This window comes from Chryseobacterium sp. CS2K3 (assembly GCF_059515185.1).
Genome location: NZ_JCAKRW010000004.1, coordinates 57,672 through 115,342 on the forward strand (window position 1 = coordinate 57,672; position 57,671 = coordinate 115,342).

General features: G+C 33.7%; 55 protein-coding genes, 6 tRNA genes and 1 CRISPR repeat array (1 of these 62 only partly in view). Of the genes, 39 read left to right on the forward strand and 22 right to left on the reverse strand.

From position 1 onward, the window contains the following. On the reverse strand, positions 1 to 791 hold the 5' portion of the coding sequence (locus AC5YGG_RS07620; protein WP_496143937.1) for a Tex family protein. It extends 1,333 nt beyond the left edge of the window; 791 of the gene's 2,124 nt are visible here — the first part of the coding sequence; the start codon lies at positions 789 to 791; the stop codon falls past the left edge of the window. A 215-nt stretch (positions 792 to 1,006) separates the two neighbouring features. Here AC5YGG_RS07620 and cas9 point away from each other — a divergent pair, with 215 nt between their 5' ends. The 5 genes from cas9 (at position 1,007) to AC5YGG_RS07645 (ending at position 10,800) form a co-directional block, all read left to right on the forward strand. Continuing rightward, positions 1,007 to 5,377 (forward strand): type II CRISPR RNA-guided endonuclease Cas9, encoded by a 4,371-nt coding sequence (gene cas9, locus AC5YGG_RS07625; RefSeq protein WP_496144268.1) that lies wholly within the window; start codon positions 1,007 to 1,009, stop codon positions 5,375 to 5,377. After that, the gene (locus AC5YGG_RS07630; protein ID WP_496143938.1) at positions 5,364 to 5,774 is read left to right on the forward strand and encodes a PIN domain-containing protein; all 411 of its coding nucleotides are present in this window, start codon (positions 5,364 to 5,366) and stop codon (positions 5,772 to 5,774) included. The genes cas9 and AC5YGG_RS07630 overlap by 14 nt, the downstream gene beginning before the upstream one ends. After that, a complete protein-coding gene (cas1, locus tag AC5YGG_RS07635; RefSeq protein WP_496143939.1) occupies positions 5,771 to 6,664 on the forward strand; it encodes a type II CRISPR-associated endonuclease Cas1 in 894 nt (297 codons plus the stop codon). The genes AC5YGG_RS07630 and cas1 overlap by 4 nt, the downstream gene beginning before the upstream one ends. After that, complete coding sequence (gene cas2, locus AC5YGG_RS07640; protein ID WP_065393206.1) at positions 6,661 to 6,999, forward strand: CRISPR-associated endonuclease Cas2; 339 nt, start codon at positions 6,661 to 6,663, stop codon at positions 6,997 to 6,999. The genes cas1 and cas2 overlap by 4 nt, the downstream gene beginning before the upstream one ends. A gap of 57 nt (positions 7,000 to 7,056) precedes the next feature. Then, positions 7,057 to 9,488: direct repeats of the CRISPR family, unit length 47 nt; unit sequence GCTGTGACTAATCACGAAGATAATAATTTTTGAAAGCAATTCACAAC. A gap of 280 nt (positions 9,489 to 9,768) precedes the next feature. Further along, complete coding sequence (locus AC5YGG_RS07645; RefSeq protein ID WP_496143940.1) at positions 9,769 to 10,800, forward strand: alpha/beta fold hydrolase; 1,032 nt, start codon at positions 9,769 to 9,771, stop codon at positions 10,798 to 10,800. A 274-nt stretch (positions 10,801 to 11,074) separates the two neighbouring features. On the opposite strand, the gene AC5YGG_RS07650 is transcribed toward AC5YGG_RS07645, so the two are convergent. Beyond that, positions 11,075 to 11,212, reverse strand: a complete 138-nt coding sequence (locus AC5YGG_RS07650) for a hypothetical protein (RefSeq protein ID WP_496143941.1) — start codon at positions 11,210 to 11,212, stop codon at positions 11,075 to 11,077. 253 nt (positions 11,213 to 11,465) lie between these two features. On the opposite strand from AC5YGG_RS07650, the gene AC5YGG_RS07655 reads away from it, so the two are divergent. The 12 genes from AC5YGG_RS07655 to AC5YGG_RS07710 all read left to right on the forward strand — a co-directional run bounded on the left by AC5YGG_RS07655 (position 11,466) and on the right by AC5YGG_RS07710 (position 24,881). After that, positions 11,466 to 12,140, forward strand: coding sequence for a YceI family protein (locus AC5YGG_RS07655; protein ID WP_496143942.1), 675 nt, complete (start codon positions 11,466 to 11,468; stop codon positions 12,138 to 12,140). Positions 12,141 to 12,835: 695 nt separating this feature from the next. After that, positions 12,836 to 13,102: a helix-turn-helix domain-containing protein gene (locus tag AC5YGG_RS07660; RefSeq protein ID WP_496143943.1), complete on the forward strand. Its 267-nt coding sequence runs from the start codon at positions 12,836 to 12,838 to the stop codon at positions 13,100 to 13,102. A 258-nt stretch (positions 13,103 to 13,360) separates the two neighbouring features. Then, positions 13,361 to 14,002, forward strand: a complete 642-nt coding sequence (locus AC5YGG_RS07665; protein ID WP_496143944.1) for a DUF6266 family protein — start codon at positions 13,361 to 13,363, stop codon at positions 14,000 to 14,002. A gap of 294 nt (positions 14,003 to 14,296) precedes the next feature. Continuing rightward, positions 14,297 to 15,427 (forward strand): hypothetical protein, encoded by a 1,131-nt coding sequence (locus AC5YGG_RS07670; protein WP_496143945.1) that lies wholly within the window; start codon positions 14,297 to 14,299, stop codon positions 15,425 to 15,427. A 32-nt stretch (positions 15,428 to 15,459) separates the two neighbouring features. After that, positions 15,460 to 15,963 carry a DUF4280 domain-containing protein gene (locus tag AC5YGG_RS07675; RefSeq protein WP_065393211.1) on the forward strand — a complete coding sequence of 168 codons (504 nt, stop codon included), beginning with the start codon at positions 15,460 to 15,462 and terminating at the stop codon, positions 15,961 to 15,963. Positions 15,964 to 16,124: 161 nt separating this feature from the next. Next, complete coding sequence (locus AC5YGG_RS07680; protein ID WP_496143946.1) at positions 16,125 to 18,779, forward strand: peptidoglycan-binding domain-containing protein; 2,655 nt, start codon at positions 16,125 to 16,127, stop codon at positions 18,777 to 18,779. Then, the gene (locus AC5YGG_RS07685; RefSeq protein WP_496143947.1) at positions 18,766 to 19,689 is read left to right on the forward strand and encodes a hypothetical protein; all 924 of its coding nucleotides are present in this window, start codon (positions 18,766 to 18,768) and stop codon (positions 19,687 to 19,689) included. Before AC5YGG_RS07680 ends, AC5YGG_RS07685 begins: the two co-directional genes overlap by 14 nt. 191 nt (positions 19,690 to 19,880) lie before the next feature. After that, positions 19,881 to 21,509 (forward strand): peptidoglycan-binding domain-containing protein, encoded by a 1,629-nt coding sequence (locus AC5YGG_RS07690; RefSeq protein WP_496143948.1) that lies wholly within the window; start codon positions 19,881 to 19,883, stop codon positions 21,507 to 21,509. Further along, on the forward strand, positions 21,496 to 22,398 hold the full coding sequence (locus tag AC5YGG_RS07695) for a hypothetical protein (RefSeq protein WP_496143949.1): 903 nt from the start codon (positions 21,496 to 21,498) through the stop codon (positions 22,396 to 22,398). The genes AC5YGG_RS07690 and AC5YGG_RS07695 overlap by 14 nt, the downstream gene beginning before the upstream one ends. A 45-nt stretch (positions 22,399 to 22,443) precedes the next feature. Next, entirely contained in the window at positions 22,444 to 22,941 is a 498-nt protein-coding gene (locus tag AC5YGG_RS07700; RefSeq protein ID WP_496143950.1) for a hypothetical protein, read from the forward strand. A 553-nt stretch (positions 22,942 to 23,494) separates the two neighbouring features. Continuing rightward, on the forward strand, positions 23,495 to 24,532 hold the full coding sequence (locus AC5YGG_RS07705; protein ID WP_496143951.1) for a hypothetical protein: 1,038 nt from the start codon (positions 23,495 to 23,497) through the stop codon (positions 24,530 to 24,532). 55 nt (positions 24,533 to 24,587) lie between these two features. Beyond that, a complete protein-coding gene (locus AC5YGG_RS07710) occupies positions 24,588 to 24,881 on the forward strand; it encodes a hypothetical protein (protein ID WP_496143952.1) in 294 nt (97 codons plus the stop codon). Positions 24,882 to 25,099: 218 nt separating this feature from the next. Here AC5YGG_RS07710 and AC5YGG_RS07715 read toward each other — a convergent pair whose 3' ends face one another. Then, the gene (locus AC5YGG_RS07715; RefSeq protein ID WP_496143953.1) at positions 25,100 to 25,456 is read right to left on the reverse strand and encodes a hypothetical protein; all 357 of its coding nucleotides are present in this window, start codon (positions 25,454 to 25,456) and stop codon (positions 25,100 to 25,102) included. A 114-nt stretch (positions 25,457 to 25,570) separates the two neighbouring features. Here AC5YGG_RS07715 and AC5YGG_RS07720 point away from each other — a divergent pair, with 114 nt between their 5' ends. The 5 genes from AC5YGG_RS07720 to ychF all read left to right on the forward strand — a co-directional run bounded on the left by AC5YGG_RS07720 (position 25,571) and on the right by ychF (position 32,040). Then, positions 25,571 to 25,843 carry a DUF1294 domain-containing protein gene (locus tag AC5YGG_RS07720; protein ID WP_228408949.1) on the forward strand — a complete coding sequence of 91 codons (273 nt, stop codon included), beginning with the start codon at positions 25,571 to 25,573 and terminating at the stop codon, positions 25,841 to 25,843. Positions 25,844 to 25,985: 142 nt separating this feature from the next. Then, positions 25,986 to 27,791, forward strand: coding sequence for a translational GTPase TypA (typA, locus tag AC5YGG_RS07725; RefSeq protein WP_496143954.1), 1,806 nt, complete (start codon positions 25,986 to 25,988; stop codon positions 27,789 to 27,791). Between the two features lie 140 nt (positions 27,792 to 27,931). After that, positions 27,932 to 29,542 carry a glycoside hydrolase family 10-like protein gene (locus AC5YGG_RS07730; RefSeq protein WP_496143955.1) on the forward strand — a complete coding sequence of 537 codons (1,611 nt, stop codon included), beginning with the start codon at positions 27,932 to 27,934 and terminating at the stop codon, positions 29,540 to 29,542. A gap of 672 nt (positions 29,543 to 30,214) precedes the next feature. Continuing rightward, positions 30,215 to 30,766, forward strand: a complete 552-nt coding sequence (locus AC5YGG_RS07735) for a ferritin (protein ID WP_496143956.1) — start codon at positions 30,215 to 30,217, stop codon at positions 30,764 to 30,766. 182 nt (positions 30,767 to 30,948) lie between these two features. Further along, positions 30,949 to 32,040 carry a redox-regulated ATPase YchF gene (gene ychF, locus AC5YGG_RS07740; RefSeq protein WP_496143957.1) on the forward strand — a complete coding sequence of 364 codons (1,092 nt, stop codon included), beginning with the start codon at positions 30,949 to 30,951 and terminating at the stop codon, positions 32,038 to 32,040. A 136-nt stretch (positions 32,041 to 32,176) separates the two neighbouring features. On the opposite strand, the gene AC5YGG_RS07745 is transcribed toward ychF, so the two are convergent. The 5 genes from AC5YGG_RS07745 to AC5YGG_RS07765 are packed head-to-tail and all read right to left on the reverse strand — an operon-like array spanning position 32,177 to position 33,231. Further along, complete coding sequence (locus AC5YGG_RS07745) at positions 32,177 to 32,353, reverse strand: ComC/BlpC family leader-containing pheromone/bacteriocin (RefSeq protein WP_496143958.1); 177 nt, start codon at positions 32,351 to 32,353, stop codon at positions 32,177 to 32,179. Between the two features lie 49 nt (positions 32,354 to 32,402). Next, positions 32,403 to 32,576, reverse strand: a complete 174-nt coding sequence (locus tag AC5YGG_RS07750; RefSeq protein WP_496143959.1) for a bacteriocin — start codon at positions 32,574 to 32,576, stop codon at positions 32,403 to 32,405. Between the two features lie 34 nt (positions 32,577 to 32,610). Then, positions 32,611 to 32,802, reverse strand: coding sequence for a hypothetical protein (locus AC5YGG_RS07755; protein WP_065393224.1), 192 nt, complete (start codon positions 32,800 to 32,802; stop codon positions 32,611 to 32,613). A gap of 18 nt (positions 32,803 to 32,820) precedes the next feature. Continuing rightward, complete coding sequence (locus tag AC5YGG_RS07760; RefSeq protein ID WP_496143960.1) at positions 32,821 to 32,997, reverse strand: bacteriocin; 177 nt, start codon at positions 32,995 to 32,997, stop codon at positions 32,821 to 32,823. 21 nt (positions 32,998 to 33,018) lie between these two features. Beyond that, positions 33,019 to 33,231: a bacteriocin gene (locus AC5YGG_RS07765; RefSeq protein ID WP_496143961.1), complete on the reverse strand. Its 213-nt coding sequence runs from the start codon at positions 33,229 to 33,231 to the stop codon at positions 33,019 to 33,021. A gap of 145 nt (positions 33,232 to 33,376) precedes the next feature. Between AC5YGG_RS07765 and AC5YGG_RS07770 the strand changes: the two genes are divergently transcribed. Together AC5YGG_RS07770 and AC5YGG_RS07775 are read left to right on the forward strand one after the other, a co-directional pair. Next, on the forward strand, positions 33,377 to 34,315 hold the full coding sequence (locus AC5YGG_RS07770) for a helix-turn-helix domain-containing protein (RefSeq protein ID WP_496143962.1): 939 nt from the start codon (positions 33,377 to 33,379) through the stop codon (positions 34,313 to 34,315). 86 nt (positions 34,316 to 34,401) lie between these two features. Then, the gene (locus AC5YGG_RS07775) at positions 34,402 to 35,166 is read left to right on the forward strand and encodes an SDR family NAD(P)-dependent oxidoreductase (RefSeq protein WP_496143963.1); all 765 of its coding nucleotides are present in this window, start codon (positions 34,402 to 34,404) and stop codon (positions 35,164 to 35,166) included. 70 nt (positions 35,167 to 35,236) lie between these two features. Here AC5YGG_RS07775 and AC5YGG_RS07780 read toward each other — a convergent pair whose 3' ends face one another. The 4 genes from AC5YGG_RS07780 to AC5YGG_RS07795 form a co-directional block, all read right to left on the reverse strand. Beyond that, positions 35,237 to 35,449: a hypothetical protein gene (locus AC5YGG_RS07780; RefSeq protein WP_496143964.1), complete on the reverse strand. Its 213-nt coding sequence runs from the start codon at positions 35,447 to 35,449 to the stop codon at positions 35,237 to 35,239. 23 nt (positions 35,450 to 35,472) lie between these two features. Then, positions 35,473 to 35,667, reverse strand: coding sequence for a hypothetical protein (locus AC5YGG_RS07785; protein ID WP_496143965.1), 195 nt, complete (start codon positions 35,665 to 35,667; stop codon positions 35,473 to 35,475). 37 nt (positions 35,668 to 35,704) lie between these two features. Next, complete coding sequence (locus AC5YGG_RS07790) at positions 35,705 to 35,875, reverse strand: bacteriocin (RefSeq protein WP_496143966.1); 171 nt, start codon at positions 35,873 to 35,875, stop codon at positions 35,705 to 35,707. A gap of 164 nt (positions 35,876 to 36,039) precedes the next feature. Next, on the reverse strand, positions 36,040 to 37,191 hold the full coding sequence (locus tag AC5YGG_RS07795; protein WP_496143967.1) for a methionine aminotransferase: 1,152 nt from the start codon (positions 37,189 to 37,191) through the stop codon (positions 36,040 to 36,042). A gap of 383 nt (positions 37,192 to 37,574) precedes the next feature. Between AC5YGG_RS07795 and AC5YGG_RS07800 the strand changes: the two genes are divergently transcribed. The 9 genes from AC5YGG_RS07800 to AC5YGG_RS07840 all read left to right on the forward strand — a co-directional run bounded on the left by AC5YGG_RS07800 (position 37,575) and on the right by AC5YGG_RS07840 (position 47,659). Then, on the forward strand, positions 37,575 to 38,114 hold the full coding sequence (locus AC5YGG_RS07800; RefSeq protein WP_496143968.1) for a DUF2867 domain-containing protein: 540 nt from the start codon (positions 37,575 to 37,577) through the stop codon (positions 38,112 to 38,114). 231 nt (positions 38,115 to 38,345) lie between these two features. Next, a complete protein-coding gene (locus AC5YGG_RS07805) occupies positions 38,346 to 40,232 on the forward strand; it encodes a DNA topoisomerase IV subunit B (protein ID WP_496143969.1) in 1,887 nt (628 codons plus the stop codon). Positions 40,233 to 40,343: 111 nt separating this feature from the next. Further along, positions 40,344 to 40,853: a hypothetical protein gene (locus AC5YGG_RS07810; RefSeq protein WP_496143970.1), complete on the forward strand. Its 510-nt coding sequence runs from the start codon at positions 40,344 to 40,346 to the stop codon at positions 40,851 to 40,853. Then, positions 40,828 to 43,419 carry a DNA gyrase/topoisomerase IV subunit A gene (locus AC5YGG_RS07815; protein ID WP_496143971.1) on the forward strand — a complete coding sequence of 864 codons (2,592 nt, stop codon included), beginning with the start codon at positions 40,828 to 40,830 and terminating at the stop codon, positions 43,417 to 43,419. Before AC5YGG_RS07810 ends, AC5YGG_RS07815 begins: the two co-directional genes overlap by 26 nt. A gap of 10 nt (positions 43,420 to 43,429) precedes the next feature. Continuing rightward, entirely contained in the window at positions 43,430 to 43,987 is a 558-nt protein-coding gene (locus AC5YGG_RS07820) for a hypothetical protein (RefSeq protein ID WP_496143972.1), read from the forward strand. A 10-nt stretch (positions 43,988 to 43,997) separates the two neighbouring features. Next, on the forward strand, positions 43,998 to 44,639 hold the full coding sequence (locus tag AC5YGG_RS07825) for a rhomboid family intramembrane serine protease (RefSeq protein WP_496143973.1): 642 nt from the start codon (positions 43,998 to 44,000) through the stop codon (positions 44,637 to 44,639). A gap of 32 nt (positions 44,640 to 44,671) precedes the next feature. Continuing rightward, positions 44,672 to 45,757: an AraC family transcriptional regulator gene (locus AC5YGG_RS07830; protein ID WP_496143974.1), complete on the forward strand. Its 1,086-nt coding sequence runs from the start codon at positions 44,672 to 44,674 to the stop codon at positions 45,755 to 45,757. A 148-nt stretch (positions 45,758 to 45,905) separates the two neighbouring features. Beyond that, entirely contained in the window at positions 45,906 to 46,691 is a 786-nt protein-coding gene (locus AC5YGG_RS07835; RefSeq protein WP_496143975.1) for an SDR family NAD(P)-dependent oxidoreductase, read from the forward strand. After that, entirely contained in the window at positions 46,688 to 47,659 is a 972-nt protein-coding gene (locus AC5YGG_RS07840) for an NAD-dependent epimerase/dehydratase family protein (protein ID WP_496143976.1), read from the forward strand. The genes AC5YGG_RS07835 and AC5YGG_RS07840 overlap by 4 nt, the downstream gene beginning before the upstream one ends. A 187-nt stretch (positions 47,660 to 47,846) precedes the next feature. Here the strand turns inward: AC5YGG_RS07840 and AC5YGG_RS07845 are convergent, their stop codons facing one another. The 6 genes from AC5YGG_RS07845 to AC5YGG_RS07870 are packed head-to-tail and all read right to left on the reverse strand — an operon-like array spanning position 47,847 to position 53,046. Then, positions 47,847 to 48,203 (reverse strand): DUF4180 domain-containing protein, encoded by a 357-nt coding sequence (locus AC5YGG_RS07845; protein WP_496143977.1) that lies wholly within the window; start codon positions 48,201 to 48,203, stop codon positions 47,847 to 47,849. Between the two features lie 33 nt (positions 48,204 to 48,236). Beyond that, positions 48,237 to 49,094, reverse strand: coding sequence for a peptide chain release factor N(5)-glutamine methyltransferase (gene prmC / locus AC5YGG_RS07850; protein ID WP_496143978.1), 858 nt, complete (start codon positions 49,092 to 49,094; stop codon positions 48,237 to 48,239). Between the two features lie 5 nt (positions 49,095 to 49,099). Next, the gene (locus tag AC5YGG_RS07855; protein WP_496143979.1) at positions 49,100 to 50,944 is read right to left on the reverse strand and encodes a hypothetical protein; all 1,845 of its coding nucleotides are present in this window, start codon (positions 50,942 to 50,944) and stop codon (positions 49,100 to 49,102) included. After that, the gene (gene yaaA, locus AC5YGG_RS07860) at positions 50,945 to 51,703 is read right to left on the reverse strand and encodes a peroxide stress protein YaaA (RefSeq protein WP_496143980.1); all 759 of its coding nucleotides are present in this window, start codon (positions 51,701 to 51,703) and stop codon (positions 50,945 to 50,947) included. It abuts the gene before it with no gap. A 4-nt stretch (positions 51,704 to 51,707) separates the two neighbouring features. Continuing rightward, positions 51,708 to 52,418: a CPBP family intramembrane glutamic endopeptidase gene (locus AC5YGG_RS07865; protein WP_496143981.1), complete on the reverse strand. Its 711-nt coding sequence runs from the start codon at positions 52,416 to 52,418 to the stop codon at positions 51,708 to 51,710. Between the two features lie 16 nt (positions 52,419 to 52,434). Beyond that, positions 52,435 to 53,046 carry an L-threonylcarbamoyladenylate synthase gene (locus AC5YGG_RS07870; RefSeq protein WP_496143982.1) on the reverse strand — a complete coding sequence of 204 codons (612 nt, stop codon included), beginning with the start codon at positions 53,044 to 53,046 and terminating at the stop codon, positions 52,435 to 52,437. Positions 53,047 to 53,147: 101 nt separating this feature from the next. On the opposite strand from AC5YGG_RS07870, the gene AC5YGG_RS07875 reads away from it, so the two are divergent. The 5 genes from AC5YGG_RS07875 (at position 53,148) to AC5YGG_RS07895 (ending at position 53,669) form a co-directional block, all read left to right on the forward strand. Then, a tRNA-Met gene (locus AC5YGG_RS07875) sits at positions 53,148 to 53,220 on the forward strand. Positions 53,221 to 53,259: 39 nt separating this feature from the next. Continuing rightward, positions 53,260 to 53,332, forward strand: a tRNA-Met gene (locus AC5YGG_RS07880). A gap of 40 nt (positions 53,333 to 53,372) precedes the next feature. Continuing rightward, a tRNA-Met gene (locus tag AC5YGG_RS07885) sits at positions 53,373 to 53,445 on the forward strand. Positions 53,446 to 53,484: 39 nt separating this feature from the next. Further along, positions 53,485 to 53,557 (forward strand) — tRNA-Met (locus AC5YGG_RS07890). 39 nt (positions 53,558 to 53,596) lie between these two features. Next, positions 53,597 to 53,669, forward strand: a tRNA-Met gene (locus AC5YGG_RS07895). A gap of 71 nt (positions 53,670 to 53,740) precedes the next feature. Here AC5YGG_RS07895 and AC5YGG_RS07900 read toward each other — a convergent pair. Further along, positions 53,741 to 54,565: a GLPGLI family protein gene (locus tag AC5YGG_RS07900; protein ID WP_496143983.1), complete on the reverse strand. Its 825-nt coding sequence runs from the start codon at positions 54,563 to 54,565 to the stop codon at positions 53,741 to 53,743. Positions 54,566 to 54,982: 417 nt separating this feature from the next. Between AC5YGG_RS07900 and AC5YGG_RS07905 the strand changes: the two genes are divergently transcribed. After that, positions 54,983 to 55,055, forward strand: a tRNA-Met gene (locus AC5YGG_RS07905). Between the two features lie 691 nt (positions 55,056 to 55,746). Here AC5YGG_RS07905 and AC5YGG_RS07910 read toward each other — a convergent pair. From AC5YGG_RS07910 to AC5YGG_RS07920, 3 genes are all read right to left on the reverse strand, one after another. Further along, entirely contained in the window at positions 55,747 to 56,553 is an 807-nt protein-coding gene (locus AC5YGG_RS07910; RefSeq protein WP_496143984.1) for a class I SAM-dependent methyltransferase, read from the reverse strand. A gap of 74 nt (positions 56,554 to 56,627) precedes the next feature. Beyond that, entirely contained in the window at positions 56,628 to 56,879 is a 252-nt protein-coding gene (locus AC5YGG_RS07915) for an Ada metal-binding domain-containing protein (RefSeq protein WP_496143985.1), read from the reverse strand. A gap of 15 nt (positions 56,880 to 56,894) precedes the next feature. Next, a complete protein-coding gene (locus tag AC5YGG_RS07920) occupies positions 56,895 to 57,608 on the reverse strand; it encodes a 2OG-Fe(II) oxygenase (RefSeq protein ID WP_496143986.1) in 714 nt (237 codons plus the stop codon). Positions 57,609 to 57,671 lie beyond the last annotated feature (63 nt).

Here is a 57,671-nt window from a genome sequence, read left to right on the forward strand (position 1 = left end):
AAAGCAATTTGATCAGAACTTTCATTATCAGATTTGATAATCGCTTTTTCAATAAAATCAATCGCCTCTTCTTTATCAATTCCCACATTTACCTTTACAAAGCCTTCCGCCTCTGCTCTCAACATGGCAAGAAGCCTGTGAGACGGAGTTCTGCTGAGGATTTCTTCCCATTCAAAGTACTGGGAGAACTTCTGTGCGTCTTCCTCGTCTTTCTTCGCTTTAACAACCTTTGAAGTGATCATTGCTTTACGTTGGTACAGTCGGCGTAGATTTTTACGGACATACATATTCTCATTGATCCATTCCGCCATGATATCCCTTGCTCCCTGAAGGGCTTCCTCTTCCGATGGAACGTCATTGTTCAGGTATTTTGAAGCAAGAAAATGAATATCATTGTTTTTTTGACTCATGATAATCTTCGCAAGTGGTTCAAGTCCTTTCTCTTTAGCTGTATCAGCCTTAGTTTTTCTACGCTTTTTGAAAGGTAAATATAAATCTTCCAGCTCCTGAATATCAAAGCTTTCTTCAATTCTCTGCTTGAGTTCCGGTGTTAAAGCATTTTGCTCTTCTATAGATTTTAAAATAGATTCTTTTCGCTTTACAATCTCTTCAAACTGTTTACTGATCTTTGAGATTTGCTCGATCTGTGTTTCATCAAGATTTCCTGTCTTATCTTTTCGGTAACGGGAAATAAAAGGAATAGTACAGTCTTCGGCTAATAATTGTAACGTATTGTTGATGCTCTTCTCAGAAATATTGAGCTGCTTCTGTATAAATTCTACGGTCGTCATTGTTCTGTTTTCGGATAGCTAAAATAACGTTTTAAAACGAAAAAAGGCGAGTTGCCCCGCCTTGAATGTTTTCACAACGGAATAATCCTTATTGTGAATTGCTTTTCAAAATTATTAGTACAAATATAGAAGAAAAAATCTTTTAGGTGATTACGGGAATCCTTATTTTAAATATTTTTTTTATTTCTATTTTTATAAGGTATCTAAAATTAATAATGATGATTAAAAATATACTTGGATTAGACTTGGGAACCAACTCCATTGGCTGGGCATTGATCAGACAAGATTTTGAAAATAAGTATGGAGAAATTCTTGGGATGGGAAGCAGGATTATTCCAATGGATCAAAAGGTTCTTGGAGAATTTGGTTCTGGAAATTCGGTTTCGCAAACAGCTGACAGGACAAAATACAGAGGAGTGAGAAGACTACGTGAAAGATTCCTTTTGCGAAGAGAAAGACTTCATAGAGTTTTAAATGTTCTGAATTTTTTACCTATACATTATGCTTCTCAGATAGATTTTGAAAAGAGGTTTGGAAAGTTTAGGGAAGAAACAGAACCTAAACTGGTATATAATAACGATAGATTTATTTTTAAAAATTCGTTTGAAGAAATGCTTTCTGATTTTAGAAAACATCAGCCACAGATTTTAGAAAACGATAAAAAAATACCTTACGATTGGACGATTTATTATCTACGTAAAAAAGCTTTAACTCAAAAAATAGAAAAGGAAGAACTGGCTTGGATTCTTTTGAATTTTAATCAAAAACGTGGTTATTATCAGTTGCGTGGTGAAGATATTGAAGAAGAAAAAGATAAAACTTTTGTACGTCTAAAAGTCGAAAAGATTGTTGATTCCGGAGATAATGTAAAGGGCAAAATATTGTATGATGTTTATTTCGATAATGGGTGGAAATATGATAAACAAATTGTAAAAACAGAAGATTGGATAGAACGTGTAAAAGAATTTATTGTTACTGAATCATTCTTGAAAAATGGAGATATAAAAAGAACTTATAAAGCAGTTGATTCTGAAAAGGATTGGATTGCTATTAAGACTAAAACAGAACAAGAAATAGAAAAATCTCATAAAACTGTTGGAACATACATTTATGAAACGCTTCTTCATAATCCGAAACAAAAAATTAAAGGAAAACTGGTTCGCACCATTGAGAGAAAATTTTATAAAGATGAACTGAAACAGATTTTGAAAAAACAAAAAGAATTTCATACTGAATTACAAAATGATGATTTGTATAGCGATTGTGTGCGTGAATTGTATCGAAATAATGAAGCCCATCAATTGACTTTAAGTAAAAAAGATTTTGTTCATCTTTTTATCGAGGACATTATTTTTTATCAAAGACCTTTAAGAAGTCAGAAATCATCCATTTCAAATTGTACATTGGAGTATAGAAGATATAAAGATAAACATGGGGTGGAACATACACAATATCTCAAAGCAATTCCGAAGTCTAATCCATATTATCAGGAATTTCGTCTATGGCAATGGATGTACAATCTGAATATTTATAAAAGGGATGATGATACCAACGTTACAAAAGAGTTTTTAAATTCGACAGGAGATTTTGAAAATTTATTTGACTTTCTAAATAACAGAAAAGAAGTTGAGCAAAAAGCGTTACTGAAACATTTTAAATTAAATGAAAAAACACATCGTTGGAATTTTGTGGAAGATAAAAAATACCCTTGCAACGAAACCAAAACAATGATTTCATCACGGTTAGATAAAGTTGAAAATATTTCTGAAAACTTTCTAACGAGCGAAATTGAACATAAGATTTGGCATATCATCTATTCTGTCAACGATAAAATTGAGTATGAAAAGGCATTAAAATCTTTTGCTAATAAAAATAATCTGGATGAAGTTTCTTTCTTTGAAGCTTTTAAAAAATTCCCGCCTTTTAAAAACGAATATGGTTCTTTTTCTGAGAAAGCCATTAAAAAATTATTGCCTTTGATGCGATTGGGAAAATATTGGAATTATGCTGATATCGATAAATATTCAAAAGATAGAATTCAGAAAATTATCAATGGAGAATATGATGAAAATATTAAAGATAGGGTAAGGGAGAAGACAATTAATCTTACGACTGAAGATAATTTTCAAGGATTACAATTGTGGTTAGCCCAATATATTATTTACGATAGACATTCAGAAGCATCTATAATAGGCAAGTGGAATTCTGCTGATGATCTGGAAGAGTTCTTAAAAGAGTTTAAACAACACTCACTTCGTAACCCGATTGTTGAGCAGGTCATTACCGAAACTTTACGTGTGGTAAAAGATATTTGGATGAAATACGGAAATGGAGCAAAAGACTTCTTTAACGAAATTCATATCGAGTTAGGGCGTGAGATGAAGCTTCCTGCTGAAGATAGAAAGAAATTAACGACCCAAATTTCTGAAAATGAAAATACAAATCTTCGTATTAAAGCTTTATTGGCTGAAATGATGAATGATAGTTCGGTAGAAAATGTTCGCCCATTTTCACCGATGCAACAAGAGATTTTAAAAATATATGAAGATGGAGTTTTGAACTCAGGTATTGAAATTGAAGATGAATATCTGAAAATCAGTAAAACTGCTCAACCTTCATCTTCTGATTTAAAAAGATATAAACTTTGGCTGGAACAAAAATACAAATCGCCTTATACAGGACAAATTATTCCGTTAAATAAACTGTTCTCACCAGAATATGAAATTGAACATATTATTCCTAAAAGCCGATATTTTGATGACAGTTTCAGTAATAAAATCATTTGTGAATCGGCGGTTAATAAATTGAAAGATAATTATATAGGGCTTGGATTTATTAAGCAATTTGCAGGGACTATTGTTGAACTTGGTTTCGGGAAAAATGTAAAAGTTTTTGAAATAGAAGAATATGAAGATTTCGTTAAAAAACATTATGCTAATAATCGAGGTAAGAGAAATAAGCTTTTATTAGAAGAAATTCCTGAAAAAATGATTGAACGCCAGCTGAATGATACACGTCATATCAGTAAGTATGTATCAGGTGTGCTTTCTAATATTGTGAGAGTGGAAGATGGAACAGATGAAGGTATGAATTCCAAAAATATAGTTCCAGGAAACGGAAAAATAACAACACAATTGAAACAGGATTGGGGATTAAATGATGTTTGGAACGATTTGATTCTGCCACGATTTGAAAGAATGAATCAATTAACTAATTCAACAGATTTTACAGCATGGAACGAAAAACATCAGAAATATTTACCAACTGTTCCGATTGATTATTTAAAGGGATTTTCAAAGAAAAGAATAGATCATCGCCATCACGCTTTGGATGCCTTGGTGATTGCTTGTGCTACAAAAGACCACGTAAATTTATTGAATAATCAATCTGCAAAATCGGATACAAAACGTTATGATTTGAAGAAGAAACTGATGAAGTTTGAGAAGGCAGTTTACAACCATCCGCAAACAGGTGACAAAATTGAGAGAGAGGTGCCAAAACAGTTTTTGAAACCTTGGGAAACCTTTACGGTTGATGCCAGAAATAGATTGGAAACAATAATCGTGAGCTTTAAGCAAAACCTTCGTGTTATCAATAAAGCTACTAATCATTATGAAAAATATGTGGAGAAAGAGGGAGTGAAGATGAAAGAAAGAGTAAAGCAGACTGGTACAAATTGGGCAATAAGAAAACCAATGCATAAAGAATTTGTTTATGCAAAAGTGAATTTACCTTGGGTGAAAATTAATGATAAAGAGATATTAACTGCAATTAGAAAACCTTTGGATATAAGTTTCAACGAGAAAAAAATTAGTAATTCAATAACTGATACGGGTATACAAAAAATACTTTTAGCACATTTAGAAAAATATAAGGGAACCATAGATGATAAAGGAAAAGAAATTGCTCCGGAAACACTTGCGTTTACACCAGAAGCCATAGAGGAGATGAATAAAAATATTATTGAATTAAATGATGGAGTATTTCATCAGCCAATTTTTAAGGTAAGAGTGTTTGAAAAAGGAACGGGAAGATTTTCAATAGGGCAATTAGGTAATAAGAAACATAAATATGTAGAAGCAGCTAAAGGAACTAATTTATTTTTTGCAATTTATGAAGATAAAAATGGAAAAAGAAGTTATGAAACAATTCCTTTGAATGAAGTTGTTGAAAGGCAAAAGCAAGGGCTGAACTCAGTTCCGTTAGAAAATATAAAAGGACATAAGTTATTATTCTATTTATCTCCTAATGACTTAGTTTATGTTCCCGAAGAAGGAGAGTTTACAGGAGGTATTTTTAATTTGAATGATTTAAATAAAGAACAAATTAAAAGAATTTATAAAGTTGAAAAAACTTCAGGTACGGAATGTTACTTTATTCGTCAAGATATTGCTTTTTTAATAAAGCAATATGATGCGAAAACTAAAATTGGAGAATTGGAAAGCCAGAATAAACTTCAAGTCACAATGTCACAGGATAGAATCAAAATTGCAGATGTTTGCCTTAAAATTAATTGCGATAGATTAGGTGACATAAATATTCTAACAAAAGAAAAAATTAAAAAAATTTTTGATGAATATAGGTAATATTGCAATTGATACAAATATCCTTTTATATGCTTTTGATAATAAAGATATTAAAAAGCAGGATAAGGCTGTAGAAATATTGCTTAAGAGACCATTTGTTACTCAATTAGTTCTTTTTGAATTTATAAAAATTCTTGAAAGGAAATGGAAAAAGGATAAGAAGGAGGTTACAAAACTTATTATTAAAATAATTGATGAATTAGTCTTTCCTCTATCACAGCATAGCGATATGTATAATTATGCTCATTTTTTGACTCTAAAATACAATTATGGATTGAGTGATATTTTTATACTTCCAGACTCAATACTTAATGACTGTACTATTTTATTGTCAGAAGATATGTGTAATGGAATGATTGTCGATAAAAAATTAAAAATAATAAATCCTTTTTTATGATAACCCGTTCTATCTACATTGGCAATCCTGCTTATCTTAAGCTCAAAGACGAGCAAATGTATATTTTAGAACCTACTACTAAAGAAATGAAAGGTAAGGTTCCTGTTGAAGATTTAGGGTTGTTGATGTTAGATCATTTTCAGATTACCATTTCACATCAGTTAATTCAGAAAATGATGGGAAATAATGTGGTAGTCGTGAGTTGTGATAATCATCATTTACCACACGGGATTATGCTTCCTTTACACGGACATACTGAACATTCTGACCGGATCAAGGATCAGTTAGAAGCAAGTGAGCCTCTGAAAAAACAACTTTGGAAACAAACGGTTGAATGTAAAATTGAAAACCAAAAAGAAGTCTTAAAACGTTTAGGAAATTATTACGAACCCATGATTGATTATCAAAATAGTGTAAAAAGTGGTGACATTACGAATATGGAAGGAATCGCAGCTCAGCATTACTGGAAGTATCTTATCAGTCTTGATTTTCTGAGACAACGTTTTGGGGACTCACCCAATCAATTTTTTAATTTCGGGTATTCGGTTCTCAGAAGTATTGTTGCAAGAGCTATTGTAGAGACCGGATTACTTCCTGTTCTTGGAATTTTTCATAAGAATAAATATAATCCTTACTGCCTGGCTGATGATTTGATGGAGCCTTATCGTCCTTTTATCGATTTATTAGTGATGCAATGGTTGGAAACTAATCCTGAAACTGAAGAATTAACTAAAGAATTTAAAGCTTTCATTTTACAAATTGCGACTAAAGATGTGAAAATAGGGGATAGAACAAGACCTTTATTGGTTGCAGTAAAAACAACCGCCACGTCACTGTATAAATGTTATACGGGAGAAAAACGAATGATCTCTTATCCTGAATTGATATGAATGCCGAAAGGTTTAATGCTTACCGAATTATGTGGGTTTTAGTATTATATGATTTGCCAACAGAGACTAAAGCCAATATGAAAGATGCGAATCGCTTTCGTAAATCTTTGCTTGATGATGGTTTTACACTATTTCAGTTTTCAATGTACGTAAGGCATTGTCCAAGTCGTGAAAATGCTGAGGTTCATATTAAAAGAGTAAAATTTATGCTCCCAAAAGCAGGAAAAGTGGCAATTATGTGCATTACTGATAAACAGTTTGGAGATATTGAAATATTTTTTGCCAGAAATAAAGAAGAACCACCTCCAGCCTTCCAGCAGCTTGAATTATTTTAAATTTTGAATCCTAAAAACAAAAACAATCTACTGATTATCAGTGGATTGTTTTTTGAGGCTGTGACTAATCACGAAGATAATAATTTTTGAAAGCAATTCACAACCAGATATCTCATCTAATGCCTGGGCTATGGCTGTGACTAATCACGAAGATAATAATTTTTGAAAGCAATTCACAACATTCGATTATATTGTACATTTCAAACAGGCGCTGTGACTAATCACGAAGATAATAATTTTTGAAAGCAATTCACAACAAGAGTCCAAAAGTCCAATTGAAATTGACGGCTGTGACTAATCACGAAGATAATAATTTTTGAAAGCAATTCACAACCAACAGCTGTATTCAATGCTAACAGACTTGGCTGTGACTAATCACGAAGATAATAATTTTTGAAAGCAATTCACAACTAGATTACTGTATGGAATCTTCGACAAATAGCTGTGACTAATCACGAAGATAATAATTTTTGAAAGCAATTCACAACATTTCGGCAACCTCTCTGCAGGGGCTTGACGCTGTGACTAATCACGAAGATAATAATTTTTGAAAGCAATTCACAACGCATTTCATGATTACAACTTTCGCCAGTATGCTGTGACTAATCACGAAGATAATAATTTTTGAAAGCAATTCACAACTATTTTAGCTTGAGATAAATTGTATTCCCTGCTGTGACTAATCACGAAGATAATAATTTTTGAAAGCAATTCACAACAATTCGGGCTTCTTTAGGAATATCAGCGTAGCTGTGACTAATCACGAAGATAATAATTTTTGAAAGCAATTCACAACAACGAAATAAACGAAATATTATGATTTTAGGCTGTGACTAATCACGAAGATAATAATTTTTGAAAGCAATTCACAACCCTACAGAAACCATAAAAGATTTCGTCTGGGCTGTGACTAATCACGAAGATAATAATTTTTGAAAGCAATTCACAACTAAGTAATTCCCATAGGTGGCGCATCATTAGCTGTGACTAATCACGAAGATAATAATTTTTGAAAGCAATTCACAACAACAATATCTAACGCTTCTTTAACGTCTACGCTGTGACTAATCACGAAGATAATAATTTTTGAAAGCAATTCACAACGCGTATTTCGCCCTATCTTAGTATTACTACGCTGTGACTAATCACGAAGATAATAATTTTTGAAAGCAATTCACAACACCATTTGGCGAAGGTGTACCGGTTAACGCGCTGTGACTAATCACGAAGATAATAATTTTTGAAAGCAATTCACAACTGCAATGCCAATAAGCTACTTATTTATAGCGCTGTGACTAATCACGAAGATAATAATTTTTGAAAGCAATTCACAACACCTTTTATATAGGTTGTTGTTTTAATTACGCTGTGACTAATCACGAAGATAATAATTTTTGAAAGCAATTCACAACTACCTCAGCGTTATAATCGAATACAGCTTTGCTGTGACTAATCACGAAGATAATAATTTTTGAAAGCAATTCACAACAATCAAACTAATGTTCAGGACAAGTTTGAAGCTGTGACTAATCACGAAGATAATAATTTTTGAAAGCAATCCACAACGGAATTAGAATTACTTTATGAATCAAATCAGCTGTGACTAATCACGAAGATAATAATTTTTGAAAGCAATTCACAACCGAATTGGTAACATCTCTGCTTGTAACCTAGCTGTGACTAATCACGAAGATAATAATTTTTGAAAGCAATTCACAACACGCTCTTCTGTACCTTCTTTTGCTTTAAGCTGTGACTAATCACGAAGATAATAATTTTTGAAAGCAATTCACAACCGTACCGTGGTCGGAAACGCTTAATAAAGAGCTGTGACTAATCACGAAGATAATAATTTTTGAAAGCAATTCACAACAGCAAAAAAAACTTACTATAGAAGCCAGATGCTGTGACTAATCACGAAGATAATAATTTTTGAAAGCAATTCACAACAAGAGCCGCCTGAACTCTAGAATCAGCTTCGCTGTGACTAATCACGAAGATAATAATTTTTGAAAGCAATTCACAACCAATAACTATCTTCATTTTTCTATGTGTCGGCTGTGACTAATCACGAAGATAATAATTTTTGAAAGCAATTCACAACAATTATTCGCAATTCTATGATTTGAAATCAGCTGTGACTAATCACGAAGATAATAATTTTTGAAAGCAATTCACAACATATTTCTCATCATCATTTTTAAAGCGTAAGCTGTGACTAATCACGAAGATAATAATTTTTGAAAGCAATTCACAACATATCAGGTTAATTGCATCTTCAGTGAACAGCTGTGACTAATCACGAAGATAATAATTTTTGAAAGCAATTCACAACATTATCAGTTTAAGTTCGGAATAAATCAACGCTGTGACTAAGCACGAAGATAATAATTTTTGAAAGCAATTCACAACTCCCGTTGGATGCTTAACCACAAACGCATTGCTGTGACTAATCACGAAGATAATAAATATTAAAAGCCACTACAAACATTACAAAATAGACAAGCCAAATAAAACATGAAAAAAATATATCCAAATTTATTCCAGAGATTCCTTAACTTATTTTCCCGTCTCAAAGATCGAACCATCACACACATGATATTATATAGGTTTCTGTTCATAGGGCTTTTTGTTATATTTGCCCGAAACTTCTAATCATGTCTGCTTCAAAGATTCAATTACTATATTTACTCAAATCCCATTTAGGTTTTCGTGAATATTCTGTTTCGACAATTCTTCCCCCTGTCAATTTGAAATTTAAAAATAACTATGAAATCAATTTTAAAAGTATTTAAGTTTTTAGGCAAGCTTATCCTGGGAATTCTCATCGTATTATTATTCTTAGGGCTTTGTTATCGATTATTTAGTCCAAAACCTGTTCCGCCGGGTAAACTCGTTAACGTTAACGGAATCAACATCCATGTAAGAGCAGAAGGAGATAAGAAATCCTTACCTACAGTGATTATTGAGGCAGGGGCACACAGTAATACCGATATGCTGCATTGGATTGCGGAGGGCTTAAAAGATAAAACGAGAGTCATACGCTATGATAGAGATGGAAAATGGTTTAGTGAAGCAAGTAATAGTGATAATAGATCCCCTGAATTTTACGCACATCAGCTTCATGAATTATTAGCGAAAACAGGAGAAAAGCCACCTTATATTTTGGTGGGACATTCTATGGGAGGTCCTTATACCAGAATATTCAGGGATCTTTATCCAAATGAAGTGAAAGGAATGGTTTTCATAGATTCAAGTCATCCTGAACAATGGAACCGATTAGCACAAAAAGAGTTAGTTCCCGAAGGGCAGGCAAGAATATTAAAGATAGGATCTATCCTTGCAGATTTAGGTATTTTAGGACTTTATAATAAGATATTTAGTAAAGCACCCTATCAAGGCGATGGCTTACCTAAAGAAGTATACAGCAGATCACAATCGCTCACCAATAGCTCCGGCGATGTTTATACTATGTTTTTAAGAGAGAATGACCTTACCAATGCTGTGCTGAAGCGTGCAGGTGAGGCAAAAAAGTTAGATTCATTACCAGTGTTGGTGTTCACTGCTACAGAACAGTATAAAGAATCCCAAAAAGAAAAATACAGAAAATTAGGAATTGATCCTGAAAAACAAGTTCAATTATGGTTTGGGATGCAGAAAGAGCTAAAAGAACTCTCTTCTCAAGGAAAACAAATCATAATGAATGCCAGTCATGGAAGTATCATTACAAAAAAAGAAAATGCAGAAGTAATAAACAAAGAGATTCTTTTACTATCTGAAAATATTGAAAAACAAAAGTAATATTAAACAGCGAAGCCCCTTAATTGGGGCTTTGTTATTTTTTTAAAGTTAACTCTTTTCCTTTAAGGGCAAAGTAAATATTTTGAAATTCGTGGACGTGTCTTATTTCTAATTCATCATCATTTCCCAACTTGATAACCCAGCCTTTGGAAGGTCTGCAGATAAACGTCAGATGTGAAATACCACTTCCTAAGCTATATTCGAATTGGTCAGCAGATTCATCATTAGGATTATATTTTTCTCCGCTATTACTTTCAAATCCAAAAGTAAGTAACTATTTCTCGGTTAATGGAATAGGTATGCAGGCTTCCGGATGTAAATCATTAATATATACCATATCTCCCAGATCATGAAGATGATACACATATTCTATGTTCTCATCCTTTTTATCATTATATAATTTCCTATGCATAATTCATTTGTTTCCATAAAGTAAACTTGTGTATAATCACAAAAATAGTGATGTATGAAGGCAATTCATAAATAGCAGTTGATGCCGGCAAGTGGAGCCGGAGTTTTGTATAAGTATAAAAATAGTATATTTAATGCATCAATTCATAAAAATGAAGCGAAAAGAGATTTCTTGATGTATGTTAAGGAAACTGCATTCAGGTTTATCTATTTTTGTATCCGAAAACAATAAACTTTTTAAACAGTTCAATAATATGAAAAAAATTAGCGTAATTGCATTAGTAGGAGTAGGATTGCTTGTGGCATCATGTAATAGTAAAGAGAAAACAGATACAACAGTAGCTACTGAGCAGGCTGTTGCAGAAAGCAAAGGAGAAATGTTGACAGTAGATGCTGCAACTTCTGTAGTAAACTGGAAAGCATTCCACAAAGGAGGATTTGCACCTCGTTGGGGAACTCTTAACGTAAAATCTGGTGACTTAAGCATCGAAGGAGGACAAGTAGTAGCAGGAAACTTCAATATCGACATGACCTCTATTAAAGTAGATCCGGCTTCTGTAACTGAAAAAGATAAGAAACCAGCAGATCTTGAAGCTCACTTAAAGAACCCTGATTTCTTTAATGTAGAGAAAAACCCTACTTCAGACTTTAAAATCACTAGTGTAGCAGACCTTAAAGAAGCACCTGCCGATGCAGTAGCTGGAGCTAATAAAACAGTAAGCGGAAACCTTACTTTACTAGGGAAAACAATGAACGTTACTTTCCCTGCGAAAGTAGACGTAGTAGACAATACAGCGGCTATCCAGGCTAAATTTACTGTAAACAGAACAGACTGGGGAATCAAATTCGGTACTTCTGAAGCAGATCCTGCTGAATGGATGATCAGCAAAGACATCGAGATTGCAATTGATGTAAAAGCTAAAAAATAATTTTTAGATTAATCAATAATCTATGAGCTGCTTCCTTTGGGAAGCAGCTTTTTTATTTTGATATAAAGCAGGTCATCATTAGAAGCAAATGTTTTTTTAAAGCAAAGTCTGAAATTTCAAATGTTTCATTTCAGGAAGCTAAGAAGTGTAACTTTGCTGCTGAAGAAATTTCATGGATATACGTCCACTTAGAGAGAATCAATAAAATTGAGTACAAATTAAATATTCGTGAATTCGTGGCAAAAAAATAAACGCCACGAATTCACGAATACTTCCAGATAAAGTTCAAAAATCTATGTCTCTATGTGGTTAGAGATTTTAAACCACTTAGAGACATAGGCTTTAGTGCTGTTGATTAATTATAATTTTCGTGTTACGATGACTCTGTTATCCCTGGCTTTTAAAACTTATTTAATATATTTTAAGAAAATCATATCAATATGCAGTAATCATTAAAATATCACTAAAAAAGTAAAATTTATATTTTAATAAAAATAAACCATTTAACGAATAATTTTTTATCAATATTAATAGTTTTTTTCAAAACATAGTGAGAAATATATTTTACATTAAAATTGTATTTTATTTATTGATATACAGTTGTTTATGTGTGTTTTGTTTGGCAATAATTTTGTAATATTATCGTTAGATTTTATAAAAATAAACACTTCTGAGTATAACACAAAAAAACTAAAATGATGAAAAAGCATGTATATCCTCAAAGGGAGACTGATTCATCTTCCCACGACCTTTTGGCTCTTTTAGTTGAAATTTTAAATGTTCTTCAAAAGAAAGAGTCTGATCATTTTCCGTATTATGACAGTGCTGATGTCAAACGTCTGATGAATATTAGCGACAGTACTTTACATCGCATCAGGAAATCACAGAAAATTCCGCATGTTAAGATCGGAAATAAAATATTTTACCCAAAATCATTTTTCAATAATGCCTTCAAACCATGAAGGCTTTTTTTATGCTGTAAAGGAATTGATAGATAAAGTACTTTGAAGTATTCCGTATTTCCTTCGGCTATTCTTCGGAACAATGATTCTTTTTCCGAAGCTTACCCGGAAAATTCTCGAAGGACTATCGAAGAAAACAGGTTTTATACTGTCAAAAAATGTCAAAACAGATCAAAACCGATCACTATTGTCAGGAGTGATTGTTGATTGAATATTCCTTTATACATTCGTTCAGTTAACCAAAAAAAATACAGTAAAATGGCTAGAATAACAAAAGGAATCCTTGGTGGATTTTCAGGGAAAGTAGGAACAATTGTAGGTGCCAACTGGCGCGGAAAAGACATTATCCGAAGTGTGCCTACACCAAGCAACAGACCTCCAAGTGAAAAGCAGATGCTTCAGCAGACAAAATTTAAGCTTGTCATAGGTTTTTTACGTCCTTTGAGCTTCATTCAGAAGAAGTATTTCGGGGTAAATAGCGGTTCGAAATCCAGAATTAATCTGGCGGTGTCTTATACCATTAGTGAAGCTGTCCAGATGGTAGCAGATGCTCCGGAACTGATCTACAACAAGGTTCTGATTACGAAAGGAGATCTTACAGGCTTTCAGAATGTAGTCGCAGCTCCCCAGGCTGGAAATAAAATAAAACTGACCTGGGAGGACAATAGCGTTCAGGGAAATGCAAAAGGTACAGATAAGGTGACGGTAATCTGTTACAGCAAGGAACTTGACTCATTTGCAATTTTTGAAACGGTTGCTGACAGAAGTGCCTTAACTACCGAGGTGACTTTACCGGCTTATTATGCAACGAAAGACATGCAGGTCTGGGCATATCTGAATGCTCTGGATGAAAGTATCGTATGCAACAGTTCTTATCTCGGAACATTGAAGCTGATTTAATCCTGATCTCCACCTGAAAGGGTGGAGATTTTTAAATAAATACCATTTAAATCATCTTCAGATATGGCAATAATAATCTTTTGAAAATTTTTTAGATACTTCTCATCATAAATATTTTCTAAATATATAGATAGAAATTTAAAAATTTTACTACGTATTAGGAGGCTGATAATACGTTTTTAATAAGTTGTCGTACAAGTACGACACTTTTAAAAATTTATCAAAAAATTAGAATTAAAGCAAATTAATATTTCTAAATTTCAGGAATTATTATCAAAAAACACATACTACAAGATGAAAAAAAATAACCCTAATCCGGGGAACCCTTTGCGGGGAATTATCTCCTCTTTGAAAGAGGACATCTATTATGTAAAACAAGGAGAAACACTGGAAAGCATTTCATGGGATTTGACTCTTGAAAATCCTAAATACCTTCGTGAATACCATAACTTAAGATGTAGTTACTTAGATTTTATTCCTGAAGATGGAGCTTTAAGGTTTTTGCAGAAACTCCATGTACCTAACTCAGACGAAATAGTAAAGCTCAATGAGCAAATACGAAAATCCGGAGAAAGTTTATGTTGTCTGCTTCCAACGGGGAAAACCTCTTTCAATATAAAGTTAATCGATGGGAATTATCTGGTGAAGCAAACTGAAAGTGACGAAGGAATTCAAAAAAGTGAATATTCATACGTGCTACACTTTAAATATATAAGGGAGGATGAAAAAGGACATTATGTAGAATTCACCATGAATAATTTCAAAAAAAATGAAGAGGAGCCAGAGGAGAAAATAAATAATCTGGCATCCGATTTTGTAAAAACAGTGTATCCGATACTATTGATTATAGACAAATCCGGAAATTTTGTTGCAGCACAGCCTATTAAAGATAGTAAAGATATCATTGGTGATCTTGAAGCATTAAAACAATATTATGCTGGTGTTTATGCCATTTCTCATATTGACAGGATGAAAAACAAAATAAATGATCCACAGGTGATCTATAATAGCCTCAAAGAAACATTACCATTCCAATTCATTTTCAATCAATTTTATAAAGCAAATTATCATTCAAAAGATACTGCGGCTCCATATCGTGATAAATTTTCATGGCTGGCTCTGGCTACTCCTGTGAGGCTGGAAATGATTCATCAAATCTTACCACAAAACAGTTCTGATGTAATAGAAATTTTACAAACAGGGAAATCTGTAGATTACCGCACTGTTTCAGAACTGTATTATACAGACTTTGAGTATGACAGGCAAATAATGCCTCATTCAAAATCAGTAAAGGCGAATCATTCAGCTACCTATACACTGGATTTCATGGACTTCTCTATTCAAAAAATAAAAGCCAGATTTGATATCCGGATTGCCGATTATGAAAAGACAATGACTTTTGAATTGGAAAAGCTAGTCAGCTAATTATTCTTTTTTTAACCATCAAACACAATGATATGTCAGAAAATTATTCAGAACACAGTGACAAGCACTTTGTCATTCAAAAAGGCAAGGCTCAATGCAATCAAGGCGATCAGTTCCCACAATTTAAAGTAACGTCACACCAGAAACATTATTGGAATAATAAAGAAGGACAAGCGGACTACCTAGCCGTAACGGAAGACGATCTGCAATTCAATCCTCCCGGACCTAGTTTTGGACAATGTAAACTGAAACCCACATCAGGGGGCTATTTACCGTGTGCGTTTGCTCCAGCCGGTAAATGGCAGAAAACTTATGAAAAAACAAAGGTCATGAATAAAAGCTGCCTTTCTGAAATTTCTGAGTTGATGTGCAGTGTTGGAGGAAAAATCACGGTAAAAGAACATGGGCAAACATCAACCATGAATAAGCAAAGTATAACAACAGCTGATCCAAAAACCTATAATATTATTAATCCATTTATGAATTTTGAGGAGTCCCAAAGTGAGCTGGAAGGTCCTGAACAGATTTATGAATAAAATGTCTATCAATACTAACGGCTATGGCAAAATTAACGATTAGAGGTAATACAAAACCTATTGTTGGAAATACGGAGGCTTATTCACTTTCGGTATTTGAGAATGTAATGACATCCAATCCTTTTTCTTTCCCACCTCCTAAGGTAAAATGGGATCTCTATGTGCAAGACAGAAACGGATGGCGAATTGCAAAGGGAAATATAAAGGAGGGAGAAAATATAACCTATAAATTCACGGCTAAAAGTCTTAAATATAAAGCTTTAAAAATTGAGGTTGTAAGAGGAAAAGATAAAGGAGAGCTCTATATAAAACCGCAGGAAGCAGAAGATCCGAAAATAGTAAGTGTTGAACTGCAAGACATTAATTCTGAACGATTACCTAAAGGTAAGCTATTACATTATACTGATACCATAATTGCTAAAGCTCACTGTGTGGGAATGTTTGGATATAAAGTGGCATTTACCCTTTGGGAAGATGATGCCATAGGAAAAGGGCATGATCCTATTGTAAATATGATGAATAAGATCAATCAGATTCCTCTCATTGGAGAAGTGAACCATGAAGGAGTTGCCAAAGTTTATTTCAGACTGCCCACTTATACTATGGCTGTTCAAATTGCCAATGCCGGAGTCGCAAAAGGAGACAAAAGCGAGGGCAAAACCCATGAATATTACGTAACCGCCGAAGTAGTTTCCAAGCATATTGTAAAGGCTAGCCCTAATGTAAATGTTGCCAACCCGTCTCATATTCCAGCTCCGCCTAAGAAAACTAAACCAGTGGATAATACTCCGTCACACAGGAAACCGCCAGTTGCTCCTGAGCATCATAAACCAAAACCCAATAAGCCGAAACCCAAAGAGGAAACAGCAAAATATCCTCAAACTCCTGCGGCAAAGAAACAGGCAGATCCTGAAGGGAAAATAGTAAATGCGGAATTTACAGATGGTAGAGGTAAAACGCTAAAAAATGCCAAGACCGGAGATACAGTTTCAATTAAAATTACTTCTCAAGGAATGAGGGGTAAAAATGTAATCGTAAGAATTTGGGAAGAAGACTTATCACGATACAGTAATGATCTTATCTATGAAGTATCTGCAACATTAGCTCATGATACTTCCAATTTTATTAATTATATTACTCTTACAAAAGAGATGTATAATAAAAGTAATGATTTTGGAGAGGGAAATGAACGGGAATATTTTATAGAGGTTGAACATCTCAATACTTCTGTGACTTCTCAGGTAATCCCGATAAGTTCAGATGCTGAACCGGTAAAAATAGATCCGAATGATTCGCCTGCGATTATTAAGGAACCGAAATCACAGATTAAAAATTGTGGAGGTAAATATTGTATTGATAAAAATTCCCCTCCAAGCGAGCTTATTAGAGAAATTAATATTCGTTTGGCAGGTTTTGGTGGAAATGTGCCAACGGATAAATTTACAGACAGAACTGAAAGAATGATTAAACAGTTCCAGAGGGACTATATGAAAGTTTCTGAGACAGGTAAAATATGTGGAAATGTTTTAAGAGCAATTGGCGAATTTTCAAATAAATATCCGGTTAATATTAATGAAGGAAAATGTCCATGTAAAAAATGTACTGGATTTGGTAAAGGGTTATATCCAGAAGAGAAAAATAATGCTAAAATTCTTGAAAAAAGTCGAAAATATGAATACCCAGGTATTCATAGATCGTTATTATGGGTAGAGAAAGCTATAAAGTTTTATTTAGCTAATCAGGAAAAGCAAATAGGGTTGAGAGTCGGTAAAATAAACTCAGGTTATCGTTGTAATGCCAATAATAAGATAAATAAACGACATAGTACTAACCACATGGGTAAGGCTTTAGATATTCATATTTATAAACTTTCTGATTCAATTAATACTGAGAAAAATGCAGATAAAGTAAGAGATCTTTTGATTAAATATACTAATGCGAGCTATAGATGGAAAGACCATAATATTTTTGCTTTAGAACCAAGTTCCAGAAATAGAATAGATGAGGAGTATATTGCTACAACTTGGGTACACTATGATGTTAGAACTTTTGACTTAGAATATCTCAAAGATGAATATTTTGTAAAGGATGATAATGGTGTAAATGGCGAAAATATTATAGCCTTAGCAAACAAACTAGGATATCAAAATACTTGTAATTGTAGCGTTGGAATTACAAAAGAAAATAAAACTGAAGAAAGTAAAAAAGCAGATAAATATAAATGGGCTCATAGTAAATTTGGAAATTTAATAGCGAAAGTTGAATCATCAGATGATTATAATAAATGTAATAAAACCGAAAAAGTAGCATATAAAGTCAATGGTAAAATAAAATACAAACGGGTTGTTAAAGTAGTAAATAGTGTAAAAGTTGTTGATACTACTATAAAAGAAATTCAAAAAAAGCAGGCAGATAAAGATCTTTTTGCTGTAGGTAGATATCAACTTGTTCCAGAGACATTGAAGAGTGCAATTTCAAGCTTGAAACTTGATATAAATGAAAAACTAGATCAGGAGATGCAAGATAGAATTTTTGACGATTACCTAATAAAAATTAAACGACCGAAAATTATTGCATATTTGGAATCGAATGATACTGTTGAAGAGGCAATGTACTCTGCCGCTCTTGAGTGGGCTAGTATTGGGGTTGAAAAAGGAAGACGTATAAGTGATAAAATTACTAAAAGCGGGGAAAAAATAATACGATATGCTAAAAATGGGGAATCTTATTATGCAGATGATGGTTTAAATAAAGCTCATGTTACCCCGGAAGATATAAAAGAAGCATTAATAAATTCTAAAAATGAAAATAAATAAATCCTTAATTGTTTGTGTATTCTTATTTGCAGTAAGTTGTAAAAAAGAAATTTCAAATACAGTAACGAAAAATATTAAGCCTGATATAGTTAAAATTGAAAAAAAAACAATTCCACTCTCATCAGAAAAAGTCGATGGTTTTATCAAAGAATCTTTTGCTATAAGTTGTGGTTCTGGTTGTGCTATTAGTTATTTACCTGAAAAAATTAAACATAATAATAGTAATAGTATATATGTAACATTTAATGTAAAAATGTACGAAGATCAAGTAATAACGGATACTTATGATGAAACTTATATTTTTTCGTATAATGATTCAGGCAAAATAAAAAAAATAGAAAAGGAAGGTGAGAATGAAAATGTTTTAGACAATCTTATGCCAGATGCCCAGCAATCATTTTTAGATTTTGCCAATAATTTAATTATGAAAAATAAAATCGCACTATCAAAAGATAAAATGCAATCCAGTTCATCTGGTGAAAAAAATTATAATATTTGTAAGCTGCCTTTTAATTTTGACGATTTTTATAATGCTTGTTATGACAATACAGAGAAGTGTTTTAAGAGATATCCTTCATACATTTTTTCTGAAAATAAAAACATTCTTGATTATTATGGCATTAATAAGTCTCCAACAAGCTTTTTTTTATTGCCTAAACTCAATAATATCCAACCAATTATCTGTGCATATACAGAATCTGATATCGAAGGATATGAATTAATAACTGCCGAAAAAGGTAAATTACTTTCTTTTCTAAAAATAGCAGAAATGAATGGCGAAAGTATTCAGGACTTTAATATAACTGAAGGATATGTTATCATATTATATAAAGCAAAGAATGCAAACAATTCTAAGAAAGAAATAGGAAGATATAAAATATCAAATAGTGGAACTATTATAAAATATTAACAATAAGCCCCTAGAGTTGTTAACTTTGTCAGGACACATTTGTTAATAAAAACTCCGTCTCATTTTTTCTGAGGCAGAGTTTTCATTTTTTTTGTACTATTCTTTTAGAATAGTTTTAAGTAAAGAATAGTGTAAATATCAAGAACCACGACACCTCTAATTTCATTAATAACATTACTCTTACAAAAGAGATGTACAACAGAAGTAATGATTTTGGAGAGGGAAATGAACGGGAGTATTTTATAGAGGTTGAACATCTCAACACTTCTGTGACTTCTCAGGTAATCCCGATAAGTTCAGATGCTGAACCGGTAAAAGTAGATCCAAATGATTCTCCTGCGATTATTAAGGAAACGAATTCACAAAATAAAAATTGTGGAGGTAAATATTGTATTGATAAAAATTCCCCTCCAAGCGAACTTATTAGAGAAATTAATATTCGTTTGGCAGGTTTTGGTGGAAATGTGCCAACGGATAAATTTACAGACAGAACCGAAAGAATGATTAAACAGTTTCAGAGAGACTATATGAAAGTTCCTGAAACAGGAAAAGTTTGTGGAAATGTTCTAAAGGCTATTGATGAATATTGTGATAAGTGGGCTGAAAAAGTTATTAATTATAAATGTTTATGCCACGCTTCTGATTCAAGAGTTAGACAAGTTGACAGATGTCCGGGTTATGGAAAAGGATTAAAGAATGAACATCCTGGAATTCACCGCTCACTTTTATGGGGCGTGAGTTCATTAAAATTTTATTTGTCTTTACAAAATTCATTTAAGTATAGAAGAACTTCTGCGGGATATAGATGTGTGGCTCATAACAAATCTATTCCAAGATCCTCTACAAATCACATGGGTAAAGCAGTAGATATACAATTCAATGAAGGGAGTTATGAAATTTCAGGTAAAGTAGACCGTAATCTAAAACCTTTAAGAGGTATTAGAGATAAACTCTATATCAAATATTTGAAGGCAGAAGAGGGTTGGTCTATTCCTTCAAAAAAGAATAATTACAGATTAGAGCCCATTGGAACAGGAAAAGATGAATCATACAGTTGGATTCACATGGATGTTTCTTTATTTGAGGCGGATTACCTAAAAAATAGTTATTTTACAAAAGAACAAAATTTGGTAGTGGGTAAATCAATTGTAGCTATGGCAGAAGAGTTAGGATACAAAGATCTCTGTAGTTGCATGGGAGGAGGCTTATCGTCGTCACAAAAAGAAACTAAAAAAGAAGAGAAAAAAGGCAAATGGTCTCATACAGAATTTGCAAACCTGATTGCACAAGAAGAATCAAATGATAATTACAATATATGTAACCAAACCAAGGGAGAATTAAAAATCATATATAATGTAAAAATAACTGAGCTTACCATAAAAGAAATTCAGAAAAAACAGAAAGATAGAGATATTTTTGCTGTAGGAAGGTATCAAATGGTTCCTGATACTATAAAAGGTGCTGTTGCCAGTCTGGGGTTAAATGTTAACGAAAAGCTTGATAAGGAGATGCAGGATAAAATTTTTGATGAGTATCTTATCAAAGTTAAGAGGCCAAAAGTCATAGCGTATCTTGAAGGAAATGGCTCTGTTGAAGATGCGATCTATGTTTTAGCACAAGAGTGGGCGAGTATCGGTGTTGAAAAAGGTAAACCTATAAGTGATAAAGTGGTAAAAAAGAAAGGCAAAGTTATATCAAGAACTAAAAGAATTGCAAAAGGAGGAGAATCATATTACGCCGATGATGGCTTAAATAAATCACATATCACGCCAGAACAAATAAAAACAGCTATAATAAATTCAAAAAATGCGAACAAATAAAATCATTTTCTTAAACATCCTGATGATGCTATTGATAGGATGTAAAAAAGAAGCAAATGCACAAAATAGGAATTTCTTAGATACAGCCAAAACTAAAAAAAATGAGGTGTCTAAATCTAAAACTAATTATTTAAAAAATCTTCAATATAAATCATTTGTAGTGAGTTGTGGAGGGGGGTGTGCAATGACTTATATAGCAGATAATGTCGAAAAAGAAAGTTCTTTTTTTAAAGTTAAGTTTAAAGTTGAAATGTATACTAATGAACAGCTATCAGATACTTATGATAAAACTTATTTATTTTTTTATGATCAGTTAGGTAAAATCAGTAAGATTATATTAGAAGGCACAAAAAATAATGCTTTAGAAACTCTACCTAATGGAGCTCGGAGATCGTTTATAGAATTCAGCCAAAATTTAATTAAAACTGCTTCATCAAATAATCAAAATAAGTTGGAAGAAAATAAATTTATTGTGGAAAAGAATCCCCAAAAAGTAAATTTACCATTTAGTTTTTATGAATATTTTAATGATGATTATTCTGAAAGCAAATATCCAAATTATGAACTCAAACCCTTTTTAATAGAATTTTTGAAGAACAATAGTTATGATGCTGAAACTTATAAAGGTCTTGTGATACGTTCCGATGAAAATTTTTTATATCTACTCATTTCAATACTTCGAGGTGATTCAGAATATTTTGTCTTAGTAACAACCAAAAATAATGTAATTATTGATTACAAAGAGATAGGTTTAATAGGTGACGAAAACCCTACCACTTTTAAAATATCACCAAATTTTACTATTGAACAATACAATGGCAATGGCCCTAACCTCAAAGCTTTTGAAAAATTCAAAATTAATGAAACAGGTAAAATAGCCAAAGAATAAAGGCACTGTCCATAATTTTGTGTACATAGAAAATAAATTCAAAGAATGCAAACAAATAAAATCATTTTCTTAAACATCTTTATAGTGTTATTAATAGAATGTAAAAAAGAAACTCCTAAAACGATAACGAATAACGTTAAATCTGACACATTAAGAGTCCCCCAAAAAGAAAATACTTCTTCATTTGATAAGATTAATGGTTTTGTTAAAGAGTCTTTTGTTATAAGTTGTGGCTCAGGCTGTGCTATTAGCTATTCACCTGAAAGTATAAAGCAAATTAATAATACAATAGATGTAACATTTAATGTTAAAATGTATGAAGATGAAAAAATAACCGATACTTACGATGAAGCATACATTTTTTCATATAATGATTTAGGCAAATTAGATAAAATTATAAAAAAGGGTGAAAGTGAAGATTTTTTAGGGACCCTTATGCCAGATGCTCAACGATCGTTTTTAGATTTTGGTAATAATTTAACGACTAATAAAGGTATTATATTCTCGAAAGGTAAAAAACAAAATAATTCATCTGATGAATAAGGAATATAGTATATGTAAATTACCTTTTAATTTTGATGATTTTTACAATATTTGTTATGATAATTCAGAAAAATGTTCAGAAAGATATCCTTCATATACTTTTCCAAAAAATAAAGATATTCTTGCCAATTATAGTATTGACAGATCTCCAACAATTTTTTTTTATTACCTAAGCTCAATAATATTCAGCCAATAATTTGTGCATATATAGATTCTGATATTGAAGGGTATGAATTGATAACTGCAGAAAAAGGCAAGTTAATTTCTTCTTTAAAATAGCAAAAATGGATGGTGAAAGTATTCATGATTTTAATATAACAAAAGAATATCTTATCATATTGTATAAGGCAAATAATGCAAATGATTCTAAAAAAGAAATTGGAAGGTATAAAATATCAGATTATGGAAATATTATAAAATTATAGGGTATCAATAATTAAGATAGATCTTTGAGAAGTATGCCGCTCCCTATAATATTTCAAAAAATGATTTACAATGGGAATTAGGTAATAAAAATGAGGCTAAAAAATCCTATCAACAATACATTTCATTAATGAAAAGCCAGAATAAGGACTTAAAAAAAATTCCAAATAGAGTATATGAAAGAAGTAATAGAAATATTCTATTATTAATAATATTATTCTTTTACAGCTGTAAAGGACAAAAAGAGGAAAAAAACAGTATTTCTGTAATACAAAATATCAAGGCAAATAATTCATATTTTCAGCTACAAAAAGCAATAAAAAATGATGAAACAGTTTTTCAATATAGAGATCTTAAATTTGAATTAAAATCAAAGGAAGGAGAATCTAATTTATTAATCAACAATGAAGAGTTTTTTATAAAATTAACTTTGGACAGTCCAGATTTTAATATATGGTATTATAAAAATAATATTGATAAAATAATTTTATTAGAAGGTAATGATTATTATAGTTCTGTTTTTTATGCTTATCACTTAACTAATAATAAACTTTTTTATTTAGGTAATTTTACAATAGATCAGCCTAACGTTGAAAATGAAAAACCTTATAATAAAGAGTTCAAAATTAATATTGATAAAGATAAAGTAATTATTCAAACTTTATTAAATGGAAGTCCTTCGATAAAAAAAACATTTAATGATCAAATAAATCAAGTTCAAAAAGAAAATACAGATATTTTAATTTCTTCAATTTATAAAAGAAATGTCCAATGGAGTAATCACTGCGAAAATGCTTCTGAAAAAGACAATATAATGCTCTATTCACCAGATGAAATAAGTTTCAACATAACCTCAATAAATTTTATTTGTGGAGCAACTTCTAAGCAAATAAACAATAATACAATAGAAATATATTTAAAAGATTCGGGAACCGATTACGCTCCTAATGGAGAAGTATATTCAAATAATAATGTCCCTAAGGGAATTAATTTTAATGATTGTTCGTTAGATATACCAATTGCACGTATAAAAATAATAAGTGAAGATTCTATCGAATTTCAATGGTTAGGATTTTATAATAGAAAAACTAACAAGAGAGAGTATATTAAGAATCCTTTCGATAATAAGAAGAATATAGTGGTTCTGGCTCCTTGCTCAGAAAACTAAATAAGGATATATTCATAGAAATAGTGTAACGTCCAAGTAAGAATATAAGAACTTAATGATGAATTTCAGGCTGCCTGCTTATACTTCTAATTTCATTAATAATGTTACTCTTATAAAGGTAATGTATAACAAAAGTAATGATTTTGGAGAAGGAAATGAGCGTGAGTATTATATAGAGATTGAACATCTTAAGACTTCTGTGACTTCCCAGGTAATTCCGATAAGTTCAGATGCTGAACCGGTGAAAGTAGATCCTAATGATTCGCCTGCGCTTATTAAGGAAACGAAACAGGAGGAAAGAGTTGAAAAAGTCTCCAGTTGTATTTGCCAGCAGTATGATCTACTTTAGGATAATAAGATTGGCTCTCAATAAAGCAAAATCGAATTGGTGCTCAATCCTCGTCTTTTTAAAGAATATATCGATTTGATTACTATTGGTAGGAAGATTAATATATTTAATAAACAATCATTAATAGAATCAGTATGTATAACAAAGTTTATAAAGTAGGCGTAGAATTACATCTTATGGAAATAATCTTTATAGTGATCATTAGATCTTCATAAAAATCAATTCAAAAACTCTGAACCCTTCACCCTTACACAATACTCACTTCCCAGATACAAAGGGTTCCCATGCTTTTCAGACCAGAAACCATCCAGGATATCTTTACTCAGGCAGCGGTATACGGCAACGCCTTTATAGATGTTATGGTTATCACCTTCATAATGGAAGTTGAGCACCAGAATCTGGTTTTTATAGAAACCTGTTCCGTTCTGGATATGGTCATCAATCATCCATTGCGCTATAATGCGGTTGTTTTCATCCACAGATAAAGTCAATATTCCCTGATAGGAAAATTGGTCAGATTCCTCCTGGTTGCTTCCTTTTATTGAATAAGTTCCTGCCAGATCATGTACGGTCATTGATTGAATTTTTTGGATGGCAAATTTAAAAAATCTTATTTTGATGGTATTACAAATATTTTGTCCAGGACTTTAGAGCATTGCTTTCCTGTATGTCGATTAAACTTTATACTTTTGCAGCAAATTAATGTAAGAATGATTCCTTTTCTACTGATAGCCAACCTGATTACATTCGGAGTCTTTGGGTTCGATAAACTGCAAGCTAAGAGACAACAATGGAGAATTTCAGAGAATGCCCTTCTGGGACTTTCTCTTATCGGTATTGTAGGAGCCGCTTCCGGAATGATCCTTTTCAATCATAAAACCTCCAAAAAGTCTTTTCTGGTGAAGTTTTTTATTGTTGCTTTAATAGATGTTGTGTTGCTTTACAGGCTGATAAGACATTAATCAGGATTGATTTATTTCCCTAATTATTAGCTTTTTCAATAGAGATTTATGTAAATTTCTCATTATGAAATTGTTAAATATTATATAATCTTTTTAATTAATTCATTTAAAATCACTATTTTTGCACCCGTAAAAATCCTATATGCAAAACATTAGAAATATTGCGATTATCGCACACGTTGACCACGGGAAGACGACTTTGGTTGACAAAATCATTCACGCTACCAATATTTTCAGAGAAAATCAGGAGAGTGGAGAATTAATTATGGATAACAATGATCTTGAAAGAGAAAGAGGGATCACCATCTTATCCAAGAATATTTCTGTTACTTATAAAGACACAAAAATTAACGTAATTGATACTCCTGGTCACGCGGATTTCGGTGGGGAAGTAGAGAGAGTATTAAAAATGGCTGATGGGGTTATTTTGTTGGTGGATGCGTTCGAAGGACCAATGCCACAGACAAGATTCGTACTTCAGAAAGCTTTGGAATTAGGATTGAGACCATTAGTGGTTATCAATAAAGTAGATAAACCAAACTGCCGTCCGGACGAAGTTCACGATCAGGTATTTGATTTATTCTTCAACCTTGAAGCTACTGAAGAACAGTTGGATTTCCCAACATTCTACGGTTCTTCTAAACAAGGTTGGTTCAACACTTCATTAGAGCAAACTGAAGATATTTTACCATTATTAGATGGTATCTTACAATATGTACCTGCGCCGAAAGTAACTGAAGGTAACCTTCAGATGCAGATTACTTCTCTGGATTTCTCTTCTTTCTTAGGAAGAATTGCCATCGGAAAAGTAACAAGAGGTGAGATCAAAGAATCTCAATGGATCGGTCTTGCACAGGCAGACGGTAAAGTTTTGAAAGGTAAAGTAAAAGAACTTTACGTTTTCGAAGGTCTAGGAAAGAAAAAAGTAACTGAAGTACAGGCAGGTGATATCTGTGCTGTAGTAGGTTTCGATGCATTCCAGATCGGTGATTCATTCGTAGATCTTGAAAATCCAGAACCATTGGAAAGAACTGCAATTGATGAGCCTACATTGAACATGACGTTCTCTATCAACAATTCACCTTTCTTCGGTAAAGACGGTAAATATGTTACTTCAAACCACCTTAAAGAAAGATTAACTAAAGAATTAGAGAAAAACTTAGCATTAAGAGTTCAACAAACTGATGATGCAAACACTTTCCTAGTATTCGGTAGAGGTATTCTTCACTTATCTGTTTTGATCGAAACAATGAGAAGAGAAGGGTACGAAATGACTATCGGACAGCCACAGGTTATCCTAAGAGAAATTGACGGAGTAAGCTGTGAGCCTTACGAATCTTTAGTAGTAGACGTTCCAGAAGAATTTGCATCAAGAGTTATCGACTTGGCAACTCAGAGAAAAGGTGACCTTCACATCATGGAAACTAAAGGAGAGATGCAGCACATGGAATTCGAAATTCCTTCAAGAGGATTGATCGGATTACGTTCTCAGATGTTGACAGCTACTGCAGGTGAAGCTATCATGGCGCACCGTTTCACAGAATACAAGCCTTTCAAAGGAGCTATCCCTGGAAGAAACAATGGAGTATTGATCAGCAAAACTACAGGTCCTGCTACAGAATATTCAATTGCTAAACTACAGGATAGAGGTAAGTTCTTCGTAGATCCGGGTGAGGAAATCTACACAGGGATGATCATTGGAGAGCAAAACAAACCTGGAGACTTGGTAGTAAACATCGTAGAAGCAAAACAGCTGAACAACATGAGAGCTTCCGGAAAAGATAAAGATACAGGTGTAGCACCGAAAATCTTATTCTCACTGGAAGAATGTATGGAATATATCCAGGCTGATGAAGCAATCGAGGTAACTCCAAACTTTATCAGAATGAGAAAGAAAGTACTTTCAGAAGAAGAAAGAAAAAGATTGGAAAGATCTGCGAAAGCATAATCGTTTCGAATCAAAAATCATATCATATAGAAAAGCCTCGAATTTTTCGGGGCTTTTTTTCTAAGGAATAGGAAAAATTGTTTATTTTTTCAAGACGAAATCCGAAATAGTAAAATATAAATTAAAGTAGTTTTGCGACTATGAGAATGAAAAAATTAAAACTTATCGTTTTATTGGGAGTGTTTGCATCATACAGTACCTCATGTTCCGTTCAGAACAATGTTTCAAAGACCCCGCCTGTAAAAAATACACCTAAACCCAACAATAATAACAATCCGCCAAAGCCACCCGTAACAGGGACTAAGCCCACACCAGGAGCTTCCACGGATGATAATTTCAGAACCATTCTTCCGGAAATCAAAAGAGAATTCCGCGGAGCATGGATCGCAAGTGTAGCTAATATCAACTGGCCTTCAAGAAATGATCTTACCGTAGATCAGCAGAAAGCAGAAGCCATCAATATGCTGGAAACGCTGAAAAATAATAACTTCAATGCTGCTATTTTCCAGATCAGACCCTCAGCAGATGCTTTATATACAAGTAATATCGAGCCTTGGTCTTACTTCCTGACAGGAGAAACAGGAACAGCTCCTTATCCGAATTATGACCCGCTTCAGTTTTGGATTGAAGAAGCCCATAAAAGAGGTTTGGAACTCCATGTATGGCTAAATCCTTACCGTGCTCATCATAGTAACGGAGGTGCCGTAAATAAACTTTCGATGGTCAATAAACTTTCCGATATTGTTGTAAGATTAAAGAACGGGATGTATTGGTTTGATCCTGCAAATCCAAAAACTCAAGGGCATGTTTCCAATGTAGTAAAGGATATTGTAAAAAGATATGATATTGATGCCATTCATTTTGATGATTATTTCTATCCATATGCCACCTACAATAAAGGAGCAGATTTTCCTGATAACGCAACATGGAACGCTTATGTAAGCAGTGGCGGAACATTATCAAGAGCAGACTGGAGAAGAGATAATGTGAACAAATTTGTAGAACGTATCTACAAAGAAATTCATGCAGAAAAAAATAATGTGAAATTCGGGATCAGCCCATTTGGAATCTGGAAACCAGGTTATCCGGCTGGCGTAGTAGGATCTTCACAATATGATGAGCTTTACGCTGATGCAAAATTATGGTTGAATAAAGGTTGGGTAGACTATTTCTCACCACAGTTATATTGGCCAATTGATTCTAAAGGACAGGCTTTCGAATCATTATTAAACTGGTGGCAATCTGAAAATACCATGAAACGTCACTTATGGCCCGGTTTAAATACTGTGGAAATCAGAGTCTCTGACCGTCCTACAGAAATTAAAAACCAAATTGAAATTTCCAGAAAGATCCTGAAAAATGACGCTGGAGAAATCCACTGGAGTATAGCCGGACTTACAAAAAATCCTGGAATGCTTCCAACATTGAAAAACGGACCATACGCTGAAAAAGCGTTGACTCCAAAATCTCCATGGATAAAAGCAGTACCGTTACAGACCCCTACTTTGTTTGCGATGGACAATGGAAGTTTCGTACAGGCAAGCTGGAGTACAAAGAACGCAGCTGAAGTTTTCCAATGGGTACTTTTCACACAATATAACGGTGTTTGGGATACAGAAATTTTAACGCTTGACACCCTTTCAAAAGACATTCCTAAGTTTAAAGATGGAAAGAAGCTAAGTGGAGTAGCGATAAAAGCAATCGACAGACTTGGAAATGAAAGCGATTATATGGCTAAGAAAATTAAATAGAAAAATTAGTAGCAGCAGCATGATTGTAAATGCTATTAGTGTTTTTATCAATATACAAAGGTTCAACGAAAGTTGAACCTTTTTTATGAGCAATTGTCTCACAAAAAAGAACATGTAATCAATCCACAGCAACTTTACACCCACTTTGTCACTCTATAAGAATCTAAACTAGCCCAATTATTTTAATGGATATTCATTCGCTTCAACAGAATCAATGAAATTGATTCCGATCTTAGCTCCCTTAAAAATATGCGATAAGATGCTAAAAAACTTTACGTTAAAAAAGATCCCATCAAGCAAACAATATTATCCTCTAGCTTTGAGTCTAATTTCTTTTTAGCCACTAATTCACGAATTAATGCAATTCGTTATTTCTATAAGAATCTAAACACAGTAAGGCATATTTGAAAAGATAAAGGAAATCTTAGATTTTCAAAAACTTAAGTGATCTCAATCAACGCATCAGTATCCTTTAAAGTTACTTAAGTGTTAAAAAAATATAAAAGTTCCCATAAAATAATCCCCACTTTTTTAGAATAACTATAAATTATCAATTTAAAGTAAAGATAATCAGGTTAATATAATTTAATGTAGCTTGGTTTTATATACAATAACACCTTTATCGGAACCATTTTTGCATGATTACTCCTATAATCACCAAAATATAACATTATGAATACTAAAAGACTTTCCGCGAATATGGAAAAATCCCTTAGTGACCAGATGAACAAAGAAATTCATGCATCACACGTTTTTTTATCTTATGGAATTTGGGCAGATGACAAGGGGTATCAGGGAATTGCTAACTTTCTTTATAGACATGCCCAGGAAGAAAGAAACCATTCCATCAAGTTTATGGAATACATTTTAAACAGAGGCGGAAAACCTAAAGTAGAAGCAATACCGGCACCACCAGCCGATCCAGAATCATTGACAGCTTGTTTTGATGGTGTTTTCAAACATGAAGTAGACAACACAACAGCAATTTATAAACTTGTAGATCTTTCTATGGAAGAGAAAGACTGGGCGACCTGGAACTTTATGCAATGGTTTGTACAGGAACAGATTGAAGAAGAAACATTAGCGATGAACCTGATCGACAAATTAAAAATTGCAGGCGGAGACAGAGCCACTGATGAATCTTTATTCACTTTAGATAAAACATTGCAGGAAGCTCCAAACGACGTACCGCTGGCACAAGAGGCTACAGGAGATAATCCGTAAAATATACATTGAAAAATTAAAACTATTTGAAAATCTGCCAGAACAACTGGCAGATTTTTTTATTATGAAACTCCCTCAAAAATCACTATCTTTGCAAACTCGTATTTCAAGGTTCGGTATTCAATATTTAAGTTGTAGAAACCTTGACTTGCACCTAAACCTTAAACTTTGAATTTTACAATATGAAATGTGGAATTGTAGGCCTGCCGAATGTAGGTAAATCAACTCTTTTTAACTGTTTGAGTAATGCAAAAGCTCAGTCAGCAAACTATCCTTTCTGTACTATTGAACCGAACCTTGGAACGGTTTCTGTACCGGATCAGAGATTGTTTGAATTGGAGAAAATCGTAAAACCGGAAAGAGTTTTACCGGCAGTAGTTGAAATCGTTGATATTGCAGGTCTTGTAAAAGGTGCCAGCAAAGGAGAAGGATTAGGAAATCAGTTCCTTGCCAATATCCGTGAGTGTGAGGCAATTATCCACGTTCTAAGATGTTTTGATAATGGAAATATCGTTCACGTAGAAGGTTCAGTAGATCCGTTAAGAGATAAAGAAATTATTGATATTGAGCTACAGCTGAAAGACCTTGAAACAGTAGGAAAAGCAGTTGAAAAAGCGAAGAAATTCATCAAATCTGGTAAAAAAGAAGATATTCTTACTTACGAAACACTTCAAAACTTACAGAAGTTCCTTGAAGATGGTAAGAATGCAAGAGAGTTTGCAGTAGATGATTTTACAAAATCTATTATAGGTGAAGTTCAGCTTTTGACGAACAAGCCAGTACTTTACGTTTGTAATGTAGATGAAAATTCTATCAAAAACGGAAATGATTGGATCGCTAAAATTGAGGAAATGGCTAAAAATGAAGGCGCTGAAGTAGTAGTGCTAGCTGCTCAGATTGAAGCTGATATCAATGAACTTGAAACTTTTGAAGAAAGAGAAATTTTCCTTGACGAATTAGGGCTTACAGAACCAGGAGTAAACCGTTTGATCAGAAAAGCTTACGACCTTTTAAAACTTCAGACTTACTTTACAGCTGGAGTAAAAGAAGTAAGAGCATGGACGATTGGACAAGGATGGACGGCTCCTCAAGCTGCTGGAGTAATCCACACAGATTTTGAAAAAGGATTCATCCGAGCTGAAGTAATCAAGTATAACGATTATATTACTTACGGTTCAGAAGTGAAAATAAAAGAAGCCGGAAAACTTTCTGTTGAAGGTAAAGAATATGTAGTTCAGGATGGTGACATCATGCACTTCAGATTCAATGTATAATAAAAAATATTAAAGTTAGTTTATAAAAAAGCGCTTCCATGAATTTGGAGGCGTTTTTTGCGATTAAACTTTTATGCTTACATAAAAAACACTCCCGATGTTGGGAGTGTCTAGTTTGTAATGTTAGATTTTTATTTTAATTCCATGGATCTACAGGCTCCAACACAAATCTGCATGCGGTTTCTGCACATTGCGGTCCTGTTGCCGTACATTCTTTTGTTAAAGGATTCATGCATCTCATTAGCCCTCCAGTAATAGATCTTAATGCTCTTTTGTCAAGCTTTTTTCCTTTGTTTAAATTCTGATTTTTCATGATTTCTAGTTTTAAAATGTTAAAATAAATGGAAATGTTTTAGCAGGTGTTAGAATGGAAATGGAGGTTCAAGTACATATCTGCATTGTCTTTCTGCGCATCGTATTCCTGTTTCTCTGCAAAGTCCGGTTTCATGGTCAACACACATCAATAATCCTCCTTTGATGGTTTTTAACTCCTTTTTATTGAGTTTTTTACCATTGTTTAATCTTTGGTTTTTCATAGTGTTGTATTTTTAATGATTTGAATATGAATGGTTATTCTATAATAATAGGTGCCGGTCTGCATTCCTTTTGTCCGCAGACAGGAGAAATAATAGTGCAGCCGTTTGGATAAGGAGACTCACACGGCTCATAAGGAATTGGGCAAGGCACCGGTTCCATACAGTTTAATAATCCTCCGGTAATGAATCTTAATTCTTTTTTATTTAATTTTTTTCCGTTTTTCATAATATAGTTTTATTAAAATTAGTCTTGAGTAATTTGTGGTCTGCACTCTATCTGTGCACAGCCTATGGAAATAATAGAGCATCCTGTGTTAGGCTCACAAGGAGGATCGTTACAGATTACCGGCTTGTAGCAGTCCAGCTTTCCACCCTGTATCGTTTTTAGCTCCTTTTTATTAAGTTTTTTGCCATTTATCATGATATTTAATTTAATGGGTTACTAAATTTCCTCTATCGGAGCTTGTGGTCTGCACACCTTTTGAGCACACGCCATAGAAATGGTGCTGCAGTTTCTGACATCTCCCGGAGGATAAATTTCGCATGGAGGATCCGTACAAAGAATAGGCTCCATACAATTAAGCATTCCTCCCTGGATGGTCTTCAGTTCTTTTTTATTTAACCTTTTACCGCTTGTTAAAAATTTGTGATTCATGTTTTTGATTTTTAATAAGTTAGTTAAATACTAATGTAGTAAAAATAATAATCCGTATATCACTTATTATAGAAAAAAATGAAATAAATATTTTGTTTATGTTAAAAATCAACTTTGTATATTTGAATTTTACAAACAATCTGTGATGGAAAAAATAGCCCATACTTCACTGGAAGACTTTTACAGGGAAATGACTGCAAAACTAGGTAAGCGCCTTGAAGATATTTTTCCGAAAGGACTTCACAAAGATATCGGGCACTTCAATGTTTTTGATATTTCACAGACCATAGAAAAGGTAAAAACTACGGCAGAAATGCCTTATAACAGACGTAAATATTATAAGATCAGCCTGATCAGGGGAAAAAACCGTGCCGAATATGCTGATAAAGTGATTTCTATAAAACAAAACGCTTTATTATTTGCCACCCCGAAAGTGCCTTATCACTGGATTCCGGAAGATGCAGAACAGTCCGGGAGTTTCTGTGTATTTACAGAGGATTTCCTTTTTAAAGACAGATCTTATAACAGTCTGGAAGGATTACCTATTTTCCAGCCGGGAGGTGTTCCTGTATTTGAAATTGATGATCAGCTGGCAGATGAAATAGCAATACTTTTTAATAAAATACAGCGTGAGATAGATTCTGACTATGTCTTTAAGTATGATCTGATCAGAAACTATGTCCTGGAACTGATTCATTATGGGCAAAAATTGCAGCCGGCAACAAAAATATCTACGTCAAATGATGCTTCTATGAGGGTAGTTTCGCTGTTTATCGAATTACTGGAAAGACAATTTCCGATTGAATCTTTAGAGCAAAGGCTTAAACTTAAAACAGCAAAGGATTACGCCGACAGATTAGCGGTACATGTCAATTACCTTAATAAAAGATTAAAAGAAGGTACAGGGAAAACAACTACAGAATTTATTGGTGACCGTATCATTCAGGAAGCTAAAATCCTTTTAAAGCAAACCCAGTGGAATGTTTCTGAAATTTCTTATGTTCTGGGTTTCGAGGAAATAGCTCACTTTTCAAACTTTTTTAAAAGAAAAACATCATTTACACCTTTAGAATTTCGTTCGTGATTTGAATTTTGCAAATTTCAGATTGATTCATTCAAACCGTTATCTTCGGAAATATCTCAACTTTGTCTCATTAAAAGCAACAAAATATGGATACAAGAACAAAAATAGCACTCATTACTGGAGGAAACCGTGGTTTAGGTAAAAATTCTGCCCTTAAGACTGCTGAAAAAGGACTGGATGTCATCATTACATACAGAAGCAATAAGGAAGAAGCGGAAGAAGTGGTGAAACAGATAAAAGATATGGGAAGAAATGCAGCCGCGTTTCAGTTGGATACAAAAGAAAGAAAAAGTTTTGATACCTTCATAAAAAATGTCACGGATCATTTACAAACCGCTACAGGAAGCCCAAATATTGATTACCTGATCAATAATGCAGGAACGGCTTTATATGCCCCAATTACTGATGTTACGGAAGAACAGATGGAGGATATCGTGGATATTCACTTCAAGGGTGTTTTCTTCCTGACGCAGAAGTTGTTGCCGTTCATTAATGACGGTGGTGGGATCGTTAATATATCTTCAGGATTGGCAAGATTTGCAACGCCGGGCTCTTCAGTATATGGATCTGTAAAAGCAGGAGTGGAAATGCTGACAAAATATATGGCGAAAGAGCTTGGTCCAAGAAGAATTAAAGCCAATACCGTGGCTCCGGGAGCTATAGAAACGGATTTCGGAGGAGGAAGAGTAAGAGACAATAAAGAGATCAATGCAGTAGTGGCTGGTGCTATAGCTTTAGGAAGAGTAGGGTTGCCGGATGACATTGGCGGAGTAGTAGCATTTTTGTGTACAGATGATGCGGGATGGATCAACGGGCAAAGAATTGAAGTTTCCGGTGGTATGTTCCTGTAATCACAATTCAGAAATATATTTTCTCAAAAAAAAGAAAAGAACCGACTCGAGAAAGTCGGTTCTTTTATGATTACAAGCCTCCTGGTTCCGGAAGTACAATAGGAACGTCCGGATCTATCGGTTCTAATGGCTCCGGGTTCTGACATTTTTTTTCCCGGCAGCCTGGTCCCATAAATTTACAGTAACCGTTAGGCGCGCATGGATAATCTCCCAACCCTCCATGGATGGTTTTTAATTCAGACTTTGCTAATTTTTTTCCTTTGTTGAGTTTGATATCTTTCATGGTTTAAGAATTTTAATTGTATACTACGGTCTGCAGATTTTCTGTCCACAAGAAGGAGAAATCATTGCACAGCCATTTTCATCAACGTTTGGTGGACATGGCTCAAGAGGTGGAAGGCAGATTTTTTGTGCAGGCATACAATCCAGCATACCTCCGGCAATTGATCTTAACTCTCTTTTATTAAGTTTTTTTCCTTTAGTTAAAGTTTGATTTTTCATAATAACAGTATTTGATTTTGTTGGTATTATTATAGGATTAATCCCATGGTTGCTCTGGTTGTCCCGGCTTACACTGGTCTTCAGCGCACTTTGGATGATACTGTCTGCATCTTAACGAAGCATCAAGGCACATCAAAAGCCCTCCGGTTATAGTTCTCAGCTCTTTTTTGTTTAATTTCTTTGTCTGTGGGAGTGTTTTACTTTTCATGATTCTGATTTTTAAATAGTTAGTTATAACGAATATATGAAAAGTTTCAACAATATATCACATATTGAAGAAAAAATATAAGTAAAAAGTTTTATTGCTTATCCTTGGAAATGAATAAGTTTGATGATACTGAGGTGAAAAATAATGTGGTAGGCTTTAAGTTTTTATTTCACTTTTGAAAGGTTTTCAAGAGCTCTCTCCAGCGTTTCCTGTTTCTTTGCAAAGCATAAACGGATTACATTTTCATTCAGCTTGTTTTTATAAAATGATGAAAAAGGAATACTTGCTACCTTATGGTTGATTGTTAATTCCGTTGCAAAATCAAAATCATTTTTATCAGAGATCTTGCTGTATTTTAAAGCCTGAAAATAGGTTCCTTCACAATCCAGTAATTCAAATGAAGTTCCGGCAAGCCCCTTTCTTAAAAAATCTCTCTTTTCCTGGAAAAACTCATTCAGATAAGTATAATGCTCATCATTCTTCATATATTCTGCTAAGGCAAGCTGAATAGGGGTATTGACGCAGAAAACATTGAATTGATGTATTTTTCTGAACTCATCCGTTAATGCTTTCGGGGCGGCACAATATCCTACTTTCCATCCGGTAACATGAAAAAGCTTTCCAAATGAAGCTACCAGAAGACTTCTTTCTTTAAGTTCAGGGTATTTGCAGATGCTTAAATGCTGCTTTCCGTCAAAAACAATATTTTCATACACTTCATCACTTAGAATGAGAATAGAAGTTCCTTTTACGATTTCGATCAGCTCTTTAATATCCTCTTCCTTCAATATCTTTCCCGATGGATTGTTCGGATTATTGAGGATGATCATTTTGGTTTTATCACTAATCAGACTTTTTACTGCGGTCCAGTCAATCTGATAATCCGGAGCTTTCATCTCAAACCTTTTTACAATACCTCCAAAAAGCTCTACTGTAGGCTCATAACAATCGTATGCCGGTTCAAAAATAATAACTTCATCCTCTTTCTTGATGAATGCAGCAATAGCCGTAAAAATAGCCTGTGTACCTCCGGCAGTAACCGTTATTTCTGAATCGGGATGATAAGACGAACGATGGCTGTTTTCAATTTTCCTTGCAATCTCTTCTTTTAAACCAATCATTCCTCCAAGCGGAGCATATTGATTAAATCCCTTTTTAATAAACTCACCTACTTGATCTAGCAGTTCAGAATCCGGCATAAAATCAGGAAATCCCTGTGATAAATTAATGGCTTCATTTTCATTGGCTAATTGCGTCATCTGACTGAAAATAGTAGTTCCCACATTGGAAAGTTTCGATAAAGGAAGTTGTATCATAAAAGAAGATTTTATTGATATCGAATTTAATGAAATTTTTAAATCTGAGAGCAGGAATTAAAACATTAAACATTGAAACATTTTGTTATTAAACATCTATTATCCTTATGTCTGATCATATCATTATAAACATCAATTATATCAATATCAATAGCGGTGTGCTTTTGCCCGCCCAAAAAAAAATATTTCATTGGCTTTAGCCAAAACATAAAAAAACGTTCATGTGTGCTAAAAATCAATTTTTTATATAATTCTGATGATCCTCTTTATCATCATTTTCAATAATTTTAAACATTTGTTTAAAAAAATATTCCTTTTCCTTTTTAATCCGGTGAATGAAACTTACATTTGTTATGCAATGACTAATAGTAAAACCAATGACAATGAAAATTAAAAAGACTGAACTTCCTGCAAAATCTGTTTTATCTCAAACAAAAGAAGGTTTTGATTATATTGATAGTTTTGAAGGAGTGCTCACAGACCGTAAGACACAAATCGACATTACACAAATAGGAAAAGCTTTCTTTAGCAGCGGACCTGTATGGGGTAAGAAAATGTTTGCTTTCAGAAATAAAGTCGTTGGATTATTCGGATTGAAAACAGGAGTGGAAAATGAAGGTGTGAAGACAGCGGATCATTTTACTTGTGAAGTAGGAGAGAAGGTTGGAATTTTTACAATATTTGATAAAACAAGCAACGAAATTATACTTGGAGAAGATGATAAGCATTTGGATTTCAGAGTTTCTCTTTTATTTGATGAGAACCAGAATCTGAAAGATGAAAAACTTCTAACGATCTCCACGACTGTGAAATTTCATAATTGGTTAGGGATACTTTATTTTATGCCTGTTCGTCCTTTTCATAAACTTATTGTTCCTGCTATGCTGAAAAATATAATTAACAGGCTGGATGCTCATCAATAGTGGATTATCAGGACTTATAATAACAATCTAGCAGGATCTGTCCTTTTATTTCTTCTGGTTAAAATAGATTAATTAGCCTATAGAAGATTAGTTCTTGCCCTTTATGAAATTAAGTCTACTTTTTTGATGTACAGTTCATGATTTAGCGATGAATGTTGATAAAAAAATGACCGTTAAAATTCGGATAATTTTGTACAATTTCGTACTTTTGTATGTTTGCTGAAATCATATATGTCACAAGAAATAAATCCAACCTACTCAGAAGATAATATCAGAACCCTCGATTGGCAGGAACATATCCGTTTGCGCCCCGGTATGTACATCGGGAAGCTTGGTGATGGTTCTTCCGCTGATGACGGAATTTACATTTTGCTTAAAGAAATTCTGGACAACTCCATTGATGAGTTCAGGATGAGAGCCGGAAAAAGAATCGAAATAAAGCTGGATGACGGGAAAGTAACCATCCGTGACTTTGGTCGTGGAATTCCGCTGGGAAAAGTAGTAGATGCTGTTTCCAAAATGAATACCGGAGGTAAATACGATAGCAAGGCATTTAAAAAATCTGTCGGGCTGAACGGTGTAGGTACCAAAGCGGTAAATGCCCTTTCAGACTATTTCCGTGTACGTTCGTTCCGTGACGGAAAGATGAAGGCTGCGGAGTTTTCCCGTGGTATGATCAAAGAGAGCTTTGATGAAAAAGAAACCTCAGACAGAAACGGAACAGAAATCTCTTTCATTCCTGATGGAGATATTTTCCTTCATTTCAAGTACAGAAAAGAGTATATCGAAAGAATGCTCCGTAATTACGCTTATCTGAATCCGGGATTAAAAATACTTTTCAACGGAGAAACTTATTTCTCGGAAAACGGTCTTAAAGACTTGTTGGAAGAAGAATTGGAAAGTGATATTCTTTACCCGATTGTTCACTTAAAGGATGAAGATATTGAAGTGGCGATTACCCATTCAGACAAATCTCAGACAGAAACCTATTTCTCATTCGTTAACGGACAGAATACCACGCAGGGAGGGACGCACCTTAATGCTTTTCGTGAAGCGTATGTAAAAACGATCCGTGAATTCTTTAATAAAAGTTTCGATGCTTCTGATATCAGGAAATCAATCATAGCAGCCATTTCCATCAATGTTGAAGAACCCGTATTTGAGTCTCAGACCAAAACTAAGCTGGGTTCTAACGATATGGGACCTAATGGACCTACCGTAAGGACTTTTATCATTGATTTCTTAAAAAGTAAACTTGATAATTTCCTTCACAAAAACCCTGAAATTGCAGAAGCAATTCAACGAAAGATTTTAATCTCCGAAAGAGAAAGAAAAGAGCTTTCAGGTATTCAGAAGCTGGCTAGAGAAAGAGCGAAAAAAGTTTCTCTTCACAATAAAAAACTTCGTGACTGCAGACAGCACTATAATGATCAGAAGGCAGAAAGAAAAGGAGATACCCAAATCTTCATTACTGAGGGAGATTCTGCATCCGGATCAATTACAAAATCAAGAGATGTAGAAACACAGGCAGTATTCTCGTTGAAAGGTAAGCCATTGAACTGCTATGGGCTTACGAAAAAAGTAGTTTACGAAAACGAAGAGTTTAACCTTCTTCAGGCTGCTCTGAACATTGAAGAAAGCTTGGAAGATCTTCGATACAATCAGGTCATTATCGCAACTGATGCCGATGTGGATGGAATGCACATTCGTCTCTTGATGATCACTTTCTTCCTGCAATTCTTCCCGGATCTTATTAAAAACGGACATCTTTATATTCTTCAGACTCCTTTATTCAGGGTTAGAAATAAAAAAGAAACCAGATACTGCTATTCAGAAGCAGAAAGAGTAAAAGCATTAAATGATTTAGGAAAAAATCCTGAAATTACCCGATTCAAGGGACTTGGAGAAATTTCACCTGATGAATTCAAACATTTCATAGGCAAAGATATAAGACTAGAGCCTGTAGTTGTAGGAAAAGACCTTACTATAGAGCAATTGCTGGAATTCTACATGGGGAAAAACACTCCGGACAGACAAACATTTATTCTTGAAAATCTGGTGGTGGAAGATGATACCGATATTGATAAAAAGAAAACTCTTGATGAAATAGAAAATTAAAAATTATCAGCCAGACCCAATAAATCTTTGTAAAAAGGATAAAGACTTGATGAAAAAACACATTTTGGATAAAGAGTTATTAATTAGAAACTTGCAACCCAAAAAAATCAAATGAGACTAAGTAACCGTAATAAAACATCAGTTTATAATTTTGTAAGCACACTGTTAATTATGATGACAGTGTTTGGAATCTTAGGATTTCTGGCAAACAAGTATAAATTTCATGCTTTAAAAAATGAAAGTTATTTACTGATCGTTCTTCCCATATCAATGCTCACTATTTTTCTTCTTAACGGAAGACAGATTTTTGAGTATGATAGTGATGGAGAAGCACTGAATTTTAAGAACAGGAATATTATTCCCTTTTTAAACAAGGCATTACATGATGAGTTTCCAAAGTATAAACTGAGAAAATATGATATAGTGACTATTTTCTTTGTAAAGAGACTATACATTACTGTTTCAAGTAAGAATAATGGAGCTACTATGCTTAAATATCAGATTTCTTATTTGACGAGAAAAGAAGTAAATGATTTAAAAATATCTCTGAATAAAGTAGTGAAAGCTAATAAAGAGAATAAAGATTTAATAACAAATGACGACAGAAGAATATTCGCATGAGGGCGAAAGCTTAAAGAAAGTTTCCGGTCTGTATAAAGACTGGTTTCTGGATTATGCTTCCTATGTAATTCTGGATAGGGCAATCCCTTCCGTATATGACGGATTGAAGCCTGTACAAAGGAGAATCATGCACTCTATGCGTGAGCTGGAGGATGGACGTTATAATAAGGTGGCTAATATCGTGGGGAATACCATGAAGTACCACCCACACGGTGACGCCTCCATTACAGATGCCATGGTACAGATCGGACAAAAGGAATTACTTATTGATACCCAGGGAAACTGGGGAAATATCTATACAGGAGACTCTGCCGCTGCCGCAAGATATATTGAAGCAAGACTGACTCCTTTTGCCCTAGAAGTAGTATTTAATCCTAAAACTACGGAATGGACAAAATCCTATGATGGAAGAAATAATGAACCTATCGATCTTCCGGTTAAATTTCCATTGCTTCTTGCACAGGGAGTGGAAGGAATTGGGGTAGGACTTTCCACAAAGATACTTCCACACAACTTTAACGAGCTGATCAATGCTTCCGTTGCCTATTTGAAAGGAAAGAAGTTTGAACTATATCCTGACTTTTTAACGGCTGGTTATCTGGACGTTTCCGAGTATAATGACGGGCACAGAGGCGGAAAAGTAAGAGCCAGAGCTAAAATTACCCAAACAGACAAACATTTGTTGGTAATCTCCGAGCTTCCATATTCAAAAACAACGAGTGATCTTATTGATTCCATTCTGAAAGCCAATGAAAAAGGAAAGATTAAGATCAAGAAAATTGAGGATAATACTTCAGATAAAGTAGAAATCCTGATTCATATTCATAACGATGTTTCACCTGATAAAACAATTGATGCTTTATACGCATTCACAGACTGCCAGGTAACTATTTCACCGAATGCCTGTGTAATTGTAGGAGACAAGCCTATGTTTATGAATGTTTCTGATATTCTGAAAATGAATACAGATCATACCGTTTCGTTACTTAAAAAAGAACTCGAAATAGAACTTCATGAGCTTCAGGAAAGCTGGCATTTCTCCTCATTGGAAAGAATTTTCATTGAAAACAGAATTTACCATGATATTGAAGAGGTAAAAACCTGGGAAGATGTTTTAAAAACCATTGATGCAGGATTAAAACCTCACACCGGACATCTATTAAGAGCCGTTACGGAAGAAGATATTTTAAAATTAACAGAAATCAGAATCAAGAGAATTTCAAGATTCGATTTAGATAAATTTAAAGAAAATATTGCCGCTCTTGAAGGTAAAATAGAGCAGGTAAAACACCATCTTGCCAATCTGATTGCGTACGCGATTGATTATTACTTAAATATTCAGAAGAAGTACGGAAAAGATAAGCAAAGAAAAACTGAGCTTAGAATATTTGATACCATTGATGCGACTAAAGTAGCGGTAGCCAATGAAAAGTTCTATGCGAATTTCGAAGAAGGCTTTATCGGAACTTCCCTGAAAAAAGACCAGTATTTATTTGATTGTTCCGATATTGATGATATCATTACTTTCAGAAAAGATGGTAGTATGAAGGTGGTAAAAGTGGAAGCTAAAACCTTCATCGGAAAAGACATCCTTCACGTTGCTATATGGAAGAAAAATGATAAGAGAACGGTCTATAATATGATCTACCGTGAAGGTAGGGAAGGACCATACTATATGAAACGTTTTTCTGTAACCGGAGTAACAAGAAATACAGATTATCCGCTGGCTTCAGATAAAAAAGGATCTGAGACTTTATACTTTTCAGCAAATCCTAACGGAGAAGCAGAAACAGTGACCGTTCTTTTAAAGCCTAATCCAAGAATCAGGAAGAATAAAATGGAGATCAACTTCTCTGAACTTGCCATCAAAGGACGTGATTCCAAAGGAAATCTGGTGACTAAGTATGCAGTGAAGAAAGTAGATATGAAGGAAGAAGGTGTTTCTACGCTGGCACCAAGAAGAATCTGGTTTGATGATACCGTAAGAAGGCTGAATGCTGATGCAAGAGGGACCTTATTGGGAAGCTTCAAAGGAGATGACAGAATCTTAACTATCAATACAAACGGAGAAGTTAAGCTGGTTTCATTTGATCTAGGAAACCGTTTTGATGATGAATACCTGATATTGGAAAAATGGAAACCGGAACAGCCTATTACCTGTATCTATTATGACGGAGAAAAAGATATTTATTTTATCAAGAGATTCTTACTGGAAAATACGGTAAACGTGCAGACCTTTATGCCATCTGAACATCCGAAGTCATTCATTGAAAATGTAATTGTGGCTAATGATGCAACGGCAGAAATTATTTTTGCAAAAGATAAAGGCAAAGACCGTGATCCGGAAACTGTAAATATTGACGAATTTATTGCTGTAAAAGGTATAAAAGCCATTGGGAATCAGTTTACAAAATTCAAGGTAAAAGCTATAAATATTACCATTCCTGAACCTGTAGAAGAAGAGCCGGAAGTGTATGAAGATCCGGAACCAACAGGAGATACAGATGAAGACGGAGGAGTGATCGGCGACTTATTTCAAGGAGATGTAGACAACGAGACAGAATAAAATAGATTACATGAAAAAAAGTTTATTTCCCACACTATTACTGATAGGTTTATTAAGCTTTTCATGTAAAGAAAAGAAAACTGTAGAAACTAAAGTTGTAAAAACAGAGGCTAAAGTAAAGGCAGTTCAGGAAAGTATTCCGGAAAAAGAAGATGAAGACGAAGAAGTAAAAAAGAGTGATCTGGAATATGAAGTTTTGGATACTAATAGTTTCCAAAAATGGAAAGGAGAGTATTTCCTTGAATATAAGGACTATGCCGGAGAAGGAAACGCCGTTATTAAAGTAAAGCTACAGCTCAATGAACCTGAGTTCAATAATCTGTGGATCTGGTGGGAAGCCCCGAATGAAAAAAATAGCGATACCATCAGTATTTTCGGAAGTTTTGGGAAAGCAGATGATGCTAACACCAAAATAAAGTTTTTACCTGAAGTAGAAGCCGGTGATGGAAGAGGAATGGAAAAAGACTATTTCCTCTATGAAAAAGACAACAAATTTTACATCAAATCAGGGATGATTCCTTCCGAATATGGTGAACATAAAAAAATTCTTATCAAAAAAGTAAAATAAAAAACATCAGATGAGTATCGTAGTTTTAATTATCATTGCCATCACATGTATCTTCAGTTACATGGGGTTCAACAATACAGCTTTATTTGAAAAGTATAAATTCAATGTCGGAGCAATTGTTAACCGTAAAGAATATATAAGACTGATCAGTTCTGCATTTTTACATGCAGATTTTATGCACCTGTTCTTTAATATGCTTTCTTTGTATTTCTTTCAGGGAGTCGTTACCCACTTCTTTGGAGAAATAGGATTTCTGGTTGTGTACTTCGGATCAATGATCTTAGGAAACGTATTCAGCTTACAGATTTACCAAAAACAACCTTGGTATTCTGCTATCGGAGCTTCAGGAGCCGTTTCAGGAATTATTTTTGCTTCCATAGCCATGGCACCGAACGAAATCAGTGTCAACTTCCTGCCGGGATGGTTATTTGGAACATTATATTTCGGATATTCGGTATACATGATGCTGAATCCGAAACAATGGGATAATCTGGGGCATGCCGCACATCTTGGAGGTGCCTTTTTCGGACTTGTTTACTCTATTGTAATGCATCCGCAGCTGGCAATGAGTAATATAGTATATCTGGGAATAATGTCACTTCCTTTGATCTATCTGGGGTATCAGATCTTTGTCAGGAAACGAATAGGCTAAAGACTATTTTTTAATTTAAAATATCAGGACCAATGAACACATCAGAGTTAAACAGTTTCATCGTGATACTTATCTATGGTTCATTGGTCCTGCTTTCTTTACTGAAGATTGCCAATCCCCTGCAAGTGAACAGAAAAGCCAATTTCTGTTTCGGGATCTTTCTTTTTCTGTGGTCCAGCTTCTGGATGGATGAAGTTCTTTTTCTGATTACCGGCTCAGCTGTTGAATTTCACTCCCTGTTTTTGGTAAAGCTTATCCAGTATTTTACGCCCATATTCTTTTATTTCAGCGTATTGTTCTATACCAATCCTTCATTCACCTTCAAAATAACAGATCTTAAATTTTTACTTCTTCCAATTGTATTTTTAGGATGCTTAATAGCTCTGGCATTAGGTTACAAAGACCCTTGGGATTCTTTGAGCATCATTCTTATTCTTGTGCAGGCATTGTTTTATACAGGACTTTCCTATATTACAATCAGAAAACATCAGAAGAAAATCCAGCAGTTCTCTTCCAATACGGAAGGAATAGACCTAAACTGGCTGGAGTATATCATCCTGGTGCTTCTTGCAGTAAATATCATCTATGTTATTTATAATATTTTTTACGATCCGAAATCTTTGAACTTCTTTATTAATGCTGTTTTTTTACTGGTTATTTATTGTGTTGGATATTACTCATTAAAGCAGAAAGAAATTTATCCCCTGGAAGAAAAACAAAGAAAAGAGCTGATCTCTATCAACGAAGAACCTAATTCTGAAAATATAAAGAAAAAACTGATTCCTGATGAAGAACTGTTAAGAATTAAATCACAGTTAGAAATGATCATGGCGACAGAAAAACCTTATCTGGACAGTGAACTGAACCTTATTAAACTTGCAGAACTTTTATCTGTTTCTACCCATCATTTATCTTATGTCATCAATACCGGATTTGGGAAAAACTTTTTTCAGTACATCAATGAATTCAGGGTAGAACATGCCAAAATACTTTTAAGAAAAGACAGCAAATTATCCATTCTTGGAATTGCTTACGAATCCGGCTTCAATTCTAAAACCTCTTTCAATACAACTTTCAAAAAACTGTCCGGACAAACTCCTTCCGAGTTTAAAAAATAAGTACTGATTTATAAATCTTTACTTTTTTATAAGTTTAAATTTTTGATTTACAGTATTTTATATATTTGCATGAAATGCGTTCGCTCAGATAATACCGAACATTAAAAATGAATTTCCACGATAGCTTTGTACCGTAAAATTTAATCTTATGGACAACAAAGAATCGTACGCAGTGGTTACGGGAGCTAGTCAGGGTTTGGGAAAATCATTCGCTGAACAGCTGGCAAAGAAAAACATCAATGTAATTGTAATCAGCCTTCCTGATCAGAATCTAAAAGAAATTTCCCTTGAACTTACAGAAAACTATCATATAAAGTCTCATTACTACGAAGTGGATCTTTCTGTGCCTGAAAATGTAATGAAGCTTACAGAGTGGCTTAACGCTAATTTTGATATTCATATTCTGATCAACAATGCAGGATTGGGAGGAACTAAAAAATTTACCGAAGCAACCTCAGATTATATCAATACTATTTTACAGGTCAATGTAACAGCAACCTCACTGATTACCCATCAGCTTTTACCAAATCTGCTGAAACAGCCGAAAGCTTATATTTTAAATGTTTCAAGCATGGCTGCATTTTCTCCCGTTGGTTTTAAAACAGTGTATCCTGCGTCTAAAACCTTCATCCATTCATTTTCAAGAGGGCTGCATGAAGAATTGAAAAATACCAATGTTTTTGTAAGCGTTGTGAATCCCGGTGCAATGAAAACCAATACAGATGTCTGCAAAAGGATCGAAAAACAAGGTTTTTTAGGAAGATTAACCCTTTTAAATCCTGATAAAGTGGCATCACGCTGCATTCAGCAATTATTTAAAAAAGATTCCGTAATTATGGTGAATCCAATAAGCTGGCTCGTCATGAAGATACTTCCGATATGGATAAAGCTTCCATTGATGACCCAGGCAATAAAAAGAGAAATTGAAGCATGAAAAAAGTAGTTGTAACCGGAGCTACAGGACTTCTGGGAACGAATGTTATCATTAAATTATTAAAAAATGGTTATTCTGTTATTGCTTTGGTGCGCAAGGAAAGCAAGTATCTGGATGAAGAAAATGAAAACCTAAATTGGATTGAAGCCAATCTTTCCTCAGATCTTTCCCAACACCTTAAAAACATAGATTTTGTTATCCATATTGCTGCGGAAACACGTATGAATCTTCTCACTTATGATGAGTACAGGAAAGTAAATTATGACTGGACGGTGGATTTATTCAATCAGGCACAAAAATCTGGGATAAAAAAGTTTCTGTTTATCAGTTCTGCCAATACATTAGGATTTGGAAGTAAAACTGATCCCGGAAGCGAAGAGAAAAGGCAAAAGTATCCTTTTACACAATCATGGTATGCGCAAAGTAAACTGGAAGCTGAAAATTATCTTCTGCGAAACGCTAAAAATATGGAAGTGGTTATTCTGAATCCTACATTTATGATTGGCGCCTATGACAATAAACCCAGTTCCGGGAAATTAATTTTCTGGGCATGGAAGAAAAAACTTATCTTTTATCCAAAAGGAGGTAAAAATTTTGTCCATGTTCAAGATGTTGCCAATGGTGTCATCAATGCTCTGGAAAAAGGAAAGAATGGTGAAAAATATCTTTTAGCCAATGAAAATCTGAGCTATAGTGATTTTTTTAGAATGATCAACAGGGTAACCCATCAACACCCAATTATGATTCCTATCCCTAATATTCTTTTGAACGTTCTGGGTAAAGTAGGAGATGGGCTGAGAAAGATGAAAATCAGCACCAATCTAAGTACTGCAAATATGAAAGCACTTCAAATATATAATTACTATTCAAATCGTAAATCATTAGAAGAACTGGATGTTCAATATCAATCGGTGGATAATGCTGTAAAAGATGCTATAGAATATTTTAAAAGTAAAGAAATACATTAATAAAAACCTGTGTTCCCTTTGTGGTTTAGATATTTTTGAACCATAAAGGAAACATAGAAAAAATCATTCGTGAATTCGTGGCAGATATTTATCAACTTTTCTGTTAAAAAAATCTTTAAACCACATAGAAACATAGAAAAAAAATTCGTGAATTCGTGGCAAAATATTAACCTCTATTATATTCCGGCTAAAGAAAACTCTCTATTGCTTTTTCTACAGTTTCAACAAAGAAAACATGCCCGGTTTTATTGCTTTCAAAGATAAAATCCTTCATGCTTTTACTTTCATATTTACTGAAATCGCCCACAACAGCCAGTCCGATACGGTAATTGGAAAACTTTTGCAGAATCTCTCCCGCGATCTTCGTTTTTAAGTCAAAGAAATCCGGAGTCATATTTTTCTCGTATAAAATTACTTTGTCAAAACCCTGATAATAGAGATTTCCCATGAGATCCAATCCGTCCTGAGCAGAATGAATTATTATTTCATCGGCAATAACTTCTGCAACCTTGATGTTATTGATACTGTGTGATTGAATGATCATGAATTTAATATTTTGTATAGAGATTAAAATTACTTATTTCCTTCCAAAAATAAACCTGTCATTTTCAGATAAGTCCTTTAATAGCTGCGAATCTGAGAAATAATGATAGAGCGCCAGTGTTTCAGGTCCTAATTTTTGATTGATCTCCAAAAACAAAAGTCCGTTATCATGTAAATGTTTTCTGGAATCTTCAGCAATCTTTCTGTAAAAGATCAAAGCATCAGAAGTCGGAGAGAAGAGTGCCATTTTAGGTTCGAATTCCTTTACAGAATCTGCAATTTCAATTTCTTCTTCCATTCCTATATAGGGCGGGTTTGAAATGATAACATCATAATGATCTGTCAGTTCAAAAGTAAGATAATCAGCATGAATGAATTTTACTTCTAACTGATGGTATTCTGCATTTCTTTGTGCTGTTTTCAGTGCCTTTTCAGAAAAATCAATTGAGGAAACGTCAGCATTAGGAAAATACTTCTTTAAGACCAAAGGAATTACGCCGCTACCGGTTCCAATATCTAAAATTCTCAAAGTTTCATTAGGAGCTTTTAAAGCTTGTACCTTTTTTATTTCACGAATGGCTATTTCAAGAAGTTCTTCTGTTTCAGGGCGGGGAATCAAAACATTTTCATCTACAAAAAACGTCATTCCGTAAAATTCCGTTTCACCTAAAATCTGTAAATAAGGCTTTCCTGTTTTTAATTCTGAAATAATCTGATTGAACTTTTCCTCATTCTCTGAAGAAATTTCCTCATCTGCCGACTGGCGTTGCTGAATAGTATTTAACCCTAAAATATGTTCTGCAAACATCTGAAAGATAAATGCATTTTCTGATTCGGTATACACTTCCGAAAGATGTGCTGAGAAGTTTTTTTTAAGTTCTGCTATCGTCATTGTATTTAATAAAACATTTCTGTTTTCTTACTTTTTAATTCAATTGAATTTTCTCCTACCTGAAAATTATCCATTAAAGGAGGAGTGATTTTTTTATTGATTTTTTCTTTCCAGCTTCTTTCTTTCACGGTATTATTTTGATCACAATCCTCAGATGAATACTCGAATATAGCATCCCCTGTAGAAATATTATAATCCAATGACTGGAAATAATCGCATGGTGCCCCAAAATTGATGGTTGCCCCAATCAAATACCAATTATTATTTTGAAATCTGTACCTGTGGGTATAATGCCATTTTTGTCGGCTTCCTCCGAAATGATCAACGATAATGGTTTTGTTTTTTATGCTGATGCCTTCATAAGGATTTCCCATCATTCCGCCATGTTCGGTAGAAAGAATAGGATTCGTGGATTGGTGCCACAATATCCAGTTTTCGCCTTCTTTTCTATAAATAGCAAGACTTTGAGCAAATCCCAGATCGCCTTCCATTGGTGTTTCATATACACAAACAGCTTCATCATCAGGATTGTTGTCCAGATTTCCAAATGCTTTGTCCTTTAAAGTCCAGAATTTTGGAGTGAATTCTTCAAGCATCTTTGCCTTCTTTACTGTAATTTCAGCATCAAAATTTCCAGTTTCTACGGCTTCCTGAAAAGCATCTATTTTACGCTGCTTCTCGTTGGATATCTTAGGAATATTCGTTCTGATGTTGTCTGCATCTTTCGGCAACTCAGGTAAAGTAAAGCTTCTTGGTTTAGAATTCGAATCATAATATTTTATCTCACGATATTCATAATCAATGAGTTTCTTCTTATCATAGACGCCTTCGTTAGAATCCTGTCTGTAATGTTTCTTGGAGATCCAGTTTCCCTGTTTATCATACACATATTCAAAAGCTTCTATGGATAAAGGATTTCCTGTATATTCTATGCTTTGTTCAAAAATAAGATTGTTGTGATCATCATATCTTCTGGTTGTTTTGGTAGATTTTTCTGTTCCGAGCATATGGTATTGCTGTTCAATACGCTCCAGATAATCGTTAGAATAATAATATTCTGTTTTATTTTCCAAAGAATGATGATTGGCAAACCAGACTTCCGAAAGAAGATAACCCTTTTTATCGTAGCTGAAAGTCACGTCCCTGTTTGTAATCACATAATCTTTAATATCAACAGGCTTATAAGAACCATTCATCCATTTGTAACGATGAATTTTTGATTGGTATAAAGGTGTCTTTTTGGTGAGAAAAGGGAATTCAAAAGTATATTCTTCTTCAGGATTGGCTAAAGAATCATAGCTGTAATCAATGATTTTAACAATTGTCTTTTTTCCCTCTGAAGAATAATTATACTTGGTATATCCTTCATAAATAAAGGTTTTCTTATCGTCTATTGTATAATCTATTTCTTCCTGAAGACGATTCTCCGTGTTGTAAAAAAGCCAGTTGTAGCGGCTTATATTTTTATGATCTCCTGATTCCTTAAGAACAAGAAGATCATTTTTATAATGAAATTTTTCTACAACAGAATTGTCATCGTAATGATACTTGTGATAGAGTTTTCTACCGTCAGGAAGGTATTCCGTATAAGATTCCTGAACGTAAGAAAGTCCGTCTTTATTTATAGAATGGCGGTCTTTTTGTTCTGCTTTTTTAAACGTTGTAACAGAAAAGATATTTTTTGATACCACGTTTATTGAATCGCTATATTGGCTGTTAAAAGTATGATTGTCAAGAGATCCGTTTATTGAAACTATTTTTTCCTGGGCACAGCTGATCACAAAACTTATTGAGAAAACAAGTTGAAGTGCTTTTGGAAATGCCGTATTTAGGATCGCTGAATTATTCATTTACCTTGTAAAAACTAATTTGGTATCAGTAGATTTCTCTTCATCGAATCTATATCCTTCATAATTAAAGGCTTTTACATCATTAAGCGTTTTAGCATTAGTTTCTGCACAGAATCTCACCACAAGTCCTCTTGCATGCTTTGTGTAAACGACGATGGTTTTTAATTTTCCGTCTTTTAATTCATAGAAATCAAAATCCACCACCGTATGATTCAGTTTTTTTCTGTCAATTACTTTTCCATACTCGTTGCTGGCTAGATGAAGTAGGATTTCTCCTTTTTTCATTTCAGAATTCAATTGTTCCGTGATTTTTTCTCTCCAGAATTCATAAAGATTTTTATATTGCTCAAATGCAAAAGGGCGCCCCATTTCCAGTCTGTAAAGCATTACCTTATCTGATGGTTTCAGTAATCCGTATAATCCGGAAAGCATTCTGTAGTTTTTTTGCAGATAATCTACTGCATCTTTATCTAGAGTTTTAGCATCCAAACCTCTGTATACTTCTCCTGTAAAGGCAAACATAGCAGGTGCAGACTCTTTTGCGGTAGGTTTTGATTTCCATTTTTGGTTTCTTTCCCAGTTTTCATCAGCCAGTTTAGGCGATATTTCCATCAGTTCGGAAAGATATTTCGGAGATTTTTCTTTTAAATAAGATTGTATAAAAGCTGCTTCTTCAATGAATTTTGGGGTTGTAGATTTCAATAGTTCCGTTGAGTTTTCTACATTCATTAATTTCGCAGGTGATGTTATAATTTTCATAGTGTTAAAATACAGATAAGTGTTTAATATCAATAAAGTTCATGATCATCATCGATACAAAATCAATCATAAAATGACAGATGATCAGAATTTTAATATTAGAATATAATTTATAAAATATGGCAAAAACGATCCCAATAAAGAAAGGAATAATAACCTGTCCTACAGTTCCGTAAGTGCTGTGCAGAATTCCAAACAAAATGCCTGAAACCAATATACCTGTCACTGGGCTGTTGTATATTTTTTCAATTCTAGGCTGAATGTACCCACGCATCAAAAGTTCCTCTACAGCACCAGCCGTTATGCACGTAAAAATAATTAAAAAATAATTGTTTTTAAAAATGGATGTAAGTGCAAAAAGCTTCTCACTGGGCTTTTCCTGAATTAAAAACATAAATACAGCATTGAGAATGATTCCTCCGAGGGTACATATAAAATATAAAATCAGAATCGCTCTGATATAGAAACGTAAAGAATACTTCTTTTCTCCCTTGAGTAGAAATGGTTTCTTTTCAATAAAGAGATTGTACAGAAATATAATGAGTAAAGCACTCCATATTGCAATCCTGCTTAGAAAAAAAGTATAAGAAGTAATAGCTTTTATTCCTGTAACGATATGAATGACTGAAAAAGCATAAAGCATCAGCTCTATCAGTATCAAAAAAGTGAGCAGAATCCCTATGGAATATTTTCCATTAAGACTAATATTCTTCAAAGTTGAATTGCTTAAATTAAATCGTTCCTTTTCCCTGACGAATAATTTCCGGTTCACCAGAAGTAAGATCTACGATGGTAGAAGCTACATTATCTCCATATCCTGAATCGATTACAATATCCACCAGATGGTCATATTTTTCAGCAATAAGTTCTGGATCGGTAGAATATTCAATAATTTCATCATCATCTCTAATGGATGTCGAAGCGATTGGGTGCCCGAGTTTTTCAACAATAAGCTGCGGAATTGGATGATCAGGAACACGAATACCAATTGTTTTATGTCCTTTATAAGCTAAGGGTAAACTTTTATTTGCTTCAAGAATAAAGGTAAATGGTCCGGGAAGGTGACTTTTCAGAAATCTGAAAACTGAGGTGTCAATAGGTCTTGTAAAATCGGAAAGATGACTCAGATCATTACAGATTATCGAGAATTTTGACTTCTCAAGCTTTAATTTTTTAAGCTGAGCCAGTTTTTCCATGGCTTTAATATCAAAAATATTACAGCCCAAGGCATAAATCGTATCTGAAGGATAGATGATCAATCCTCCATTATTTAATGTTTTAATAACCTCATTCACAAGATTTTCCTGAGGATTGTCGGGGTGAATTTTTAATATCTTTGCCATAAAACAAAGATACAAATAATAAAATAGTTTTTATAAAAGTCCTTTATTTAAAAGAAAAATTAGGATTTGTAGAAAATATTCGTACCTTTGCAATCCAATATCGCGGGATGGAGCAGTAGGTAGCTCGTCGGGCTCATAACCCGAAGGTCATCGGTTCGAGTCCGGTTCCCGCTACTAAGTTAAGTGCCTTCGGTAGGCACTCTAAAAATACACCGCGGGATGGAGCAGTAGGTAGCTCGTCGGGCTCATAACCCGAAGGTCATCGGTTCGAGTCCGGTTCCCGCTACTAAGTTAAGTGCTTTCGGTAGGCACTCTAAAAAATACACCGCGGGATGGAGCAGTAGGTAGCTCGTCGGGCTCATAACCCGAAGGTCATCGGTTCGAGTCCGGTTCCCGCTACTAAGTTAAGTGCCTTCGGTAGGCACTCTAAAAATACACCGCGGGATGGAGCAGTAGGTAGCTCGTTGGGCTCATAACCCGAAGGTCATCGGTTCGAGTCCGGTTCCCGCTACTAAGTAAGTGTCTTCGGTAGGCACTCTAAAAAATACACCGCGGGATGGAGCAGTAGGTAGCTCGTCGGGCTCATAACCCGAAGGTCATCGGTTCGAGTCCGGTTCCCGCTACTAAATTAAAATCGGTATAACGACAGTTATACCGATTTTTTATTTTTTTCAAAACGATCATTAAAATAATTTTATTCTGAAGATTTAAGTTCTATTGGATTATTGGTTTGTTGAAATTTATCTAGAACTGATTGGTCCAGATTATGTGTCTGATTTTTTGAAAAATTCATGATTGCTCCATCATTTAATGCAACTGTAATAGTACTACTTGTGACATTCGTAAAAGCAACGTCTGTTTTAAGATTAATACTTTTTTTTGCTAATTCATTAAATTGTGTTTGAGACATTATTCTTGCCTTTTTAGGAATAACGAGATAAGGATCCTTTATGTTAATGACTTGAATCAGATCAAATTTATGATTTTCATCCTTATCACTAATTCTTATTATTAAGCCAGGCAGACCAATAAATTTATAGGGACCATCGTTGATAGGAATGTCTTTTGTAAACCATGCTTGCCATTCTCTTCCCTTGTATTTCGTGTAAGCTTTTTGGCATTTAAAAGTATTGATTACAGAATACTCATTTAATAGATCCCATTTTGGAAGTTTTTCTTCTTCTATAAGAATATCAAGATTAAATTTTTTTGAATAGAAGGCAATTTTATTTAAATTATAATCTTTGAATATCTTATAACCTAAATTTTGATTATAATTTTTATAATTAACTAATTGGTTTAAATCTTTTGTAACTGCATAGGCTGAATCTACTTTATACTTAGCATCATTAAAGAAAAGAGATTTCTTACCATCAGTGTCTAAGTTCATATATTCTATGATTACTGAATCTTTTTTTTCTTTTTGTGGAATAAATTTGTATTCATAGGTAAACCTATAACTTTGAGCAAAAAACAACAAAGGAAAGACGGAGATAAAGAATGTGATAAGAAATCTCATTTTTTGATTTTTGATATGAATAAAAATTAAATTGTAGAATCTTCTAAACTTGGACCAGCTGGAAGCCCTGATACGTGGGAATACTGTGAATCACAAATCTATATACACCCTTGATGGTTGAAAGATACCCCATAAATTTTCCATGATTATTAATTAAAATTGCAAACTATTAGCAATGTACTTTTTTTACATTATAACATAGAAATAATGTGATTTATTACGACTTTTTTATTAAGTTAAGGTTGTAATATCATATAAAAAATTATATAGCTATTTATGATTTAATATTTTTCACATATAATGTAACGAATGAGAAATTTTTCTTACTGATAATCCGTGTAGTATGCGGAATATGGAATGAATGTAAGGCAAATATTTTTAATTTATGGAAAAAGCTTTATCTTTGTATCATAATATCGCGGGATGGAGCAGTAGGTAGCTCGTCGGGCTCATAACCCGAAGGTCATCGGTTCGAGTCCGGTTCCCGCTACTAAATTAAAATCGGTATAACGACAGTTATACCGATTTTTTGTTTTTTCAAAACGATCATTAAAATAATTTTATGGATCAAGCACAAAAGTTGTGGACTAAGTAAAAAGTTTCGTTAATCTGAAGAAAAAAACAAATTATCTTTTTACTCCTCTAAGCTTTATACTTAAATTTTATTTAAACGAAGACATGATGAAATTGATTATTGATAAGGAAGCTAAGAAAGCGACAAAAGTCACTGATGAAGCGATGTAGATACGCGTACGCTTAGAAAGAATCAATACTAATTGATTCAACCTTTGCTTCCTAAAATACAACACCAGATAATAGAAATCCTTTGCGTTAAATTTTAAAATTAAACTGATCTAAATATTCTAAGCCCCACAACTTTTGCGCTTGATCCGATAAGATTATAAAACTTTGCGTCAAATTAAATTCCATCCATCTTAACAATGTAATTACAGTTTTTGAGACTGATTCAAAGTGCTCTACTAAAAAATAAATAAGAGTTTTACTAATTCGTCAGGAATATACATCCTCCAAATTTAAAAACTTAATACTTGCATCCATAACTTTTGAGACTGATCCGAATAAATTGCTAAAAATAATTCGTGAATTCGTGGCAAAAAAAATCATCCTGTTTCTAGTCTGTAAATTTGGATAAGGTATGGAATCCAAAAAACTAGAGAATATTAATGGTCTTTCTTTGTCGCTACTATAGAATAAATCATAGGGATTTTATCTTCCAGATGAGCTATTCTGTATTTTTTAGGCTCAAATTCTATCGTGTGATTGAAACAGTTATAAGGAGAATAATCAAACTCATCAAGACTATTGATCTCTAATCCGTTTTTAATTAAACTGTTGATAACTTCACTTAAATCGTGGTTCCACATCACATAGGATTGATTGATATCAGCATTTTTGTCAGCATAAGTCCCGCTTTCCGTTTCTACAATGGCTCCCGAATTAAAATATCTGTATCCTACTTTTTCAAAATTATCATCGAACATCCATACAACAGGATGGAATTCTACAAAGATGAATTTTCCGCCCGGCTTTAAAAATCTGGAAATCACTTTTGCCCATTGATCAAGGTCCGGCAGCCAGCCAATAGTTCCATAACTGGTATAAACGATATCAAATTCTCCTTGTAAATGATTAGGAAGATCATAAACATCACAACATATGAAATGGGCATCAGAATTTGCTTCCAGGGCAAGTTCTTTAGCACTTTCAATAGCTTTATCGGATAAATCAATGCCTATAGTTTTTGCTCCAAGTCTGTTCAGAGAAATTGTGTCCTGTCCAAAATGGCATTGTAAATGTAAAACTGATTTTCCCTTTAGATCTCCTAATAAATTTAATTCAATTTCATTCAAAGAGCTTTTCCCTTTTAAAAAACCATCAACATCATAAAATTCTGATTTTAAATGCGATTCGGTTCTGCTATTCCATGAATTTTTATTGATTTCCAGATAATTATTCTCTGCATTCATAGTATTGTTTTTTTGTGCAGGTAATTTACACAAATTATAAGGATTTCTTTACCGGTTGCAGATTCGTTATGAGCTTATTGTATATTTTGTTGATTTTTCCAGACTTTATATTTCTCTTTCATGCAGTGTCCGCACGGGCGATAGTTATATTGGATAGCCTCTTCTTCGTCGGTAAAAAAGATTCTGTTCACCTTTTTCATTCTTTTACCTGATGAACAACTTAATAATCCATAAATTTTCAATCTTTTATTTCCGCCAAAACGAATTTTTTGATAATGAATTTTACTCCTCAATTCAGAATCTGTTATTTGAGAATGATGTATCATTTTTTTATCTAATCATTAGTTAACAGCATCATGAAAAATAATTCCTAAAGCGTATCGTTCTCCCGTTTTTACTTCACTTACTCCGTGCTTCATATTGACTCTGTAATATCCTTTTGTTCCTTTTTCAGGTTTAAAATGGGTAGTGAAAATAAGAAGATCTCCTTTTTTAGGCTTTAGCACAATTGCTTTGGATTGCGCTCTTGGAACTTGTTGGGTAAGGACAAATTCTCCACCTGTGAAATCTTCATCAGGATCACTCAGCATAAGAACAACTTGAATAGGGAAATAAAGATCACCATATAAATCCTGATGTAAAGTATTGAAGCCACCATTTCCATACTTTAGAATCAAGACCGTTGCTTTTTGTTGATTATTTATATGACATTGTTGTAAAAACTCATTATGTTTCAAAGGAAAATGAGTATTGATATGCAATGCGGTAAACCAAGAGTTAGCAATAGGAGCAAGGTATGGATAGAGGTGAGTGCGTATTGTTTGTATCAGTTCAGGTAAAGGATAATTAAAATATTTATATTCTCCCAGCCCAAAACGATGGCGAGCCATAACCACAGTTTTACGGTATAAAGACTGATTATCATAGTTTGCTTTCAATGCATTGCATTCTTCTTCAGATAATACATTGGGGATCGAGGCATATCCGTTTTGGTGCATTGATTCTGTAATGTCTTGCCAATCTAGGCTATTAATTTTCTGGACGATATTTGTCATTGTTTTGTTTTTATACTGCAAAGATCTCAAGCTATATGCAAATATAAAATCCAAAACGTGCGG

Coding starts and splice junctions, on each gene's coding strand:
- cas9 (WP_496144268.1), top strand. CDS start 1,007: ATGATGATTAAAAATATACTTGGATTAGACTTGGGAACCAACTCCATT.
- AC5YGG_RS07630 (WP_496143938.1), top strand. CDS start 5,364: ATGAATATAGGTAATATTGCAATTGATACAAATATCCTTTTATATGCT.
- cas1 (WP_496143939.1), top strand. CDS start 5,771: ATGATAACCCGTTCTATCTACATTGGCAATCCTGCTTATCTTAAGCTC.
- cas2 (WP_065393206.1), top strand. CDS start 6,661: ATGAATGCCGAAAGGTTTAATGCTTACCGAATTATGTGGGTTTTAGTA.
- AC5YGG_RS07645 (WP_496143940.1), top strand. CDS start 9,769: ATGAAATCAATTTTAAAAGTATTTAAGTTTTTAGGCAAGCTTATCCTG.
- AC5YGG_RS07650 (WP_496143941.1), bottom strand. CDS start 11,212: ATGCATAGGAAATTATATAATGATAAAAAGGATGAGAACATAGAATAT.
- AC5YGG_RS07655 (WP_496143942.1), top strand. CDS start 11,466: ATGAAAAAAATTAGCGTAATTGCATTAGTAGGAGTAGGATTGCTTGTG.
- AC5YGG_RS07660 (WP_496143943.1), top strand. CDS start 12,836: ATGATGAAAAAGCATGTATATCCTCAAAGGGAGACTGATTCATCTTCC.
- AC5YGG_RS07665 (WP_496143944.1), top strand. CDS start 13,361: ATGGCTAGAATAACAAAAGGAATCCTTGGTGGATTTTCAGGGAAAGTA.
- AC5YGG_RS07670 (WP_496143945.1), top strand. CDS start 14,297: ATGAAAAAAAATAACCCTAATCCGGGGAACCCTTTGCGGGGAATTATC.
- AC5YGG_RS07675 (WP_065393211.1), top strand. CDS start 15,460: ATGTCAGAAAATTATTCAGAACACAGTGACAAGCACTTTGTCATTCAA.
- AC5YGG_RS07685 (WP_496143947.1), top strand. CDS start 18,766: ATGAAAATAAATAAATCCTTAATTGTTTGTGTATTCTTATTTGCAGTA.
- AC5YGG_RS07690 (WP_496143948.1), top strand. CDS start 19,881: ATGTACAACAGAAGTAATGATTTTGGAGAGGGAAATGAACGGGAGTAT.
- AC5YGG_RS07695 (WP_496143949.1), top strand. CDS start 21,496: ATGCGAACAAATAAAATCATTTTCTTAAACATCCTGATGATGCTATTG.
- AC5YGG_RS07700 (WP_496143950.1), top strand. CDS start 22,444: ATGCAAACAAATAAAATCATTTTCTTAAACATCTTTATAGTGTTATTA.
- AC5YGG_RS07705 (WP_496143951.1), top strand. CDS start 23,495: ATGAAAAGCCAGAATAAGGACTTAAAAAAAATTCCAAATAGAGTATAT.
- AC5YGG_RS07710 (WP_496143952.1), top strand. CDS start 24,588: ATGATGAATTTCAGGCTGCCTGCTTATACTTCTAATTTCATTAATAAT.
- AC5YGG_RS07715 (WP_496143953.1), bottom strand. CDS start 25,456: ATGACCGTACATGATCTGGCAGGAACTTATTCAATAAAAGGAAGCAAC.
- typA (WP_496143954.1), top strand. CDS start 25,986: ATGCAAAACATTAGAAATATTGCGATTATCGCACACGTTGACCACGGG.
- AC5YGG_RS07730 (WP_496143955.1), top strand. CDS start 27,932: ATGAGAATGAAAAAATTAAAACTTATCGTTTTATTGGGAGTGTTTGCA.
- AC5YGG_RS07735 (WP_496143956.1), top strand. CDS start 30,215: ATGAATACTAAAAGACTTTCCGCGAATATGGAAAAATCCCTTAGTGAC.
- ychF (WP_496143957.1), top strand. CDS start 30,949: ATGAAATGTGGAATTGTAGGCCTGCCGAATGTAGGTAAATCAACTCTT.
- AC5YGG_RS07745 (WP_496143958.1), bottom strand. CDS start 32,353: ATGAAAAATCAGAATTTAAACAAAGGAAAAAAGCTTGACAAAAGAGCA.
- AC5YGG_RS07750 (WP_496143959.1), bottom strand. CDS start 32,576: ATGAAAAACCAAAGATTAAACAATGGTAAAAAACTCAATAAAAAGGAG.
- AC5YGG_RS07755 (WP_065393224.1), bottom strand. CDS start 32,802: ATGAAAAACGGAAAAAAATTAAATAAAAAAGAATTAAGATTCATTACC.
- AC5YGG_RS07760 (WP_496143960.1), bottom strand. CDS start 32,997: ATGATAAATGGCAAAAAACTTAATAAAAAGGAGCTAAAAACGATACAG.
- AC5YGG_RS07765 (WP_496143961.1), bottom strand. CDS start 33,231: ATGAATCACAAATTTTTAACAAGCGGTAAAAGGTTAAATAAAAAAGAA.
- AC5YGG_RS07770 (WP_496143962.1), top strand. CDS start 33,377: ATGGAAAAAATAGCCCATACTTCACTGGAAGACTTTTACAGGGAAATG.
- AC5YGG_RS07775 (WP_496143963.1), top strand. CDS start 34,402: ATGGATACAAGAACAAAAATAGCACTCATTACTGGAGGAAACCGTGGT.
- AC5YGG_RS07780 (WP_496143964.1), bottom strand. CDS start 35,449: ATGAAAGATATCAAACTCAACAAAGGAAAAAAATTAGCAAAGTCTGAA.
- AC5YGG_RS07785 (WP_496143965.1), bottom strand. CDS start 35,667: ATGAAAAATCAAACTTTAACTAAAGGAAAAAAACTTAATAAAAGAGAG.
- AC5YGG_RS07790 (WP_496143966.1), bottom strand. CDS start 35,875: ATGAAAAGTAAAACACTCCCACAGACAAAGAAATTAAACAAAAAAGAG.
- AC5YGG_RS07795 (WP_496143967.1), bottom strand. CDS start 37,191: ATGATACAACTTCCTTTATCGAAACTTTCCAATGTGGGAACTACTATT.
- AC5YGG_RS07800 (WP_496143968.1), top strand. CDS start 37,575: ATGAAAATTAAAAAGACTGAACTTCCTGCAAAATCTGTTTTATCTCAA.
- AC5YGG_RS07805 (WP_496143969.1), top strand. CDS start 38,346: ATGTCACAAGAAATAAATCCAACCTACTCAGAAGATAATATCAGAACC.
- AC5YGG_RS07810 (WP_496143970.1), top strand. CDS start 40,344: ATGAGACTAAGTAACCGTAATAAAACATCAGTTTATAATTTTGTAAGC.
- AC5YGG_RS07815 (WP_496143971.1), top strand. CDS start 40,828: ATGACGACAGAAGAATATTCGCATGAGGGCGAAAGCTTAAAGAAAGTT.
- AC5YGG_RS07820 (WP_496143972.1), top strand. CDS start 43,430: ATGAAAAAAAGTTTATTTCCCACACTATTACTGATAGGTTTATTAAGC.
- AC5YGG_RS07825 (WP_496143973.1), top strand. CDS start 43,998: ATGAGTATCGTAGTTTTAATTATCATTGCCATCACATGTATCTTCAGT.
- AC5YGG_RS07830 (WP_496143974.1), top strand. CDS start 44,672: ATGAACACATCAGAGTTAAACAGTTTCATCGTGATACTTATCTATGGT.
- AC5YGG_RS07835 (WP_496143975.1), top strand. CDS start 45,906: ATGGACAACAAAGAATCGTACGCAGTGGTTACGGGAGCTAGTCAGGGT.
- AC5YGG_RS07840 (WP_496143976.1), top strand. CDS start 46,688: ATGAAAAAAGTAGTTGTAACCGGAGCTACAGGACTTCTGGGAACGAAT.
- AC5YGG_RS07845 (WP_496143977.1), bottom strand. CDS start 48,203: ATGATCATTCAATCACACAGTATCAATAACATCAAGGTTGCAGAAGTT.
- prmC (WP_496143978.1), bottom strand. CDS start 49,094: ATGACGATAGCAGAACTTAAAAAAAACTTCTCAGCACATCTTTCGGAA.
- AC5YGG_RS07855 (WP_496143979.1), bottom strand. CDS start 50,944: ATGAATAATTCAGCGATCCTAAATACGGCATTTCCAAAAGCACTTCAA.
- yaaA (WP_496143980.1), bottom strand. CDS start 51,703: ATGAAAATTATAACATCACCTGCGAAATTAATGAATGTAGAAAACTCA.
- AC5YGG_RS07870 (WP_496143982.1), bottom strand. CDS start 53,046: ATGGCAAAGATATTAAAAATTCACCCCGACAATCCTCAGGAAAATCTT.
- AC5YGG_RS07900 (WP_496143983.1), bottom strand. CDS start 54,565: ATGAGATTTCTTATCACATTCTTTATCTCCGTCTTTCCTTTGTTGTTT.
- AC5YGG_RS07910 (WP_496143984.1), bottom strand. CDS start 56,553: ATGAATGCAGAGAATAATTATCTGGAAATCAATAAAAATTCATGGAAT.
- AC5YGG_RS07915 (WP_496143985.1), bottom strand. CDS start 56,879: ATGATACATCATTCTCAAATAACAGATTCTGAATTGAGGAGTAAAATT.
- AC5YGG_RS07920 (WP_496143986.1), bottom strand. CDS start 57,608: ATGACAAATATCGTCCAGAAAATTAATAGCCTAGATTGGCAAGACATT.